This is a genomic window from Superficieibacter electus, assembly GCF_002915575.1.
Lineage (GTDB): Bacteria > Pseudomonadota > Gammaproteobacteria > Enterobacterales > Enterobacteriaceae > Superficieibacter > Superficieibacter electus.
The window spans coordinates 1-57,671 of sequence record NZ_PQGD01000015.1; the positions used below are offsets into that span (position 1 = coordinate 1).

The 57,671-nt window shown below is 53.7% G+C and carries 51 protein-coding genes, 1 pseudogene and 1 riboswitch (1 of these 53 running past the window's edge); of the genes and pseudogenes, 27 read left to right on the top strand and 25 right to left on the bottom strand.

The genetic code is table 11. The features are described from left to right. Positions 1-312 precede the first annotated feature (312 nt). Both murI and btuB read right to left on the bottom strand, forming a co-directional pair. Positions 313-1,164, bottom strand: a complete 852-nt coding sequence (murI, locus tag CHU32_RS18090; protein ID WP_103676879.1) for a glutamate racemase — start codon at positions 1,162-1,164, stop codon at positions 313-315. After that, entirely contained in the window at positions 1,109-2,959 is a 1,851-nt protein-coding gene (gene btuB, locus CHU32_RS18095; RefSeq protein WP_103676878.1) for a TonB-dependent vitamin B12 receptor BtuB, read from the bottom strand. The genes murI and btuB overlap by 56 nt, the downstream gene beginning before the upstream one ends. A gap of 67 nt (positions 2,960-3,026) precedes the next feature. Beyond that, positions 3,027-3,206: riboswitch (cobalamin riboswitch) on the bottom strand. A 104-nt stretch (positions 3,207-3,310) separates the two neighbouring features. On the opposite strand from btuB, the gene trmA reads away from it, so the two are divergent. Beyond that, the gene (gene trmA, locus CHU32_RS18100; protein WP_103676877.1) at positions 3,311-4,411 is read left to right on the top strand and encodes a tRNA (uridine(54)-C5)-methyltransferase TrmA; all 1,101 of its coding nucleotides are present in this window, start codon (positions 3,311-3,313) and stop codon (positions 4,409-4,411) included. A 126-nt stretch (positions 4,412-4,537) separates the two neighbouring features. Here trmA and CHU32_RS18105 read toward each other — a convergent pair whose 3' ends face one another. Both CHU32_RS18105 and fabR read right to left on the bottom strand, forming a co-directional pair. Continuing rightward, positions 4,538-4,897 carry a YijD family membrane protein gene (locus tag CHU32_RS18105; RefSeq protein ID WP_103676876.1) on the bottom strand — a complete coding sequence of 120 codons (360 nt, stop codon included), beginning with the start codon at positions 4,895-4,897 and terminating at the stop codon, positions 4,538-4,540. Next, positions 4,897-5,544, bottom strand: coding sequence for an HTH-type transcriptional repressor FabR (fabR, locus tag CHU32_RS18110; protein ID WP_103676875.1), 648 nt, complete (start codon positions 5,542-5,544; stop codon positions 4,897-4,899). The genes CHU32_RS18105 and fabR overlap by 1 nt, the downstream gene beginning before the upstream one ends. Positions 5,545-5,740: 196 nt before the next feature. Between fabR and sthA the strand changes: the two genes are divergently transcribed. Beyond that, positions 5,741-7,141, top strand: a complete 1,401-nt coding sequence (sthA, locus tag CHU32_RS18115) for a Si-specific NAD(P)(+) transhydrogenase (RefSeq protein WP_103676874.1) — start codon at positions 5,741-5,743, stop codon at positions 7,139-7,141. On the opposite strand, the gene oxyR is transcribed toward sthA, so the two are convergent. The 4 genes from oxyR to argC all read right to left on the bottom strand — a co-directional run bounded on the left by oxyR (position 7,124) and on the right by argC (position 11,597). Beyond that, positions 7,124-8,041 carry a DNA-binding transcriptional regulator OxyR gene (gene oxyR, locus CHU32_RS18120; RefSeq protein WP_103676873.1) on the bottom strand — a complete coding sequence of 306 codons (918 nt, stop codon included), beginning with the start codon at positions 8,039-8,041 and terminating at the stop codon, positions 7,124-7,126. The two genes, sthA and oxyR, sit on opposite strands and share 18 nt — an antisense overlap. 262 nt (positions 8,042-8,303) lie before the next feature. Then, positions 8,304-9,677, bottom strand: coding sequence for an argininosuccinate lyase (gene argH, locus CHU32_RS18130; protein WP_103676872.1), 1,374 nt, complete (start codon positions 9,675-9,677; stop codon positions 8,304-8,306). A gap of 132 nt (positions 9,678-9,809) precedes the next feature. After that, a complete protein-coding gene (gene argB, locus CHU32_RS18135) occupies positions 9,810-10,586 on the bottom strand; it encodes an acetylglutamate kinase (RefSeq protein ID WP_103676871.1) in 777 nt (258 codons plus the stop codon). 6 nt (positions 10,587-10,592) lie between these two features. Next, on the bottom strand, positions 10,593-11,597 hold the full coding sequence (argC, locus tag CHU32_RS18140; protein WP_103676870.1) for an N-acetyl-gamma-glutamyl-phosphate reductase: 1,005 nt from the start codon (positions 11,595-11,597) through the stop codon (positions 10,593-10,595). Positions 11,598-11,772: 175 nt separating this feature from the next. Here argC and argE point away from each other — a divergent pair, with 175 nt between their 5' ends. From argE to CHU32_RS18165, 5 genes are all read left to right on the top strand, one after another. Beyond that, positions 11,773-12,924, top strand: coding sequence for an acetylornithine deacetylase (gene argE / locus CHU32_RS18145; protein ID WP_103676869.1), 1,152 nt, complete (start codon positions 11,773-11,775; stop codon positions 12,922-12,924). Positions 12,925-13,156: 232 nt separating this feature from the next. Beyond that, positions 13,157-15,808: a phosphoenolpyruvate carboxylase gene (ppc, locus tag CHU32_RS18150; RefSeq protein ID WP_103676868.1), complete on the top strand. Its 2,652-nt coding sequence runs from the start codon at positions 13,157-13,159 to the stop codon at positions 15,806-15,808. A 150-nt stretch (positions 15,809-15,958) separates the two neighbouring features. Then, positions 15,959-17,692: a phosphoethanolamine transferase CptA gene (locus CHU32_RS18155; RefSeq protein WP_103676867.1), complete on the top strand. Its 1,734-nt coding sequence runs from the start codon at positions 15,959-15,961 to the stop codon at positions 17,690-17,692. A 289-nt stretch (positions 17,693-17,981) separates the two neighbouring features. Beyond that, positions 17,982-19,313 (top strand): SLC5/6 family protein, encoded by a 1,332-nt coding sequence (locus tag CHU32_RS18160; RefSeq protein WP_103676866.1) that lies wholly within the window; start codon positions 17,982-17,984, stop codon positions 19,311-19,313. 23 nt (positions 19,314-19,336) lie between these two features. Beyond that, on the top strand, positions 19,337-20,647 hold the full coding sequence (locus tag CHU32_RS18165; RefSeq protein ID WP_103676865.1) for an L-cysteine desulfidase family protein: 1,311 nt from the start codon (positions 19,337-19,339) through the stop codon (positions 20,645-20,647). A gap of 30 nt (positions 20,648-20,677) precedes the next feature. On the opposite strand, the gene metF is transcribed toward CHU32_RS18165, so the two are convergent. Then, positions 20,678-21,568, bottom strand: a complete 891-nt coding sequence (gene metF, locus CHU32_RS18170) for a methylenetetrahydrofolate reductase (RefSeq protein WP_103676864.1) — start codon at positions 21,566-21,568, stop codon at positions 20,678-20,680. A gap of 370 nt (positions 21,569-21,938) precedes the next feature. On the opposite strand from metF, the gene CHU32_RS18175 reads away from it, so the two are divergent. From CHU32_RS18175 to CHU32_RS28620, 4 genes are all read left to right on the top strand, one after another. Next, positions 21,939-22,622 carry a hypothetical protein gene (locus CHU32_RS18175; protein WP_245880236.1) on the top strand — a complete coding sequence of 228 codons (684 nt, stop codon included), beginning with the start codon at positions 21,939-21,941 and terminating at the stop codon, positions 22,620-22,622. A gap of 2 nt (positions 22,623-22,624) precedes the next feature. Further along, the gene (locus CHU32_RS28615; RefSeq protein WP_245880237.1) at positions 22,625-22,915 is read left to right on the top strand and encodes a hypothetical protein; all 291 of its coding nucleotides are present in this window, start codon (positions 22,625-22,627) and stop codon (positions 22,913-22,915) included. A 38-nt stretch (positions 22,916-22,953) separates the two neighbouring features. Next, positions 22,954-23,619, top strand: a complete 666-nt coding sequence (locus CHU32_RS28055; RefSeq protein WP_245880238.1) for an MFS transporter — start codon at positions 22,954-22,956, stop codon at positions 23,617-23,619. Positions 23,620-23,768: 149 nt separating this feature from the next. After that, a complete protein-coding gene (locus CHU32_RS28620; RefSeq protein ID WP_103676863.1) occupies positions 23,769-23,948 on the top strand; it encodes a hypothetical protein in 180 nt (59 codons plus the stop codon). Between the two features lie 3 nt (positions 23,949-23,951). On the opposite strand, the pseudogene CHU32_RS28950 reads toward CHU32_RS28620, so the two are convergent. After that, positions 23,952-24,059, bottom strand: a pseudogene (locus tag CHU32_RS28950) (hypothetical protein); the annotation flags it as partial. Positions 24,060-24,083: 24 nt separating this feature from the next. Continuing rightward, positions 24,084-25,640: a bifunctional metallophosphatase/5'-nucleotidase gene (locus tag CHU32_RS18190; RefSeq protein ID WP_103676862.1), complete on the bottom strand. Its 1,557-nt coding sequence runs from the start codon at positions 25,638-25,640 to the stop codon at positions 24,084-24,086. 133 nt (positions 25,641-25,773) lie between these two features. Between CHU32_RS18190 and CHU32_RS18195 the strand changes: the two genes are divergently transcribed. Beyond that, positions 25,774-26,898, top strand: coding sequence for a cytoplasmic protein (locus tag CHU32_RS18195; protein WP_103676889.1), 1,125 nt, complete (start codon positions 25,774-25,776; stop codon positions 26,896-26,898). 91 nt (positions 26,899-26,989) lie between these two features. Here CHU32_RS18195 and metL read toward each other — a convergent pair whose 3' ends face one another. Both metL and metB read right to left on the bottom strand, forming a co-directional pair. Then, the gene (metL, locus tag CHU32_RS18200) at positions 26,990-29,422 is read right to left on the bottom strand and encodes a bifunctional aspartate kinase/homoserine dehydrogenase II (RefSeq protein ID WP_103676861.1); all 2,433 of its coding nucleotides are present in this window, start codon (positions 29,420-29,422) and stop codon (positions 26,990-26,992) included. 2 nt (positions 29,423-29,424) lie between these two features. After that, the gene (metB, locus tag CHU32_RS18205) at positions 29,425-30,585 is read right to left on the bottom strand and encodes a cystathionine gamma-synthase (RefSeq protein ID WP_103676860.1); all 1,161 of its coding nucleotides are present in this window, start codon (positions 30,583-30,585) and stop codon (positions 29,425-29,427) included. 263 nt (positions 30,586-30,848) lie between these two features. On the opposite strand from metB, the gene metJ reads away from it, so the two are divergent. Genes metJ through CHU32_RS28955 form a run of 4 tightly spaced genes read left to right on the top strand, consistent with a single transcriptional unit; the run spans position 30,849 to position 32,619 of the window. Beyond that, positions 30,849-31,166, top strand: coding sequence for a met regulon transcriptional regulator MetJ (gene metJ / locus CHU32_RS18210; protein WP_049839584.1), 318 nt, complete (start codon positions 30,849-30,851; stop codon positions 31,164-31,166). Positions 31,167-31,223: 57 nt separating this feature from the next. Further along, positions 31,224-31,832 (top strand): YiiX family permuted papain-like enzyme, encoded by a 609-nt coding sequence (locus tag CHU32_RS18215; protein ID WP_103676859.1) that lies wholly within the window; start codon positions 31,224-31,226, stop codon positions 31,830-31,832. 3 nt (positions 31,833-31,835) lie between these two features. Next, a complete protein-coding gene (locus CHU32_RS18220) occupies positions 31,836-32,471 on the top strand; it encodes a TIGR02117 family protein (RefSeq protein ID WP_103676858.1) in 636 nt (211 codons plus the stop codon). A 34-nt stretch (positions 32,472-32,505) separates the two neighbouring features. Then, complete coding sequence (locus CHU32_RS28955) at positions 32,506-32,619, top strand: hypothetical protein (protein ID WP_139156241.1); 114 nt, start codon at positions 32,506-32,508, stop codon at positions 32,617-32,619. On the opposite strand, the gene CHU32_RS18225 is transcribed toward CHU32_RS28955, so the two are convergent. From CHU32_RS18225 to rpmE, 3 genes are all read right to left on the bottom strand, one after another. Continuing rightward, positions 32,609-34,033 (bottom strand): MFS transporter, encoded by a 1,425-nt coding sequence (locus CHU32_RS18225; protein ID WP_103676857.1) that lies wholly within the window; start codon positions 34,031-34,033, stop codon positions 32,609-32,611. The two genes, CHU32_RS28955 and CHU32_RS18225, sit on opposite strands and share 11 nt — an antisense overlap. 87 nt (positions 34,034-34,120) lie before the next feature. Further along, complete coding sequence (locus tag CHU32_RS18230; RefSeq protein WP_103676856.1) at positions 34,121-34,801, bottom strand: oligogalacturonate-specific porin KdgM family protein; 681 nt, start codon at positions 34,799-34,801, stop codon at positions 34,121-34,123. Positions 34,802-35,142: 341 nt separating this feature from the next. Beyond that, entirely contained in the window at positions 35,143-35,355 is a 213-nt protein-coding gene (gene rpmE / locus CHU32_RS18235; protein WP_103676888.1) for a 50S ribosomal protein L31, read from the bottom strand. Between the two features lie 205 nt (positions 35,356-35,560). Here rpmE and priA point away from each other — a divergent pair, with 205 nt between their 5' ends. The 7 genes from priA (at position 35,561) to rraA (ending at position 43,531) form a co-directional block, all read left to right on the top strand. Further along, on the top strand, positions 35,561-37,759 hold the full coding sequence (gene priA / locus CHU32_RS18240) for a primosomal protein N' (protein ID WP_103676855.1): 2,199 nt from the start codon (positions 35,561-35,563) through the stop codon (positions 37,757-37,759). Positions 37,760-37,915: 156 nt separating this feature from the next. Further along, the gene (gene cytR / locus CHU32_RS18245) at positions 37,916-38,944 is read left to right on the top strand and encodes a DNA-binding transcriptional regulator CytR (protein ID WP_103676854.1); all 1,029 of its coding nucleotides are present in this window, start codon (positions 37,916-37,918) and stop codon (positions 38,942-38,944) included. 93 nt (positions 38,945-39,037) lie between these two features. Then, the gene (gene ftsN / locus CHU32_RS18250) at positions 39,038-39,997 is read left to right on the top strand and encodes a cell division protein FtsN (RefSeq protein ID WP_103676853.1); all 960 of its coding nucleotides are present in this window, start codon (positions 39,038-39,040) and stop codon (positions 39,995-39,997) included. A 91-nt stretch (positions 39,998-40,088) separates the two neighbouring features. After that, positions 40,089-40,619, top strand: a complete 531-nt coding sequence (hslV, locus tag CHU32_RS18255) for an ATP-dependent protease subunit HslV (protein ID WP_049839591.1) — start codon at positions 40,089-40,091, stop codon at positions 40,617-40,619. Between the two features lie 9 nt (positions 40,620-40,628). Then, positions 40,629-41,960, top strand: a complete 1,332-nt coding sequence (gene hslU, locus CHU32_RS18260; protein ID WP_103676852.1) for an ATP-dependent protease ATPase subunit HslU — start codon at positions 40,629-40,631, stop codon at positions 41,958-41,960. Between the two features lie 66 nt (positions 41,961-42,026). Beyond that, positions 42,027-42,953 carry a 1,4-dihydroxy-2-naphthoate polyprenyltransferase gene (gene menA, locus CHU32_RS18265; protein ID WP_103676851.1) on the top strand — a complete coding sequence of 309 codons (927 nt, stop codon included), beginning with the start codon at positions 42,027-42,029 and terminating at the stop codon, positions 42,951-42,953. Between the two features lie 92 nt (positions 42,954-43,045). Continuing rightward, a complete protein-coding gene (rraA, locus tag CHU32_RS18270; protein WP_103676850.1) occupies positions 43,046-43,531 on the top strand; it encodes a ribonuclease E activity regulator RraA in 486 nt (161 codons plus the stop codon). Positions 43,532-43,938: 407 nt separating this feature from the next. On the opposite strand, the gene pfkA is transcribed toward rraA, so the two are convergent. The 4 genes from pfkA to cpxP all read right to left on the bottom strand — a co-directional run bounded on the left by pfkA (position 43,939) and on the right by cpxP (position 47,061). Further along, complete coding sequence (pfkA, locus tag CHU32_RS18275; RefSeq protein ID WP_103750904.1) at positions 43,939-44,901, bottom strand: 6-phosphofructokinase; 963 nt, start codon at positions 44,899-44,901, stop codon at positions 43,939-43,941. Positions 44,902-45,095: 194 nt separating this feature from the next. After that, entirely contained in the window at positions 45,096-45,989 is an 894-nt protein-coding gene (gene fieF, locus CHU32_RS18280) for a CDF family cation-efflux transporter FieF (protein WP_103676848.1), read from the bottom strand. An 86-nt stretch (positions 45,990-46,075) separates the two neighbouring features. Continuing rightward, the gene (locus CHU32_RS18285; RefSeq protein ID WP_103676847.1) at positions 46,076-46,372 is read right to left on the bottom strand and encodes a TM2 domain-containing protein; all 297 of its coding nucleotides are present in this window, start codon (positions 46,370-46,372) and stop codon (positions 46,076-46,078) included. A 197-nt stretch (positions 46,373-46,569) separates the two neighbouring features. Further along, on the bottom strand, positions 46,570-47,061 hold the full coding sequence (gene cpxP, locus CHU32_RS18290) for a cell-envelope stress modulator CpxP (RefSeq protein ID WP_103676846.1): 492 nt from the start codon (positions 47,059-47,061) through the stop codon (positions 46,570-46,572). A gap of 150 nt (positions 47,062-47,211) precedes the next feature. Here cpxP and cpxR point away from each other — a divergent pair, with 150 nt between their 5' ends. Continuing rightward, complete coding sequence (gene cpxR / locus CHU32_RS18295) at positions 47,212-47,910, top strand: envelope stress response regulator transcription factor CpxR (RefSeq protein WP_103676845.1); 699 nt, start codon at positions 47,212-47,214, stop codon at positions 47,908-47,910. Continuing rightward, a complete protein-coding gene (gene cpxA / locus CHU32_RS18300) occupies positions 47,907-49,280 on the top strand; it encodes an envelope stress sensor histidine kinase CpxA (RefSeq protein WP_103676844.1) in 1,374 nt (457 codons plus the stop codon). The genes cpxR and cpxA overlap by 4 nt, the downstream gene beginning before the upstream one ends. A 191-nt stretch (positions 49,281-49,471) precedes the next feature. On the opposite strand, the gene yiiM is transcribed toward cpxA, so the two are convergent. After that, positions 49,472-50,146 (bottom strand): 6-hydroxyaminopurine reductase, encoded by a 675-nt coding sequence (gene yiiM / locus CHU32_RS18305; RefSeq protein ID WP_103676843.1) that lies wholly within the window; start codon positions 50,144-50,146, stop codon positions 49,472-49,474. Between the two features lie 141 nt (positions 50,147-50,287). Here yiiM and CHU32_RS18310 point away from each other — a divergent pair, with 141 nt between their 5' ends. Then, positions 50,288-51,184: a dihydrodipicolinate synthase family protein gene (locus tag CHU32_RS18310; RefSeq protein ID WP_103676842.1), complete on the top strand. Its 897-nt coding sequence runs from the start codon at positions 50,288-50,290 to the stop codon at positions 51,182-51,184. Positions 51,185-51,235: 51 nt separating this feature from the next. Here CHU32_RS18310 and kdgT read toward each other — a convergent pair whose 3' ends face one another. Beyond that, positions 51,236-52,234 carry a 2-keto-3-deoxygluconate transporter gene (gene kdgT, locus CHU32_RS18315; protein ID WP_103676841.1) on the bottom strand — a complete coding sequence of 333 codons (999 nt, stop codon included), beginning with the start codon at positions 52,232-52,234 and terminating at the stop codon, positions 51,236-51,238. 282 nt (positions 52,235-52,516) lie between these two features. Then, entirely contained in the window at positions 52,517-53,137 is a 621-nt protein-coding gene (gene sodA / locus CHU32_RS18320; protein ID WP_103676840.1) for a superoxide dismutase [Mn], read from the bottom strand. 287 nt (positions 53,138-53,424) lie between these two features. Here sodA and rhaT point away from each other — a divergent pair, with 287 nt between their 5' ends. Next, the gene (gene rhaT / locus CHU32_RS18325) at positions 53,425-54,459 is read left to right on the top strand and encodes an L-rhamnose/proton symporter RhaT (RefSeq protein WP_103676839.1); all 1,035 of its coding nucleotides are present in this window, start codon (positions 53,425-53,427) and stop codon (positions 54,457-54,459) included. A gap of 38 nt (positions 54,460-54,497) precedes the next feature. Here rhaT and CHU32_RS18330 read toward each other — a convergent pair whose 3' ends face one another. Next, entirely contained in the window at positions 54,498-55,676 is a 1,179-nt protein-coding gene (locus CHU32_RS18330; protein ID WP_103676838.1) for an MFS transporter, read from the bottom strand. Positions 55,677-55,727: 51 nt separating this feature from the next. After that, a protein-coding gene (ptsP, locus tag CHU32_RS18335; RefSeq protein WP_103676837.1) for a phosphoenolpyruvate--protein phosphotransferase crosses the window boundary here: on the bottom strand, positions 55,728-57,671 show its 3' portion. It continues 528 nt past the right edge of the window; only the last 1,944 of its 2,472 coding nucleotides appear in the window; its start codon lies off the right edge, out of view; its stop codon occupies positions 55,728-55,730.

Consider the following 57,671-nt stretch of genomic DNA (forward strand, 5'->3'; position numbering starts at 1 on the left):
TTTGTCCGAAGACATTTAAGAATCCATGTCACTTTGAGTGCCCACACAGATTGTCTGATAAATTGTTAAAGAGCAGTTGCGACGCGCTTCAGCGCTCTGTCGCGAGGTCCCGTATAATACGTTTTCCTCATTCAGAGTCAAGCGTTTATTTTCGCTTTTCTCTGCCGGTGTTCATCGTTGAACCCCGCTGACCCGGCGGGCTGTAAGCCGTTGTTCCGTGTCAGTGGAGGCGCATTATAGGGAGTTCTTCGGCGTTGACAAGCCCTCTTTTCAAAAAACTTTTCAACCGTCTCTTTTTTATGCAAAACGCCCTTAAACTGCCAGTTTTTCGAGCGTTCCAAAGCCGTATCGCTGTAAAACGGGCAATAATTGTTCCGCCGCGGGTGTCAGCGCCATACAAAAAGCAATATTAGCGTCAGTTGATTTAGCATCGGGCGCTTCATGCTCCAGCAGCCAGGCCGTGCGGCGGGCAATCGCCGCGCCAGAATCGATCAGACGCGTGCCTTCCGGCAGCACCTGCGATAACTCTTCCTGTAATAATGGAAAGTGCGTGCAGCCCAGCACGACCGTGTCCGGCGGCTCTGGCATTCGCAGCCACGGGCGTAAAATTCGCCGCAGTTCTTCTAAAGGAACAGGATTACCGTGAAGTTTGGCCTCCGCCAGTTCCACCAGCTCTGCTGAACCCAGCATTTCGATTTTACATTCGTTGGCGAAGCGGGCGATAAGCTCATGCGTATAAGGACGCTTCACCGTACCGCGCGTCGCCAGCAAGCCCACAATACCGTTCGCCGTTAAGCGGGCGGCGGGCTTAATTGCCGGAACCACGCCGACGACCGGGAAAGTAAATTTTTCACGCAGGGCAGGTAGTGAAACGGTGCTGGCCGAGTTACAGGCAATGACCGCCAGCGCCAGCGGATAACGCTTCTGGACTGCGGTCACGATCTCACGCACGCGCTCAACGATAAAGGCTTCACTCTTCTCGCCATAAGGAAAGGCGACATTATCAAACACGTAGATATAGTGAAGGTCCGGCAGGAGATGCCGGATCTCGTCATAAACCGACAACCCACCGACGCCGGAATCAAACACCAGCACGGTGGGTCGTGGGTCAGAAGGTGTAGCTGCCAGACAAGTTGTATTCCCGTCCTGCAGTTTGGTAGCCATAAACTGTCTCGTAATCTTTATCGAACAGGTTGGCTATTTTACCACGAACTGTCAGGTGTGAGGTGACTGGATATGAAACCGCCGCATCCCACAAACTTACCCCGCCCATTTTAACCGTGCGAGTCGGGTAAGCGTTATAGTCGGCATCATAACGCGTTCCGAGGTAGTGATACGTCAGGCTCCAGTCAAAATCATAGACTTGCGTGTCGAGTTGATATTTAACCTGCTGCTTTGCCCGACGCGCCAGCGGCTGATCGGTGCGGGCATTGCGGGCATCGACGTAGTCATACCCAATATTGTGCGTTACCGGACCCGTATCAAAGGTCGCCGTGGCTTCAACCCCCTTAATACGCGCTTTCCCGACGTTGTAATACTTCATCAGTTGATCGTCATAGTCGATAAGATTATCAACATCATTACGATAACCTGAGATACGCCAGTTTACCCCAGCCGTCAGGCCTTCAAACGCGCCTTCCCACTGTTTGCTCTCTTCAGGATCGAGATTTTTATTGCCGTAGAAGCCATAAAGCTGACCAAGGTTCGGCGCTTTAAACGCAGTGCCGTACGAAGCAACAAAACGATAGCCTTCGATGAATTCCCACGCCGCACTGCCCTGCCAGGTTTCATGTTGGCCAAACTGCGAGTTGTCATCGCTACGGGCAGCGCCTTCAAAAGTGAAGTCCGCTACCTGTTGCAGACCCGTCAGATAGATCCCGGTATTACGCAGGTCGTAGCCATTGGTCACATAGTTGGTACCCGGCTCCGTGCTTTGTTTTTGCCAGTCAACGCCAGCGCCCACGTTCCCATGCCCGATATCAACGGAGTTCGTCCACTGCACGTTGTACTGTTTGATTTCATCCAGCGTAGCGGAAGAATCATAGCGTCCCAGATGAGGATCGTAGTTGTAATCCTTGCTATGGCTGTAACCAGAATAGAGCTGGGAATGGAAAATATCCTGATTGAAACGCAGCCCGGCATTCCACGTCTGGCTATAAAGCTGACGAGTGTCCACCAGTACGTCAGGGGTAAACGAACTGTAGTAACCATCGTAGGCGGTACGGTTATCGTAGCCGTATCCACGCACGAATCCGGTCCACTGTTCGGAGAAATCATGTTCAAGCGCACCATACAGCGTCTTGTTCATATAGCCGTCGCCATCGGTCTGCGCTAACCCGCCGTTGTTGCCATCGGCAACCACGTCAAAACCTTTGGTATAGGTGTAATCGCCTGCCAGCGTCACACGCGTGTTTTCCCCCAGCGTTTGTTGGGTACTGCCACCGTAATTTTGATAACCGTGCGACCCGACGCCAGCATTGAGCGTTGTGCCGTCTTTCTCACGCGTAGTGATGATATTCACTACCCCGCCGATCGCATCCGAGCCATAAATCGCCGAACGTGGGCCGCGAATATACTCAATACGCTGTACCAGCGACACCGGGAACTGACTTAAGTCTGACGAGCCGCTAACGCCCGCCTGATTAAGACGAATGCCGTCGACCAGAATGAGTACATGGCTGGAATTCGTGCCACGAATAAAAAGAGAAGAGAGTTGCCCGATACCGCCGTTTTGCGCGACATCCACCCCTGGCAAGCGACGCATCACATCAATCACCGAAGTGGATTGCCAGCGATCGATATCCTGACGCGTCACCACGCTCACCGGGGCCAGAACAGTATTCACCGGCTGTTCAAATCGACTTGCTGTGACGACCAGGGTGTCCGGATTGCTATCCTGCGCCCAGCCGGAAAATGCCGTGACGGAACACGCCGTCAGCAGCGAAACTTTTTTAATCATTGTAAAAGCATCCACACTATCCAAAAGGATGCCGCAGGCCTCATCTATAGCACGCGATGATGAAACCAAATGCGACGTGATCCCGGCAGGTCTTCGGGCTGGGTGGCGTTATACAGATGAAGACTTCCCACGTCGTAACGCAGTGTCTGTAGATTTCATCCCGCCAGTCTTTACCGCTGCGCGTCAGCTCCAGATTTCCACTGGATTCCCTTTTCACTCACAGGAGACCGGAAACAGAATGCTACAATTAGACACGTATAGATGTCCATACTGCTATGACTGATAAAGTCTGGACATCCCCGGCACAATCCCTACAATCCCCGCGTAATTCTTTCTCACTCAGGACGCATCATGACCCCCGAACATCTCCCGACAGAACAGTACGACGCGCAACTGGCAGAAAAGGTCGTCCGCCTGCAAAGTATGATGACGCCGTTTGCCGCGCCGGTTCCGGAAGTGTTCCGCTCGCCGGTCAGCCACTATCGTATGCGCGCTGAGTTCCGCATCTGGCATGATGGCGACGACCTTTATCACATCATGTTCGATCAGCAGACGAAAAGCCGCATTCGCGTTGACCGCTTCCCGGCAGCCAGCGAACTGATTAATGCGTTGATGAGCGCCATGATTGAAGGCGTGCGGGATAACCGCGTGCTGCGTCATAAGCTTTTTCAGATCGACTACCTCACTACCCTGAGTAACCAGGCCGTAGTCAGTCTGCTGTACCATAAAAAGCTGGATGATGAGTGGCGTCAGGAGGCGGAAGCGCTACGCGATGCCCTGCGCGCGCAAAATCTGAACGTGCATCTGATTGGCCGGGCGACCAAAACCAAGATCGAACTGGACCAGGATTATATCGACGAACGTCTGCCGGTTGGCGGTCGTGAAATGATTTACCGTCAGGTCGAAAACAGTTTCACGCAACCGAACGCCGCGATGAATATCCAGATGCTTGAATGGGCGCTGGACGCGACGCAAAATTCAACCGGTGATTTGCTGGAACTGTACTGTGGCAACGGCAACTTCTCGCTGGCGCTGGCGCGCAATTTCGACCGTGTATTAGCGACTGAAATCGCCAAACCGTCCGTCGCCGCCGCGCAGTACAATATCAGCGCTAATCATATTGATAACGTGCAAATTATTCGTATGGCGGCAGAAGAGTTCACCCAGGCGATGAACGGCGTGCGTGACTTTAACCGCTTGCAGGGCATTGATCTGAAAAGCTATCAGTGCGAGACGATTTTTGTCGATCCGCCGCGCAGCGGGCTGGACAGTGACACCGAAAAAATGGTGCAGGCATACCCACGTATTTTGTACATCTCCTGTAACCCGGAGACGCTGTGTAAGAACCTCGAAAACCTGAGCCAGACGCACAAAGTGGAACGGCTGGCGCTGTTCGATCAGTTCCCGTACACCCATCATATGGAATGCGGCGTGCTGCTGACGCGCAAGTAAACCCGTCCACTGTGCCTGCACGGGCGGAAAACTACGCTCAACACGTTGATATAGCAATATATTATAGGCCGGGCAAGCAAAGCGCCACCGGGCACAACGGCGCTGCGCCGTCAGAAAACCGCCAGCCTATTCCGACAGTTCCTGCTTACGATTACGCATCCGGAACCCTACCCAGAACACCAGAATCACCGACAATACCGCTGGCAGGAAGTTAGAGCCAATGGCCGGATATTCTGCGCGTACCACCGTGCTATAGAGCAAAATGCCGAGGATAAAACAGCCGGCAGCCAGGCCTGGTAAGCCCACAGGCATAGTGCGATTCTGGTAACGCTGATGCAAACAATAGACCGTCAGCACCAGTGAGATAACAGGAAATACGGAGAACGGCACGATGGAACTGAACAGCGCCGCAAATGTGCCATTAACGGATAAGCCAGCGATCAGTGCCAGCAACAACGTACCTCGATCCTGAACGGTCTGTTTCATTACCTTTCTTTCTCCTCAGCAAGTTGAGTCGGTTTTTCCTGCTCCCGACGATACCAGTAATAAGCGCCTTTAGAGATCATCCGCAACTGCAATACCAGCCGCTCCTCCAGTTGTCGGCGCTGCTCCACGCTGACGTCCAGCGCTTCGGCCCCTGCACTAAACACGATAGTCACCATCGCTTCCGCCTGGGCTTCCGTAAAGGCGCGGGGCATATGACTCTCAAGTTCCAGATAGTCAGCAAGCTCGGCGATGAAGTGCTGGATCTCGCGCGCCACCGCAGCGCGAAACGCGCTTGACGTCCCTGAACGCTCGCGCAAAAGCAGCCGAAAAGCGTTGGGATTGTTGCCGATAAACTCCATAAATGTTGAGACCGAGGTGCGGATCACGCTGCCACCTTTAGCAATACGCTGGCGCGCCTGGCGCATCAACTGGCGCAGCATCAAACCACTCTCATCGACCATCGTCAGGCCAAGCTCATCAACATCCCGAAAATGGCGATAAAACGACGTCGGGGCAATCCCCGCTTCGCGCGCCACTTCACGCAGGCTCAGGCTGGCAAAACTCCGCTCCGCGCTGAGTTGACTAAATGCCGCTTCCACCAGCGAACGCCGGGTTTTCTCTTTTTGTTGCGCTCTAACGCCCATCACGATGTCTGAATCCTTCCAAAGGCCCAGAAAGCACTATACCAGAGATCAAAACGGATCTGTCTGCGCAGGTTGTGAATGATTGTTTACCAGCTGTTTCTGCTTTATTGCAGAAAAAAAGCACAACGATAATTGGGTTAAAGCGCGGCAAATGTTATCATCATGTTTATTTTGTGTATAAAAACAGGTGAGTCATACCATGCCACATTCCTGGGATTATGATGCCATTGTTATCGGGTCCGGCCCCGGCGGCGAAGGCGCTGCAATGGGACTGGTCAAACAGGGTGCGCGCGTCGCCGTTATCGAGCGCTATCATAATGTTGGCGGCGGCTGTACCCACTGGGGCACCATCCCCTCGAAAGCCCTCCGCCACGCCGTCAGCCGTATCATCGAATTCAACCAAAACCCGCTTTACAGTGACCATTCCCGCCTTTTACGCTCTTCGTTTGCCGATATCCTCAACCATGCAGATAACGTGATTAATCAGCAAACGCGCATGCGCCAGGGGTTTTACGAGCGTAATCACTGTGAAATCCTGCAGGGCGATGCCCGGTTTATTGACGATCATACGCTGGCGCTGACCTGTCATGACGGCTCGGTAGAAACCCTGACCGCCGAAAAGTTTGTCATCGCTTGCGGCTCGCGCCCCTATCGCCCGGCTAATGTCGATTTTTCCCACCCGCGTATTTATGACAGCGACTCCATTCTTAGTCTTCACCATGAACCACGCCATGTAATTATCTATGGAGCAGGGGTAATTGGCTGCGAATATGCGTCGATCTTTCGGGGAATGGACGTTAAAGTCGATCTGATTAACACCCGCGATCGGCTGCTGGCGTTTCTCGATCAGGAGATGTCAGATTCTCTCTCTTACCACTTCTGGAACAGTGGCGTGGTGATCCGCCATAACGAAGAGTACGAGAAGATTGAGGGCATGGAAGACGGTGTGATCATGCATCTGCAGTCCGGCAAAAAGCTGAAAGCAGATTGCCTGCTGTACGCCAACGGCCGCACCGGCAACACGGACTCATTATCGCTGGAAAATATTGGCCTTGAAGCGGATAGCCGTGGACAGCTCAAAGTCAACAGTATGTACCAGACCGCATTGCCGCACATTTACGCAGTCGGCGATGTGATTGGTTATCCAAGCCTGGCATCTGCTGCGTACGATCAGGGGCGTATTGCCGCGCAGGCGATGAGTAAAGGCGAAGCTGCTGCCCATCTGATTGAAGATATTCCCACCGGCATTTATACCATCCCGGAAATCAGCTCCGTCGGCAAAACCGAACAGCAGTTAACCGCCATGAAAGTGCCCTACGAAGTGGGACGGGCGCAGTTTAAGCATCTGGCGCGGGCACAGATTGTTGGCATGAACGTCGGCACGCTGAAAATTCTGTTTCATCGGGAAACGAAAGAAATTCTGGGCATTCATTGCTTTGGCGAGCGCGCAGCTGAAATCATTCACATCGGCCAGGCGATTATGGAGCAGAAAGGTGGCGGTAACACGATTGAATACTTTGTTAACACCACCTTCAACTATCCGACCATGGCGGAAGCCTATCGGGTAGCGGCGCTGAACGGTTTAAACCGCCTGTTTTAACGCCTGATCAAAGTGGCCATCCATTTTCTCACGGATGGCCTGCGCCAGCTGTTCGTACCGGCTACGTAGCGGCGACCCTGGCCGGTACACCAGGCCCACAGTGCGGCGCGGTTCCGGTTTAATGCACGGCAGATACACCACGCCATCACGTTGACGTTCCTGCGGAACGGAGAGCGCCGGTAGCAGCGTAATGCCGCTTCCCGCCGCGACCATATTACGCAGCGTTTCCAGACTGGTGGCGCGGAAATGGGTATCTTCATCGGCACCCGCTTCAAAACAGAAGCCCATCGCCTGATCGCGCAGGCAGTGCCCGTCTTCCAGCATCAGCAATTTCTCGCCCGCCAGATCCGACATCGGCACGCGATCGCGCCCGGCCCACGGGTGATCTTCGTAGATCGCCAGCATCATCGGTTCATCAAAGAGCGGCACTTCAATAAAGGACTCACTCTCTTTGACCAGCGCGAGGATCGCACAGTCGAGTTTGCCACTGTCGAGCTGCGCCAGCAGTTGATGCGTCTGCGCTTCGTGCAGGTACATTTCCAGCTTAGGAAATGCCTGGTGCAGCATCGGAATAATATGCGGCAGCAGATACGGCCCGACCGTTGGGATCAAACCAATATGCAGCGGCCCGGACATGGTTTCGCCCTGCTGACTCGCCATCTCCTTGAGCACTTTAACCTCGCGCAGCACGGTACGCGCCTGGTCCACCAGCAGCAATCCTGCCTGCGTGAACAGCACTTTACGGCTGGTACGCTCCAGTAGCATTACGCCCAGCTCGTCTTCCAGCTTACGGATTTGTCCGCTCAGCGTAGGCTGACTGACGTGGCAGGAATCGGCGGCCCGACGGAAATGCCGGTGCTCGGCCAGCGCGACAAGGTATTCAAGATCGCGAATATTCATTCTTTATCCTCCATCGCCACGATAGTTCATGGCGATAGATAGAATAGCAACGAACGATTATCCCTATCAAGCACTCTGTACAATAATTGTCACCAGAAGCGAGACGGTACTTTGTTTAACCCTCGAAGCCACTGCTCCTTCAGAGAGTTTCTCTCGAACCTAAAGCCAACGTGAATTTTTTTGCGGACCGGATGGTCCGCTTTTTTTTGCGTAAAAAAGCCCGGTTTGAAACCGGATTGCGCCTGGAGCGGGAGAATATACGTTAAACCAGCCTTGCCTGCGCATCCGCAATCGCCTGCGCGACCTGCTGCGGAGAAACGCCACCTTTCGCCGCGCGTTTATCGAGACAGGATTGCAGTACGAGGATCGGATAAACGTCATCGTCAATCACCGGGCTGAATTTTTGCAAATCGGCCAGCGGCAGATCTTCCAGCGGCTTACCCTGACGAATGGCCTCAACCACGGCTTCACCGACGATATGATGGGCTTCGCGGAATGGCACGCCTTTCGCCACCAGGTAATCCGCCAGTTCTGTCGCATTGGCATAGCCCTGCTGGGCCGCCTCCTGGCAACGCGGGCGTTTGACCTGAATACCGTCCAGCACCAGCGTCGCCATATGCAGGCAGTCCAGCCAGGTATCAAGCGCGTCAAACAGCCCTTCTTTGTCTTCCTGCATATCTTTGTTATAGGCCAGCGGCAAACCTTTAAGAGTCATCATCATGCCGGTCAGCGCGCCCTGCACGCGGCCACATTTACCCCGGATCAGCTCCAGCGCATCCGGGTTTTTTTTCTGCGGCATCAGGGACGAACCGGACGTTACGCGATCGGACAGCTCAACAAATCCGGCTTCTCCGGTATTGAAGAAAATCAGATCTTCTGCGAAGCGGGAAAGATGCACCATGCCGATAGACGCGTCAGACAGCAGTTCCAGCACGTGATCGCGATCGGAAACGCTGTCCAGACTGTTACGGGTTGCTGAAGCAAAGCCCAGCCATCCCGCCAGTTGTTCGCGGTCGATATCATAGGCAGTGCCTGCCAGCGCGCCACAGCCCAGCGGGCTGACGTCCAGACGCTTAAGCGCATCCTGAAGACGGCTTTCATCACGTGCCAGCATTTCAACATAAGCCAGACACCAGTGCGCGAACGTCACCGGCTGCGCACGCTGGAGATGGGTATAGCCCGGCATCACTGCATCCTGATTGTGTTGCGCGGTCTCGACCAGCGCGCTCTGCAACTGACGGCTGGCGGTCAGCAGGTCGCTGACGGTCTCCTTGCACCACAATTTCAGATCGGTGGCGACCTGATCATTACGACTACGCCCGGTGTGCAACTTTTTACCCAACTGGCCGACTTTATCGATCAGCTTGCCTTCTACCCAGCTATGAATATCTTCCGCATCGCTTTCCAGAATCTGTTCAGGATTACCGCGAACCTCTTCCAGCAGCACGTTCAGCGCCGCTTCCAGCTGTAACTGTTCGTCAGCGGTGAGTACGCCTACCGTTACCAGCGCTTTTGACCAGGCCACAGAGCCAATAATATCCTGCTCGGCCAGGCGGTAGTCAAAGCGCAAAGAGTCGTTGAACTGTTTAAACCGTTGATCCGCTGCCTGGGTAAAACGCCCGCCCCAAAGTGCCATAACATGCTTCCTTTATTCGTTAATACCGCCGGATGGCCCGGCCTGTGATCTTCGCTTTTGATGCCGGGTGGCGCTGCGCTTACCCGGCCTACAGAGTGGGTCAGGCGTAGCCGCTCCCGGGCAACCATATGATTACGCTGTAATACGCGTACCAATAGACGTGCCGTTAAACAGCGCTGGCAGTTGCTCAGCGTGCCGCCAGGAAGCAATATCTACCGGGCGACCCAGCGTGCGTGCCGCATCAAGCGCCGCATTCACTTTGACAATCATGCCGTCTGTAATAATGCCCTGCGCAATAAGCTGCTCCGCTTTCGCGGCGGTCATTTCCGCAATGCGCTGCCCTTTGCCGTCCAGAATGCCGCTGACGTCAGAAAGCAGGATCAGATCGGCTCCCAGCGTTGCCGCCAGCGCGGTAGCCGCCTGGTCAGCGTTGACGTTCATCAGTTGCCCTTCTTCGGTAACGCCGATAGAGCTAACCACGGGCAGGAAACCGCCTTCCAGCAACATGTTAATCAGTGTCGGCGACCCCGGCTGCGCCAGCCCGACATGGCCCAGCGCCTCATCAAGCTGGGTCACTTTGACGCTATCGCCGTCGCCCAGAAATAGCCCCACCGAGGCAATATGATGTTTCTTCGCCCACGCCAGCAGCGTTTTATTGGCGGTGCCCGCCAGCGCGCCGGTAATAATGTCGATTTGATCGGCAGGCGTGACGCGCAAACCATTTTTCTTCTGCACCGGCAGATTAAGCTGCTTCATCAGTTCATCCACCACGCAGCCACCGCCGTGGACGATGATCAGCGGACGCTGATGCGACTCACGATAGTTAACCAGCGCAGTAAACAGACGCTCCAGCGCCTCTTCGCTATCAAGCAGTACACCACCAAGTTTGATAATTAACGGGTTCATCATCGCACCTTAAATAAGAGACTGAGTTTCAGCAAAGCCGAAACGAATATTTGCGCACTGCACCGCCTGCGCCGCCGCGCCTTTCAGCAGATTATCCTCTGCTGCCACGATAATCAGATGCTCACCCTGGACGGCAAAACCAATATCGCAGAACGGCAGGCCCACCACGTTTTTCAGCGCTGGCACCCCTTTGTCATACAGACGCACCAGCGGTTTATCGCCATACGCCTGGCGGAATGCCTCAGCCACCTGCGGCTGCGTTACGCCAGGCTTCAGGCGGCAGGTGATGGTTTCCAGAATGCCGCGCGGAAAACTGCCCAGGTGCGGCGTAAAGATCACATCCGTACCAAGATGCGTGCTGATTTCCGGGTGATGGCGATGATTAAAGATGCCATAAGGTTGCAGGCTGACCTCACAAAAACTGTTAGAGATAGCCGCCTTGCGCCCCGCTCCGCTGACGCCACTGGTGGCATTGATCACCGGCCACTGATTCAACTCCAGCAGATTGTTATCGACCAGAGGCTTTAACGAAAGCTGCGCCGCCGTCGGATAGCATCCCGGCACGGCAATAAGATTAGCGTCTTTTAAGCGGCCCGTACTCCATTCTGCCAGCCCGTAAACGGCCTGCTCAAGCAGGTCAGGATGCTGGTGGGTGAAACCGTAATACTTTTCATAAAACGCCAGATCGTTGACCCGAAACGCACCGGAAAGATCAAACACCACGCATCCCGCCGCCAGAAACTGCGGAGCCAGATCGTGACTGACCTCATGAGCGGTGGCGAGAAACACCACGTCCACGCCTGCACTAAACTTACTGATATCAGACATCGGCTGCAAGGGCAGATCGACGATGCCTTTAAGTTGCGGATGCAAATCTGAGATTAACTTTCCTGCATCATTGCTTTGCGCTGAGACGGTCAAAGCGGTTATGGTCATATCAGGATGGCGATTTACATAGGTCACGAGCTCTGCGCCAGCATAACCACTGGCACCCACAATCAGCGTATTTAACATCGGGGCGGTTCACCTTCTCGTTTGTTTGCCTGGAAGACCGGAATCTCCCTAAACCTGTTCAGCGTATTAACATCACCTTACAGCCGGTGGGTTTTCTTACGCTCAACGATAATGTATTTTTATTCATAAATACTGCATGAATATTGATACTATCATGACCCGAGGCGTGTCAACAATGAAAAAGAACTTACCACCATTTATCGAGATTTACCGCGCCCTGATTGCCACACCGTCCATCAGCGCGACGGAAGAATCGCTTGATCAGAGTAATGCGTCTTTAATCAATCTGCTGGCAGGCTGGTTTGGCGATTTGGGATTTAATGTTGAAGTGCAGCCGGTGCCTGGCACGCGTAATAAATTCAATATGCTGGCCAGCACAGGTCATGGCGCGGGTGGGCTACTCCTCGCCGGGCATACCGATACGGTGCCCTTTGACGACGGCCGCTGGACGCGCGACCCGTTCACCCTGACCGAGCATGAAGGCAAACTCTACGGTCTTGGCACCGCGGATATGAAAGGCTTCTTCGCCTTTATCCTTGATGCCCTGCGCGATGTAGACGTCACGCAGCTCAAAAAGCCGCTCTATATTCTGGCGACCGCCGACGAAGAAACCAGCATGGCGGGCGCACGCTACTTCTCAGAAACCACCGCTTTGCGCCCGGACTGCGCGATCATCGGTGAACCCACCTCCTTGCAGCCCGTGCGCGCACACAAAGGGCATATCTCTAATGCGATCCGCGTGCTCGGGCAGTCCGGCCACTCCAGCGATCCGGCGCGCGGCGTCAATGCCATTGAGCTGATGCACGACGCCATCGGGCGCATTATGCAATTACGCGACGACCTGAAAGAGCGCTATCACTATGAGGCGTTCACCGTTCCGTATCCGACGCTGAATCTGGGGCATATTCACGGCGGCGATGCGGCAAACCGCATCTGCGCCTGCTGCGAGTTGCATATGGACATTCGTCCGCTACCGGGGATGACACTTAACGATTTAAACGGCCTGCTGAATGATGCCCTCGCGCCCGTCAGCGAGCGCTGGCCTGGTCGCCTGAATGTGGAAGAACTGCATCCGCCCATCCCCGGTTACGAATGTCCGCCGGATCACCAGCTGGTACAGGTGGTCGAGAAACTGCTCGGCGCGCAGACGGACGTCGTTAACTACTGTACCGAAGCGCCGTTTATTCAGACGCTGTGCCCGACGCTGGTACTGGGACCTGGCTCGATTAACCAGGCGCACCAGCCGGATGAATATCTGGAAACGCGCTTTATCAAGCCGACGCGTGAGCTGATCACCCAGGTCGTGCACCATTTCTGCTGGCATTAACAGCAGCGAAAAGGTGAGCAAATCGGTTGGGTTACATAAGTACAACTTATCAGTTTGCCCGTAAGTTAACTTTCGTAAATTGCGGCGATTTATTCGTTTGCTGAAGCGATTTCGCAGCAATTGACGTCAGGGATTTTACGTGGCTTTATAAAAGACGAAGTCATATACCCGATGCTTCATTTCACAAAGAATTGGGTATAACAAAATAAAATGAATGGGGTGTCTGGGTAACATGAACGAACAATATTCCGCATTGCGTAGTAATGTCAGTATGCTCGGCAAGCTGCTGGGAGAGACCATCAAAGATGCGCTGGGAGAGAACATTCTTGACCGCGTAGAGACCATCCGTAAGCTGTCTAAATCCTCCCGTGCAGGCAATGAGGCTAACCGCCAGGAGTTGCTCACTACCCTGCAAAACCTGTCGAATGACGAGCTGTTGCCGGTGGCCCGCGCCTTCAGCCAGTTTCTGAATCTGGCTAACACCGCCGAGCAATATCACAGCATCTCACCGAAAGGTGAAGGTGCCAGCAATCCGGAAATTATTGCCCGCACCCTGAAGAAACTGAAAAACCAGCCGGAACTGAACGAGACGATTATTAAAAAGGCCGTCGAATCGCTGTCGCTGGAGCTGGTGCTGACCGCGCACCCGACGGAAATTACCCGCCGCACCCTAATCCATAAAATGGGCGAGGTGAACGCCTGCCTTAAGCAGCTCGATAACAACGACCTGGTGGATTACGAGCGCAACCAGCTCATGCGCCGTCTGCGCCAGCTCATCGCTCAGTCATGGCATACCGATGAAATCCGTAAGCATCGCCCCAGCCCGGTCGACGAAGCAAAATGGGGTTTTGCCGTTGTCGAAAACAGCCTGTGGGAAGGCGTGCCGAACTACCTGCGCGAACTCAACGAGCAACTGGAAGAACATCTGGGCTACCGGCTGCCGGTGGATTTCGTCCCGGTGCGTTTCACCTCGTGGATGGGCGGCGACCGTGACGGCAACCCGAACGTGACCGCCGATATTTCCCGGCATGTGTTGTTATTAAGCCGCTGGAAAGCCACCGATCTTTTCCTGAAAGATATTCAGCTGTTGATTTCCGAACTGTCGATGGTCGAGTGCAGCGATGAACTGCGCGAGCGGGTCGGCGAAGCGGGCGCGCAGGAGCCGTACCGTTATCTGCTGAAAAACCTGCGCGGCCAGTTAATGGCGACACAAACCTGGCTGGAAGCGCGTCTTAAAGGGCAAAAACTGCCGAAGCCTACCGGCCTGCTGACGCAAAACGAGCAATTATGGGAGCCGCTGTACGCCTGCTATCAATCGCTTCAGGCCTGCGGCCTCGGCATTATCGCCAACGGCGAATTGCTCGATACGTTAAGACGCGTGAAGTGTTTCGGCGTACCGCTGGTACGGATTGATATCCGCCAGGAAAGTACTCGCCATACCGAAGCGCTGGGCGAACTGACCCGCTACCTCGGTATTGGCGACTATGAAAGCTGGTCAGAGGCCGACAAACAGGCATTTCTGATCCGCGAACTGAACTCTAAACGTCCGCTGCTGCCGCGCCAGTGGGAGCCGAGCGAAGAGACCCGCGAGGTGCTCGACACCTGCAAAGTCATCGCCGAAGCGCCGTATGGTTCCGTCGCTGCCTATGTTATCTCGATGGCGAAAACGCCGTCCGATGTTCTGGCCGTTCATCTGCTGCTTAAAGAAGCGGGTATCGGTTTTGCGCTGCCGGTCGCCCCGCTGTTTGAAACGCTGGACGACCTGAACAATGCCAATGACGTGATGAGCCAGTTGCTGAATATTGACTGGTATCGCGGCTTTATCCAGGGCAAACAGATGGTCATGATTGGCTATTCTGACTCAGCAAAAGATGCAGGTGTTATGGCGGCGTCGTGGGCGCAGTACCAGGCGCAGGATGCGCTTATTAAGACCTGCGAAAAAGCGGGTATCGAACTGACCCTGTTCCACGGTCGCGGCGGCTCGATTGGTCGCGGCGGCGCGCCAGCCCACGCGGCACTGCTCTCTCAACCGCCGGGTAGCCTGAAAGGCGGGCTGCGCGTGACCGAGCAGGGCGAGATGATCCGCTTCAAATACGGCCTGCCGGAAATCACCATCAGCAGCCTGTCGCTCTACACCGGGGCGATTCTGGAAGCTAACCTGCTGCCGCCACCGGAGCCGAAAGAGGCATGGCGTCATATTATGGATGAGCTTTCTGACATCTCCTGCGATATGTACCGCGGCTTTGTGCGGGAAAACGAAGATTTTGTTCCTTACTTCCGCTCGGCGACGCCGGAACAGGAACTGGGCAAACTACCGCTCGGTTCACGCCCGGCCAAACGTCGTCCGACCGGCGGCGTGGAATCGCTGCGTGCTATTCCGTGGATTTTCGCCTGGACGCAGAACCGCCTGATGCTGCCCGCCTGGCTGGGTGCCGGTGCCGCACTGCAAAAAGTGGTGGAAGACGGCAAGCAGAGCGAACTGGAAGCGATGTGTCGCGACTGGCCGTTCTTCTCGACCCGTCTGGGCATGCTGGAAATGGTTTATTCCAAAGCCGACCTGTGGCTGGCGGAATACTACGATCAGCGGCTGGTGAAAAAGGAACTCTGGCCTTTAGGCACCGAACTGCGTGCGCTGCTGGAAGATGATATTAAGGTCGTGCTGGCTATCGCCAACGATTCGCATCTGATGGCCGATCTACCGTGGATCGCCGAGTCCATCCAGCTGCGTAACGTGTATACCGATCCGCTGAACGTGCTTCAGGCCGAGCTGCTGCACCGTTCGCGCCGCGCGGAAGAAGAAGGCGAAGAGCCAGATCCCCGCGTGGAACAGGCGCTGATGGTTACCATCGCAGGCGTGGCCGCCGGGATGCGTAACACAGGTTAATCACCCCCCCCCACCTCTCGCGTCCGGCGGGCGTGAGAGGTGCCTGTACCAGGGCCAATTTTTACTTATCCGATATGTCATACAAAATTTAAGGTTGGCTTAATGTTCGGCCGCTACGCTTGCCGGTAAAAATTTTTACAGGTCAAACGTATGTCTTCCGCACATTCCCAGCCTGAGCAGATGTTCAGCTGGAAGGCCCTTGGCTGGGCGTTACTCTATTTTTGCTTTTTCTCCACGGCGCTACAGGCCGTCATCACGTTTAGCGGTTTTAGCGGCACTAACGGCTTGCGTGACTCGCTGCTGTTCAGCACGCTGTGGCTGCTACCGCTTTTTCTCTTTCCGCAACGCACCCGAATCATTGCCGCACTTATCGGCGTGGTATTGTGGGCCTCATCCCTCGCCGTGCTCAGCTACTACGTGATTTATGGCCAGGAGTTCTCGCAAAGCGTGTTGTTTGTGATGTTTGAAACCAACGCCAGCGAAGCCAGTGAATATTTCAGTCAGTATTTCAGCCTGAAGCTGGTGCTGGTGGCGACCATCTATACCGTGGTAACCGTCCTTCTGTGGTCACGTCTGCGTCCGATATATATTCCCCGTCCCTGGCGCTGGGTAGCCTCTTTTGCCCTGCTGTATGCGCTTATCCTTCATCCTGTTGCCAGCAACATGCTGATGAAAGACAAATCGTTCGGGCGCTCTGTGGCTTCGCTTTCTACGCGTCTGGAGCCTGCTGCACCGTGGCAGTTCGTCACTGGCTACTATCAATACCGTCGGCAACTGGATAGCCTGAATCGTTTGCTGGACAAAAACAACGCCCTCCCCCCGCTGAAAAACTTACAGGACAGCTCAGGTAATGCGCCGCGCACGCTGGTGCTGGTGATTGGTGAATCCACTCAGCGTGGCCACATGAGTCTGTACGGATATCCGCGGGAAACCACGCCGGAGCTGGATGCGCTGCATAAAACCGACCATCAGCTTAGCGTCTTCAATAATGTCGTCACTTCACGGCCTTACACCATTGAAATTCTGCAACAGGCGCTGACTTTCGCCGATGAACAACATCCCGACCGGTATCTGACGCAGCCCTCGCTGATGAATATGATGAAGCAGGCTGGCTATAAAACGTTCTGGATCACCAATCAGCAGACGTTGACCGCACGTAATACCATGCTGACGGTATTCTCAAAGCAAACCGATAAGCAGTTCTATATGAACCAGGAGCGGATGCAGAGCGCGCGCGAATATGACACCAACGTGCTGGAGCCGTTTAAAGCGGTGATGGCCGATCCTGCGCCGAAGAAATTTATTATCGTCCATTTGCTGGGAACGCATATTAAATACAAATACCGCTATCCGGCGAATGAAGGCACCTTCGACGGTAAAACCGACGATCTACCGCCGGGTTTAAGCGCAGAGGAGCAGGAAGCCTACAATGATTATGACAATGCAAACCGCTATAACGACCATGTCGTCGCCAGCCTGATTAACGATTATAAAGCGACCGATCCCAACGGTTTTCTGCTCTACTTTTCAGATCACGGTGAGGAGGTGTACGACACGCCACCGCATCACACCCAGGGGCGTAACGAAGAAAGTCCGACGCGCCACATGTACACCATCCCCTTCCTGCTCTGGACCTCAGAAAAATGGCAGGCGACGCATCCGCGCGATGTCTCCGCCGATGTGAACCGCAAATACAGCAGTTCTGAGCTGATTCATACCTGGTCGGATTTAGCGGGGTTACGCTATGACGGCTACGACGCGACGCGTTCAATCGTCAGTCCGCAATTTGTTGAAGCGACGCGCTGGATTGGTAATCCCTATAAGAAAAAGGCACTGATTGATTACGATTCGCTGCCGTTTGGCGATCTGCCGGGTAATCAGTAGCGGGGTATTGGGCTGTCCTGCTCCAGGACGGCCTTTCCGCCCAGCAGGAAAGTGTGATCAGCCTCCCACATACAGTAATGACAGAATACCTTTCCTTATAAACCTCTATTTGTGGCTTATTTTTCTAAAAAAATAGCAACACATTGGCCGATTAGTGAAATTTTTCTCCTCCTGCCCGCGTATGATTTCCGCATTCTAAGAAAGCGCCTGCTCATACCCTGCCGCGCATCGCGCCTCCTTTCGCGGTAAGAGAAACAAAAATACCTCTTATTCTTTTGAGCGAAACGTTATGGAAACCGTTAATAAAAACAGCATTATTAAGGAAACATCCGCTTCAGGTCTTCGGGCTAACATGACAGCGCAGGAATGGCGCGAAGCGACAAAATTCGACAGCATCGACACCGGCTGGGTCATTATGAGTATCGGGATGGCGATCGGTGCAGGTATTGTCTTTTTACCCGTTCAGGTCGGGCTGATGGGCTTATGGGTATTCCTGTTGTCCTCGGTAATCGGCTATCCGGCGATGTATCTTTTTCAGCGCTTGTTTATCAATACCCTTGCAGAGTCCCCGGAATGTAAAGATTACCCCAGCGTCATTAGCGGCTATCTGGGGAAAAACTGGGGCATTTTATTGGGCGCGCTTTATTTTGTGATGCTGGTTATCTGGATGTTTGTTTATTCCACCGCTATCACCAACGACAGTGCCTCCTACCTGCAAACCTTCGGGGTAACGGATGAACTGCTTTCTGATAATCCTTTTTACGGTCTGGTCCTGATTTGTATTCTGGTCGCTATTTCTTCTCGCGGCGAAAAACTGCTGTTCAAAATCTCTACCGGCATGGTGCTGACTAAGCTACTGGTTGTGGCGGCGCTTGGCGTGGCAATGGTCGGCATGTGGCATCTGTATAACATCGGGGCGTTGCCGCCGCTGGGGTTGTTAATTAAGAACGCGATCATCACGCTGCCGTTTACGCTGACCTCCATTTTATTTATTCAGACATTAAGCCCGATGGTGATCTCTTATCGCTCACGGGAGAAATCCATTGAGGTGGCACGCTATAAAGCGCTGCGGGCGATGAATATTGCTTTTGGCATTTTATTTGTCACCGTCTTTTTTTACGCAGTGTCATTTACCCTTGCGATGGGCCATGACGAAGCGGTGAAAGCGCAGGCGCAGAATATTTCAGCGCTGGCGATTGCCGCACAATTTATCAGCGGTGCGGGCGCAGGCTGGGTGAAAATTGTCAGCGTGATCCTCAATATTTTTGCCGTGATGACCGCTTTTTTTGGCGTCTATCTGGGATTTCGCGAGGCGACTCAGGGCATCGTGATGAACATGCTGCGGCGTAAATATCCGGCGGATCGTATCAACGAAAAAGCGGTACAACGCAGCATTATGCTGTTCGCCATTTTACTGGCATGGAGCGCTATCGTGCTTAATGCGCCGGTGTTGAGATTTACCTCTATTTGCAGCCCGATATTTGGTCTGGTGGGCTGTTTAATCCCTGCATGGCTGGTCTACCAGGTTCCAGCCCTGCATAAATATAAAGGCGTCGCACTGGTCATTATTATCATTACTGGCCTGCTGCTATGCGTCTCTCCGTTCCTTGCGTTCTCCTGATGTGTTTGTAAAAGGTTATGGCTATGTTTGAATCAACAATGAACCCACTATGGGACCGTTTTATTGACGCGGTGCGTGAAGAGGTAAAGCCCGCGCTTGGCTGTACCGAGCCCATCTCACTGGCGCTGGCTGCCGCCACAGCCGCCGCTAAACTGGAAGGAACGCCAGAATACATTGAAGCCTGGGTTTCACCGAACCTGATGAAAAATGGCATGGGTGTTACCGTACCTGGAACCGGAATGGTTGGTCTGCCTATTGCCGCCGCGCTGGGGGCACTGGGAGGCAATGCAGACGCGGGGCTGGAAGTGTTAAAAGAGGCGTCACCACAGTCCATCTCCACTGCCAAAGCAATGCTGGCGGCGGGCAAGGTGCGCATACTGATTCAGGAACCCTGTGAAGATATCCTGTACTCCCGCGTTAAAGTCTGGCACGGCGATGCATGGGTCAGCACCACGATCGTCGGCGGCCATACACGTATCGTCGCCATCGAAAACCAGAACGGCAGTCTGTTTACGCTTGACGAGCAACCGCAGGATGGTGCGCTATCCTCGCCGCTTGCTGCGCTCTCCAGCGCCTCTCTGGCCGATATTTTGCGCTTTGTGAATCTGGTGCCGCTGGCGCATATTCACTTTATTCTTGAGGCTGCGCGTCTGAATGGTGCACTGTCACAGGAAGGGCTGAGCGGCCAGTGGGGACTACACATTGGCGCAACGCTGAAAAAACAGTGCGTTCGCGGGCTGATGGCTGACGATCTTTCTGCTGAGATTGTTATTCGTACCAGTGCCGCCTCGGACGCCCGCATGGGAGGAGCCGCGCTACCCGCCATGAGCAACTCCGGCTCCGGCAATCAGGGTATCGCCGCCACCCTACCGGTGATGGTCGTGGCGGAACATTTTAACGCTGATGATGAAAAGCTGGCGCGGGCGCTGATGCTCTCGCACCTGAGCGCAATTTACATTCATCATCAGTTGCCAAAACTATCGGCACTATGTGCAGCCACCACAGCGTCGATGGGCGCGGCAGCAGGAATGGCGTGGCTGGCGGACGGGCGTTATGAAACCATCGCCATGGCGATCGGCAATATGATCGGCGATGTCAGCGGTATGATTTGTGATGGCGCATCGAATAGCTGTGCAATGAAAGTGTCCACCAGCGCGTCGGCGGCATGGAAGGCGGTACTGATGGCACTGGATAACACCGCCGTGACCGGCAATGAGGGGATCGTGGCGCATGATGTTGAGCAGTCTATTGCCAACCTGTGCGCCCTGGCCTGTCAGGCTATGCAGCAAACCGACCGGCAAATCATTGAGATCATGGCGAATAAAGCACGTTAACCTCTTGACCGGGCGGTACAAGCTGCCCGGTTATTCCGCCGGACGCACGCCCAGCGTATGGCAGATGGCGTAGCTCATTTCCGCGCGGTTCAGCGTATAGAAGTGGAAATCCTTCACCCCTTCGCGGCTGAGAATCTTCACCATATCCATGGCAATATTGGCACCGACCAGCTTACGAGTTTCGGCGTCGTTATCCAGACCGTTAAACATCTGAGACATCCATGCCGGGATACGCACGTTAGTCATATCAGCAAACTTTTTCGCCTGCTTAAAGTTCGACACCGGCAGAATACCCGGCACAATCTCAACGTCAATGCCAGTTGAAGCACAGCGATCGCGAAAGCGTAGATAGCTCTCAACATCGAAAAAGAACTGGGTAATGGCACGGTTTGCCCCGGCGTCGATTTTGCGTTTCAGGTTCAGCAAATCTGCCTGCGCGCTTTTCGCTTCCGGATGAACTTCCGGGTAAGCGGCCACGGAGATATCGAAATCGGCCACCTCTTTTAGCAGTGCTACCAGATCGGCAGCATACATATCCGGCCTGCCACCATCGGGCGGTAAATCGCCCCGCAGCGCCACAATCTGGCGGATGCCGTTATTCCAGTAATCCTGAGCAATCGCCCGCAGTTCGTTACGTGAGGCGTCAATACAGGTCAGATGCGGTGCGGCAATCAGCCCGGTGCGCTCTTTAATATCTTTAATAATACTATGTGTGCGATCGCGCTCGCCAGAATTTGCCCCGTAGGTCACGGAAACAAATTTCGGCTTCAGGCTGCTCAGACGATCGATAGAGGCCCACAGGGTTTGCTCCATTTCACTGGTGCGCGGCGGGAAAAACTCAAACGAAACATTAATCCGGCCCTGGACTTCGGCCAGGCTCTGATTCAGCGCTTCCCGCTGGTTGGCGTGAAAAAAGCTCATACCTTACCTCATCAATCGCGTGTCATTATTGTTGTGTTTCGAACATCTATCCGTTTAGACGTCCAGATGTAAAAATGACGGAAAAATTGACGGTCGTCAATAGAAAAAACGAAGTGCCACTATACCCAAAATAATTCGAGTTGCATCGCGGCGGCAACAAAGCGCATCCCCGGGATGCGTACATCAGTACATGACCAGGGTAAGCGCAGGCGCAGCCAACAAAGATGCAGCCCGAAGTATGACGGGTATATATCGTTGTCTGAAGATCCGGCGGACGATTGTCAGCCAATGGAAAACTGGACTGAAAAAATTAAGTCGAGTACCCTTTGGCGGGTAAAAATTGCTGTTTGATACAGTAACAGGACACGTTATGACGCTCAAAAATCGCGCCCGGTACGATGCGCTGAGCACACAGGACAAAGAAACGCTTCTCAAAGCAACGCTATGGCATTTAACCGATTTCCATTTTGTACGTATGCAGCATTTCAGCGCATTCGGTCAGGAGAGCGAAACTGGTGTATTCCGCTATAAGGACGGCAGGGAATTCGTTTTTGTTCCCGGCGATACTGTCACATTGGGCTGGAATAGCTCATCCAGCGAAATGGATGAGAAGACCCGGCAGGAAATGGAAACGGCTCTTGCGCTCTCCGGGCCGGAGCTTGATACATTCCTCAATGACACCTGCACACCTGTCAGAACGGCAACCGTTTCGCCTATGCTGGCGGAAAGAGAGGTGCACGAACATATTGGCTGGAAGGCCATCTCCCTCACTGATCCGCGCATAACAGAAAATGCGTCACTCGCCGGATTTTTACATGACTTCATGGCAGAACCGCCTCACCCCGGCACACATAAACTCAATGAGCAATTAAAATTGCAATATGTTGCCGGGGAGCTACGCGCGGAAATTTACGAAGAAATAAGTTTCAGCAACTCATTACCGATATGCGGCAAGACGGTTTCGCCCTCCCCACGGAAGATGAGTGGGAATATTTGTGCGGCGGCGGTTCCCGGACGCTCTGGCGCTGGGGCAATAGTTTTGACTACCGAATAAAAATGCCCTGGTTTACGTCCGATGAACCAACCACCTGGGATATTAACTGGCCGAATCATTTTGGCTTAAAAATTGCGTTCGATCCTTATCGCTATGAAATCGTCAACGACCGCAATACCCTGCTGAAAGCTGGCGACGGTGGCTGCAATCTTTGCGGCGGTTACGGAATCGTGCTGGGATTCCTGCCCGTGGCGACATATTACAAAGGCTATGATAAACACACGGATGAGCTAGATTTTCTGGAGAATATCGGCGGTGATTATACCACTTACCGCCGCATTATTCGCCTGTAGCGCCCTCAGACAATTTATTCATTAATGGAGTTAATAAAATGAACATATCTTTACCAGGGATGGCGGATCATAAATGGACCAGGGCGGACCTGTTGAGCAGTTATCGCTTCTGGGGCATCATTTTTTTCTTTTCGCTGGTGTCGTTAAGCTGCACGTTGAACCTCTCGTTTTCCGCATATTTCTGGTCCACCTCTTTGCAAATGTCTACTAAAAATATAGGAGTCACTATTATTTTTAACCAGTTTGGATTTTTAGTTGGCATGATCCTGACCTGGTTTCTCTGTCGAATTAAAAATAGGTACTCGCTCTATGTTATTGCCTTATTATTACTTTCAGGAACAGGATTATCCTGGCTTGTCGATGACATATCCAATAGCTACTGGCTCACCGCAGGACAATTTCTCACTGCCACAGGCCATGGAGCAAGCACGTTACTGATACCCATACTGCTTGCCGGAGCGACCAGCAGTATAGAAGTATTTGCCATCGCATTCGTTTTTTGCGCCTTTATAATTAAACTCGTCTCAAGCATCAGTTTGTCCTTTCTCGCGGCCCCGGCATCACAGCATCTGCCGACAATAATTACGATCCTTACGGTCGTCGCATTACTACCGTTGCTGCCGATGAAAAAGCGTTATTCTATGCCCCGCCGCCCACAAGAAATTCGTCGACCCAAAAACCTGAGCAGGCCGATTCTGTTATAGTGGCATTGCTGGCAGCGGTAATCCCATTCTATATAATTTTCTGGTTTGCCAGAATTCACCGGGAAATGCATTTTGTCTCTCCCTCTTCCCGGCTAATGACCGCGTGTGGCGCGGGATGGCTGTCAATACTCGCCCCATTGAGTTCCGCAATGTTGTGTGTCACGCTCAGCGACGAACTGCGTACTTTGCTGGCGGAGCGCAACGAGAATGCGGGTATATCAACGGGCTGGGTATTATTCTGGGCGCTACTGCTGCCGCCCGTCGGAGCGGCAATTATCCAGGCAAAGATGAACCAACTGATTGCAAGCGGTGCCGGGAATAAAATTTAATGGTCAGCCGGATGAGGCATTCACGCCGTCATCCGGCAACCAAAACTGCAACAGTTGTGCCAGCCGGTTAATATCTGACTGAATCGCCCCGGCGGTGACATCGCGGCCAGCGGATTGTCTGCTGGCCTGGCCTCACTACCGTTTCACATCTTCCACGCGCATGCCTTTCAGCTGCTCATCCGTCAGCGGATTTCCCGCTTTGAAATAATCAACTACAGCATTAGAGATATAGTAGCCTCCGGATGTGTTACGCGCTTTACCTTCGGTAAAGGCCGTAAAACCATCACCGCCGTCAGCCAGGAAGCTATTGGTGGCAATGTGATAAACCGTGGCATCCTCAATCGGTTTGCCGTTTAACGTCAATACGGTGACCCGCTGGCCGACCGGTTTACTGCTGTCATACTTCATTTCCAGCCCTTTTGACACCTGCAATACACCGTTGCTTAAACCCGCGCCGTGTTCCATCAGGCTACGCAACTGCTTACCGGTGAGATCCATGGTTGCCAGCTCGTTCGGGAACGGGAAGGTGCTAATGACTGCGCCCATGGTAATGGCTCCCGCCGGGATTTCATTACGGATGCCTCCTGAGTTAGTAAGCGCTAACTGGGTATCTTTACCCGCCGCCGCCAGCAACGCATCTGCCGCCAGATTCCCTAACGAAGAAGATTCACCGTAAGCACGCGTCAGCTCAACCGGGGAGTTGGCGACCGTCTGTTGTACCACTTTATCGAGCTTTTTATTCCAGCCATCAATGACCTGCTTAGTCTGCGGGTCTGGCTGCCACTCATCAGCAAAAATGGTCTTCAGCTCGAAGTTCTTCACGGTAAATTGATGCGGTTTCTGCTGATAATCCAGCACCAGTTTACCCACATCAATACCGCCGCTGTCGGTAGAAAGAATCAGGGTATTACCGACTTTAATCGGCTCCGGCGTACCGACATGAGCATGGCCGGTGATCAGGATGTCCAGCCCCTTCACCTGACTTGCCGTCTGGATGTCTTTATCCAGCGCACGGCGGACATCAGTGCCCCCCAGACTGGACTGACGCGCTGGCGTGCCTTCATGGATCAGCGCTACGGTGAGGTCGACTTTACCTTTAAGCTCATCGATATAGCGCTGCAACCACTTCACTTCATCACGCGCCTCGATACCGACACGTGTCGCAGCGGAAACCGTATCATCAAAAGCAAACACGCCGTGCAGGCCAATCACGCCAATCTTCACGCCATCTTTCTCAATGATGGTCCAGGGCTTATCCCAGAACATTTTGCTGCTGTTTTGATAAAAGATGTTGCCCTGCACAATGGGGAATTTCGCCTGACTCAGTTGCAGCAGCGTATTGTCCCAACCGTGATCGAATTCATGATTACCCATGGTGACAGCATCAAAATTCATAGTGTTCATGATATCGATAATCGCCTTGCCCCTGGTCAGGCTGCTGATATACGGCCCGGTAAAATAATCGCCAGCATCAAAAAACCAGGTGGCGCTATTTTTCACTTTCGCCTGTTTCACCATCGTCGTGATATTAGCCCAACCGCCAATGTCACGTGTGCCATTGGCAATCCATGGGACTTTATAAGGTTCAACATGAGCGTGGAGATCGTTGGTATAGATAATCGTGACATCTTTGGCACTGGCCCAGAGCGGCAAAGAGACCATAACACCGACAGCAAGCATTTTTAACTTCATAATCAATCCCTTTCAGTCATATAAAGAATCGCTACGTTACGTTCTGAAAGGTTTTTTTATGTGAGAAAACTCACATCTACCGGTGATAGTTACGGGCCAAAATCAACGACCATTGAAAATCGTTGGTAATACGATGACGTCACTGTTCACCATCAATTGCTGTAAGTCCTTTGGCTGCCAGAATCTTGGGCTGGCGAGCTCACCCGATTACAGCTGGCCAGAGTATCGGTTGGGTTATGCCGCCCTGCATTGCCGGGCATGCGGCAGCTATCCTCCGCTGTTTAACGAGGAACAGTTTCGTCGCTGGTTGTCGGTATATTTAGCGGATTTCGCAGCCAATAGTGGTTATTTTTGCCCACGGTGTTATCAGCGGGAAACCATCCGCTATGGGCATAATCCCCGGGGCAGCCAGCGCGTTCAGTGCCAGGGCTGCAAAAAGGTCTGGACACCAAAGCAGCCAGCGCTCACCGCCCTCGTTCCGCCAGCACAAATCGCGACGATCCCCCTGATCGTTCCTTTTCAGGGCGTCAGTTCAGATCAGCAACTCTATGTGTTACTCAGTTTTGACGCTATTCGCGGTAAAGTTCTGCATATTTCCAGCAACTTCACGCCTCATCCAGTGGGTTCATCATTGCTTTACCGCTGGCGTGACAACGCTGAGCCACCTGTAATTCATGACGATATTATTGAGCGAGTAAGTCAGCGCGAAACCCAGTTTTTACGCCGCAGCCAGTTTGATGAAATCCAGTACGGCAGTGCCATGCTCAAACGGAACGCCAACGGCGCTATTTTACGCCCGGTGATTGCCGCGCACGGACATTTCCGCATACTGAGCCGCCTCTGGCCAGAGGTAAAAACGCACATTATTGCCCACGAATGTTTTCTGCGCGGGGCAGTGATTACCGCATGGGCGGAACAGTTTTGCCATCATCACGCCTCGCTTTGGTTTATTGATGAAGAGATCAATAACGATAAACGCACACTGCCCTGGCAATTGCTGGGTAATACCTGGCAGGGGTGGTGGCAAAATCAGTGGCAAATATGGCAACAAGGCAACACGCGTAAAATGGTGTGTTTGTTAACAGAGGGTCAGGTTGAAAAAGGGGCGTCAATCACACTGGCGGCAGGCCACCATTTTCTCGCCTGGTTACAACAACAGACGGAATTTCAGCAAAGCCCCCGTTACTCTGCCCATTCGGTGTTTCAGGCGATAAGATCGCTGGCAGATAAATACAACGCCTTCATTGAGAAACGGTAATTATGCCGGATGTCGATGCTTACGCATTTCATCCGGCCTGCGTTACACACGAACTGTAGGCCGGATAAGCGCAGCGCCATCCGGCAAAAAACTACAGCAGTTGCGCCAGCCGGTTAATATCTGACTGAATCGCCCCGGCGGTAACATCACGGCCCGCCCCTGGCCCACGGATCACCAACGGGTTATCACGATACCAGCGGCTTTCAATGGCAAAGACGTTATCGCACGGCAGCAGCGCCGCCAGCGGGTGCTCCGGACGGACTGCTTCAACGCCAACGCGCGCCTTGCCATTGGCGTCGAAACGCGCCACGTAGCGCAGCACCAGTCCCATTTCACGGGCCGCTTCCAGCCGCTGCACCATCTGATCGTTGAGTTCGTCGCCATTCTCAAAGAAATGATCTACCGAACCCTCTTCGCAATGCGACGGCACCAGCGACTCCACGCGGACCTGATCCGGTTCGATGTTGTAGCCCGCTTCGCGCGCCAGGATCACCAGCTTGCGCATCACATCCTTACCCGAGAGATCAACACGCGGATCGGGTTCCGTTAATCCCTGCTGCCACGCCTGATCAACCAGATCGGTAAACGGCACGGTACCGTCAAATTGCAGGAACAGCCAGGACAACGTGCCGGAGAAGATCCCGCTGATCGACAGGATAGTATCGCCGCTGTCGATCAAATCGCGCACCGTATGGTTGATAGGCAGGCCCGCACCAACGGTGGCGTTGTACAGCCAGTGACGACCGGTTTTTTCAAACGCGTCGTGGATTTGACGGTATTTATTACTGCTACTGGCACCGGCCAGCTTATTGGCGCTGATCACGTGGAAGCCGTGGCTGGCGAAATCCAGATACTGATCGGCCAGTTGCTCGCTGGCGGTCACGTCGAGCACCACTAAATCGTCGTACGGATGGGCGCGCATCCACAGGAACAGCGATTCTTCATCCTGCTCGACCGCTTCATCGTTAAAGAATGCCAGCGCACGACTGGCGTCCAGCCCCTCGTAGTTCAGCAGGCTGCGGCGGCTGTCCACCACGCCCGCCAGCACAAATTCAAAGCCGGTACGCGCCGAAAGCGTGCTTTGCTCGCGGGCGAAAAGTTCCAGCCAGCGGGAACCAATATTGCCTTTGCCGAACAGCATCAGGCCAATGCGTTTTTCCGCACGGAAGATAGACTGGTGCAGACCCTGGATCAGGCTTTCGGTCGGGCCGGTACGCAAAACGGCCACCAGGCTTATCCCCTCTTCCGACTGCCAGGTAAACTCCACCGGCTGTCCTTTCAGTTGCTGCCAGAAACGGTGGCAGTGCAGCGCGTTACGGCTGACGCCCGCACCCACCATCGCCACCAGCACCAGTCCCTGCCGCAGGCGCAACTCGCCCGGCAAGCCCGCTTCGTCGAGAATTTTCAGGGCGCTATCAGCCACTTCCGAGGTATAGCAGAACTGCAACAGATGACGATCGTTATGTACGCCGACCGCCAGCGGACGCACCTGCGCGCGTTTCAGCAATTGCTCTATCTCTTTATGCGCCAGTTTAAAGTCCTGGCTGGCGGGCACCTGAAACTCAATCAGGCAGACATCATCATGGCTGGTCACAATCCGCGCACCGGTACCAGAGGCCAGCACCCGCTCAATACGGGTAGAACCTTGATCCGGCGTGTAGCTACAGCGTAACTGTAAATCGATATCGCTGCCGGAAACCGGCTGGAGCGTGCGGGTATGCAGCACCGGTGCCGCCAGACGCGCCAGTTCACTGGCCTCATCCAGACGCAGCAGCGGCAACAGGCAGGCATCTTTAACTTTACGCGGGTCGGCGCTGTAAACGCCGGCCACGTCGCTCCAGATGGTGACGCGGGACACGCCCGCCAGCGCGCCGATTTGGGTAGCAGAATAGTCGGAACCGTTGCGGCCCAGCAGCACGGTTTCACCGGTGTTATTGCGGCTGATAAAACCAGTCACCACCAGACGCTTATTCGGATGCTGAACCAGCAACTGCTGTAGCAGGGGATAAGATAAACCTTCATCGACCTGCGGCTGGGCAGCGCGTTCGGCACGCAGGAACGCGCGCGCATCGAGCCAGGCGGCGTCCAGCCCCTGGCGATTCAGCACCGCCGACATCAGTCGGGCCGACCAGATCTCACCATGCCCGACCACTTCTGCATATACGGCATCGGTAATACCGCTGTCCAGCAACCCTGCCAGACGTTCAAGATCGTGGATAAAGGCGCTGATTAAACCATCCGCAGCCTCAGCAGGTAGCAAGCCGCTAATCAGTTCGCTCTGATAACGACGTAACGACTGCTGGACCTGATGCGCAGAGAGGCGATCGGTCTGGCTGAGCTTCAGCCAGCTAATCAACTGGTTGGTGGTGCTGCCTGCCGCAGAGACAACCATCATATCGCCAGGCTGCGAATACTCCGCCATAATGCCCGCGACACGCAGGTAACACTTCACATCTGCCAGACTACTGCCACCAAATTTATGCAGTTGACGACCCTTCGCCCCTGCCTGCGCTATCACACTCATGTTTACCCCTTCGATGCGATCCGGAAGCCATTTTCCAGATCGGCAATTAAATCTTCACCATCTTCAATGCCGGTTGAGATACGTAACAGCGTCTCGGAGATGCCGGCGGCGGCACGCGCTTCCGGTGCCATACCCGCGTGCGTCATGGTGGCAGCGTGGGAGATCAAACTTTCAACCCCACCTAAAGACTCCGCCAGCGTAAACAGTGACAGCCCGCTTAAGAAGCGACGCAGTGTTTGCTCATCGCCATCCAGTTCAAAACTCAGCATCGCCCCAAATCCTTTCTGCTGGCGTGCCGCAATCTCATGCCCCTGATTTTCCGGCAGCGACGGATGATACAGCTTTTTCACCAGCGGCTGGGTTTTCAGGTAGTCAACAATCGCCTGCGCGTTGCGCTGGGCCACTTCCATGCGCGGTGAAAGCGTGCGCAGGCCGCGCAGCAGCAGATAGCTGTCAAACGCCCCGCCGGTCACGCCAATATTATTCGCCCACCATGCCAGTTCGGTGACAAGTTCAGGATCTTTGGCAATAACCACACCCGCCACCACGTCCGAATGGCCGTTCAGGTATTTAGTACATGAATGCAACACCAGATCGGCTCCCAGCGCCAGCGGATTTTGCAGCGCCGGACTCAGGAAGGTGTTATCTACCACGCTCACCGCGCCAGCTTCACGCGCCAGTTGACAGATTTTCGCAATATCCACGACGCGCAACAATGGATTACTTGGACTTTCGACTAATACCAGCTTCGGTTTTTCGGCCAGCGCCGCCAGTAACGCCTTTTCATCGCCCTGATCGACAAACAGAACCCGATAACATCCGCGTTTTGCCAGACTGTCGAACAGACGATAGCTGCCACCGTAACAGTCGTGTGGTGCCACCAGCAGGTCGCCAGGCTTGAGAAACACCGTGGTCACCAGAAGAATGGCCGACATACCGGTATTAGTCAGCACCGCACCCGCGCCACCCTCCAGCTCGGCCAGCGCGCGCTGCACGACATCGCGTGTAGGATTACCGCGACGGGAATAATCATGCGCGCGCGGCTCATTAAAGCCGGTGAAGTTATAGGTGCTGGAAAGATGGATCGGCGGGACAACGCAGCCATATTGCTCGTCATCATTTAACCCGCTACGCACTGCGATGGTGGCCTGTTTACGCGTCATAGGGAATCATCCTGGCAAGGTCTGTGAAAAATCAGCCACCAGAGTAAACATTGTCATAATGGACGTCAATACATCTGGACATCTAAACTTCTTTGCGTATAGATTGAGCAAACGACAAATAGCCGTTAAAATTATATGCATTAGCGCACATCTGAGAATGCTTACCTCGTGTCAGAGCGTTCTCACTAAGGTAAACTACGCGCAATTACGGCCTGAACCTGCGTTCGGCCTTTTATTAATAGTGAGAGGATTAAAGGTAACTCATGGCTGAATGGAGCGGCGAATATATCAGCCCCTACGCTGAGCACGGTAAGAAGAGTGAGCAAGTAAAAAAAATTACGGTTTCCATTCCTCTGAAGGTGTTAAAAATCCTCACCGATGAACGTACGCGTCGTCAGGTGAACAACCTGCGTCATGCCACTAACAGCGAGCTGCTTTGCGAAGCGTTCCTGCATGCTTTTACCGGTCAACCGTTACCGAACGATGCCGATCTGCGTAAAGAGCGCAGTGACGAAATTCCGGAAGATGCGAAAGTGATCATGCGTGAACTGGGTATCGACCCGGAGACGTGGGAGTACTGATGCTACAACGGCGGTCCATGGATGTCGAACCGCCCTGCTCGTTTACAGGGAAACCGTATGAAAAAATATCTTCTGGCCCTCGGGCTGGCTGTCTGTTACCCCGCTCTGGCCTATGAACCGCAGACGGGCGATATCATCTTTCAAATCTCCCGCTCCTCGCAGAGCAAAGCCATTCAGCTGGCGACCCACTCGGACTACAGCCATACGGGTATGGTCATCATCCGTAACAAAAAACCGTATGTGTTCGAAGCCATTGGTCCGGTCGTCTATACCCCGCTGCAAAAATTTATCGCTCGCGGTGAAGATGGCAAATATATCATTCGCCGCGTTAACGATGGGCTGTCAGCAGAGCAACAGAAAAAGCTGGCACAGACCGCCAAAGGCTATCTGGGCAAGCCTTATGATCTGGCGTTTGCATGGTCCGACGACAGGCAGTATTGCTCTGAAGTCGTGTGGAAAGTGTATTTTCATGCGCTGAATATGCAGGTTGGCAAATTGCAAAAGATGAAAGAGTTCGATCTAAGCTCACCTGCTGTACAGGCCAAAATCAAAGAACGTTACGGGAAAAAGATCCCGCTGGAAGAAACGGTTATCTCCCCGCAGGCGGTGTTTGATGCACCGCAACTGGAAACGGTGGATAAACAATGGCCGTTATTTTCCTGGTAAACCATGATGAAAACCTTTCTCACAGGGATGTGTTTGTTGCTGAGCGGATGTAGCACCTTTCCGCAGGCGGTTACGCCAGTTGCCAGTTCATCGCCCGAAAAGTATCAGGTATTTGTTGTCAGTCACGGCTGGCATACAGGAATAATTATGCCTGCGCACGATATCAATATTATCCTGCCACAGTTAAAAACACGTTTTACGCCACAGCAATGGTATGAAATTGGTTGGGGAGATAAAGGTTTTTATCAGGCGCAAGAAATCACTTCAAAACTGACGTTGCAGGCGATGTTCTGGTCATCGGGTGCGGTGGTGCATATAGTCGCCTTCTCCGGGCAGCCAGAACGTTATTTCCCGACAAGCCAGGTTCGGCCACTCACCGTTAACCGCAGCCAGTACAATGGATTGCTGCGCTTTATTGGCCGCAGCTTCCAGCGCGATGAAACCGGCCATCTTATTGCCTTAAAAAAAGGGATTTACGGCGAAAGCCAGTTTTATGCGGCGAATGGCCGTTATGGAATGCTTAATACCTGTAATAAATGGACGGCGAAGGGGCTGAAAAGTGCGGGCATGGATATTAACGCCTCGTTGAAATTAACCGCTGGCAGCGTTATGAATGCGCTCGCGGACGCTGGTGAATAAAAAGCAGAGGATAGTGAGAGGATCAAGGTAACTCATCGCTGAATGGAGCGGCGAATATATCAGCCCCTACGCTGAGCACGGTAAGAAGAAGCGGGATTGCTCCCACCCCTTCTCGATCCACTCATACCTTCATCGCCTTACTTACTAATTCCATTTAATTTATTCAATGTCTCTTCCATTTTGAGCGTTTCTTTACGATTCAGCGGATAGAAGTAGATCAAAATGACCGCCGCCAGAAACAGGCATAACGCGGGTAAAAGATTCGCCATCGTATAAATATTTTCCTGCACAATGCTGGTTTGCACAGCGCCACCCGTTGATGAAGGTTGATAACCAATGATGGCCAGCATAAAACCGCCGATGGCCCCTGCGCACGCCTGCCCAATCTTACGGGCAAAGAAGTTCACACCATAAACCGTGCCATCTTCGCGATCGCCAGTGACGTACTGGTGATAATCACACACATCGGTCATAAACGCCCAAATCATCAGGTTGAATAACCCCGCCCCCAGCGTCGCCAGAAACAGAAAAACCAGATAGATTTTTGCGTCCGTAATATGAATGAAGTACATCATCACATACATGACTACCGCAAAAAGCAACGCGCCGACGCTAGCTTCCTTTTTACCAAACCGCCTCGTCAGCCAGGATGCCGAGGGTGCCAGCAGAACCAGAGAGCCGAAAGTAAAAAGTAACGCGATCGACATGGCTTCTTTATTATGGAAATAATCATTAAACAGGTAGGTCATGTTAGTGCCGGAAAGCCCCTGATTAATCACGATAAGCAGATCCACCACGACTAAAACAATCAGCGCCTTGTTGCGTACCAGGCCTTTCAACAGCACCGACACGGGCATGCTCTCTTTTCTTTCCACGCGTACGCGTTCCGTCGTTAACTGGCAGGTCAACGTTAAAAAGATAAAGCCTAATACAGCGCAACCAATGGCAATCCAGAAGAAATGCTGCCCGGAAATGACCTGGCTTCCGTCCACAAGGGTGGTATACATCAGGATAGGAATGAAAAAGCCGGTTGCCCCGCCGCCGATGGCTGACCCGACGCTGCGCCAGGTTGAGAGCGATACACGATCTTCCGGGTTAGAACTAATCGCCGCAGACATGGCACCGTAAGGAATACTCACGGTCGATAACAGTGAACCGTAAATAAAATAAGAGCAACTGATGTAGATAATTTTTGCCGTATAAGAAAAATCTTGCACAAACGGCAGGAACAGGACGACCGCAATGATACAGAACGGATACTTCATGCGACGCACCCAGGGGTTAAAACGCCCATATACCGTCAGTTTTGACGTATCGCACAAGCGCCCTACCCCAACATCGACAAACGCATCAAAGAGTTTAGTCACAAAATAAAGCGAGCCGACAATCACGCCGGAAATACCGAGTACGTTAGTGTAGTAAATCATTAAAAAGCTATTTACCAACCCCAGAATAAAACAGGTTCCGAGATCACCACATAAATAACCAAACTTATCCCTTAATCCGAAAGGCCTGACAGCAATAATTTTATTGCTGTCAATCACAGTTCCATCATTAGACATGATGTCAACTCCTACACATATTATTTGCGCAAATTATAAATACAGCCTGATACTCACGTAATAAACCGATACGAAGAGTGGTCATGATCAGAAGTTATAACCAATACCTACACGGTAACGGGTTTGGCGATCGTCGGTGGTCGTTGTGTTATAACCTGAAGAGACGTTACCGATTTCAGCAAAGGGAACCCATGATCCGAATTTATAAGCAACGCGGAAGTTATATTCATAATCTTCTTTTTTGTTGTTATATAAATCTTCGCTATCGGCAATTTTATAAATACCATTCAGCTCGAACATCCAGTTGGCCACGTTATAACCAAGCCAGGCTTCAGGTCGATAAACCATGCGGTCATCTTTCCCTTCCGTGTTTCTGCGGGCATATTCCTGACGATAGCGAAATGCGGTCCACCAGTGGTCATTGATATTGTACTGTACGCGAACATAAGGCTTATAAATCGTGATGTTATCGCCAGTTTCAACAGCAATACCTGGCTGCCAGATCAGATCCTGCCAGTTAAACTGATAGCTCGCTGTATACTCATTACCATTACTTTCCATATTGTTCCATGCGCTATTCGATTGCGCATCATCGGAGCGTGAAATGGCTTCTACGGCAACACCAAAACCTGTTGCAAAACGGTGCGACATATAAACACGGTCATAGTTGCGGCCATCATCATAATATTCATGACGGTAATCAACGTAACCCGCATGCGCAGTACAAGATAATACCGGAAGGAGTAATAAGGCATATTTTAATTTCATGACAAACCCTCTCAAAAATGAGATCCCAGCAATAGAATGACTTAGTGAGTTTCACCAAGGTGAAAACTCCAGTGAAACAATGAAGTCTGATAATTGGTTTAAGGAGCGTCAGGAAGTCTAGGGCAGAGCGGTCATGAAAACCTTTTAAATTTTGCCATAAAATAAAATTGATGGCAGAAAATGAAAGATCGAAAAGACCATGATCAACAATAGAAACAATTTATCATTAAATGAGGAACGGCGTTTCAATAGCATTTAGCGCACATAATAGAGCAGACACTAATTAAGAACGTTCAGAGACAAAAAAAGCGCCTTGCGGCGCTTTTTTCTGACAGCAAAACTTATTTGCTGGTCGGCAGGCTGAAGCGCTTGTTGAAGCGGTCAACACGGCCACCGGTAGCAACATCACGCTGCTTGCCAGTGAAGAACGGGTGGCATTTGCTGCACACGTCCAGGTTCAGATTGTGGCCCACGGTAGAGCGGGTTTTGATCACATTACCGCAAGAGCAGTTTGCAGTAATTTCTACATAATTCGGGTGAATATCTTTTTTCATGGAAAACCTCAGTTTAAGGCCGCGTCGCTCTTCCAGCCCTAACGCCAGACACCACGCGATGTTAATGGTAGTTGTTTCTGATACGCGTTTAGCGCACCAAAGGGGGCGAATCATACAGAATTTAACCAGCGTATGCAAACTGATCCGTTCGCCGCCTCATAGAATGTGTATACTATCCCGCCAGTTTTCACATCAGGATGATCTTATGCCCGTTGCTCACGTTGCGCTACCGGTTCCGCTGCCCCGCACCTTTGACTATCTGCTGCCTGAAGCAATGTCGGTGACGGCGGGCTGTCGTGTACGCGTACCGTTTGGTAAGCAACAGGAGCGCATCGGGATTGTGGTCTCGGTCAGCGAGAAAAGCGAACTGCCGCTTAATGAGTTAAAGGCAGTGGTCGAGGTCGTGGACAGCGAACCGGTGTTCTCAACGTCCGTCTGGCGCTTATTGCTGTGGGCGGCTGACTATTATCATCATCCGGTAGGCGACGTGCTGTTTCACGCGCTGCCCATTCTGCTGCGTCAGGGCAAGCCTGCCAGCGCCGCGCCGCTGTGGTACTGGTTTGCCACGGAGCAAGGTCAGGCAGTCGATATCAACAGCCTGAAGCGTTCGCCAAAGCAGCAGCAAGCGCTGGCGGCGTTGCGTCAGGGGAAAATCTGGCGACACCAGGTGGCTGAACTGGAATTTAACGATGCGGCGCTTCAGGCGTTGCGCACGAAAGGACTGAGTGAACTGAGCAGCGAAGCCCCTGCTCTCAGCGACTGGCGCGCCCAATACGCCGTGAGTGGTGAACGTCTGCGACTCAATACCGAACAGGCCACCGCCGTCGGCGCAATCCACAGTGCGTCAGACAGCTTCTCTGCGTGGTTATTGGCAGGGGTCACCGGCTCGGGTAAAACGGAAGTGTATCTGAGCGTGCTGGAAAATGTGCTGGCGCAGGGTAAACAGGCGCTGGTCATGGTGCCAGAGATTGGCCTGACGCCGCAGACCATCGCTCGTTTTCGCGAACGTTTTAACGCGCCGGTTGAAGTGCTGCATTCGGCACTTAATGACAGCGAACGCCTCTCGGCCTGGCTAAAAGCAAAAAACGGCGAGGCGGCAATTGTTATCGGCACCCGTTCGTCGCTGTTTACGCCGTTTAAAAACCTCGGCGTCATTGTTATTGATGAAGAGCATGACAGCTCCTATAAACAGCAGGAAGGCTGGCGTTACCACGCACGCGATCTGGCGGTTTTCCGGGCGCACAGCGAGCAGATCCCGATTATCCTCGGCTCCGCAACGCCGGCGCTGGAAACGCTGCACAACGTGCGGCAGAAAAAGTATCGCCAGCTTCAGTTGACCCGCCGCGCCGGTAACGCACGCCCGGCCAGCCAGCATGTGCTCGACCTGAAAGGCCAGCAGCTTCAGGCGGGCCTGTCACCGGTGCTTATCAGCCGAATGCGCCAGCATCTTCAGGCTGATAATCAGGTGATCCTGTTTCTTAACCGTCGCGGATTCGCCCCGGCGCTGTTGTGCCACGACTGCGGATGGATCGCCGAGTGTCCGCGCTGCGATCACTACTACACCCTGCACCAGGCGCAGCATCAGCTGCGTTGCCACCACTGCGACAGCCAGCGCCCTGTTCCGCGCCAGTGTCCGTCCTGCGGCTCGACGCATTTGGTGCCGGTAGGCATGGGCACTGAGCAGTTGGAACAGGCGTTAACACCGCTGTTTGACGGTGTGCCTATTTCACGTATCGATCGCGATACCACCAGCCGCAAAGGCGCGCTGGAACAGTATCTGGCGGAGGTCCATCGCGGCGGGGCTCGCATCCTGATTGGCACCCAGATGCTGGCGAAGGGGCACCATTTCCCGGATGTGACATTGGTGGCGCTGCTGGATGTTGATGGCGCACTTTTCTCGGCGGACTTTCGGTCCGCGGAACGCTTCGCCCAGCTGTATACCCAGGTATCAGGGCGCGCGGGGCGGGCAGGTAAACAGGGCGAAGTGATCCTGCAAACTCATCATCCGGAACATCCTCTATTACAAACATTGCTGCATCAGGGATATGACGCCTTTGCGCAGCAGGCGCTGGCGGAACGTCAGACGATGCAACTGCCGCCGTGGACCAGCCATGTCCTGATTCGTGCGGAAGACCATAACAATCAACAGGCTCCCGTTTTCTTACAGCAGTTGCGCAACCTGATACAGGCCAGCCCGCTGGCTGATGAGCCGTTGTGGATACTCGGCCCGGTGCCGGCTCTGGCTCCCAAGCGTGGGGGGCGTTATCGCTGGCAAATACTGCTCCAGCATCCATCACGCGTGCGTCTGCAACATGTCGTCAGCGGAACGCTGGCGTTAATCAACACGCTGCCAGAATCGCGCCGGGTAAAATGGGTGCTGGATGTCGATCCTATTGAGGGTTAAACGACAACGATGCGAGGCGGATCGAGAAATTTAATGTTCATCACACTTTTCATGAAATTTCTGTAACTCTTCGGATAACTATCTGATAAAAATGTGGGTGATGTCAGAGACAGAGGACGTCTCTGTGCCTGCGCGGCGTCTGCGAGGAGAAAAGTAGTGAAGACCCGGAAAGCGGTTGCTTCGGCAACCATGAAGGATGTGGCTCTGAAAGCAAAAGTCTCGACGGCAACCGTGTCGCGGGCCTTAATGAACCCGGAAAAAGTGTCTCAAACCACCCGTAATCGGGTAGAACAGGCGGCAATTGACGTGGGCTATTACCCACAGGCGCTTGGCCGCAACACCAAACGTAATGAGTCGCGCACCCTGCTGGTGATCGTGCCGGATATTTGCGACCCCTTTTTTAGTGAAATCATTCGCGGTATTGAAGTCACTGCTGCGGAGCATGGTTACCTGGTGCTGATAGGCGATTGCGCTCACCAGAACCAACAGGAAAAAACCTTTATTGACCTGATTATCACCAAGCAGATCGACGGTATGTTGCTGCTGGGCTCGCAATTGCCGTTTGATGCCAGTATAGAAGAGCAGCGTAATCTGCCGCCGATGGTGATGGCAAATGAATTTGCACCTGAGCTGGAACTACCGACGGTACACATTGATAATCTGACCGCGGCCTTTGACGCTGTAAACTACCTTCACGACCTTGGCCATCAGCGCATCGGCTGTATTGCCGGCCCGGAAGAAATGCCGCTGTGTCATTATCGGCTACAGGGCTATGTTCAGGCGTTGCGTCGGAGCGGTATTACCGTCGACCCGCATTATATTGCTCGCGGCAATTTTACCTATGAAGCCGGTGCCAGAGCGCTGGAACAACTGCTGGCCCTGCCGAAACCGCCAACGGCAGTCTTTTGCCATAGTGACGTGATGGCGTTGGGCGCATTATCCTGGGCCAAACGTCAGGGGCTTCATGTTCCGCGCGATTTGTCGATAATTGGTTTTGATAATATCTCGCTGTCTGAGTTTTGCGATCCTCCGCTGACGACCGTTTCGCAACCGCGTTTTGCCATTGGGCGTGAAGCCATGCTGCTTCTGCTCGATCAATTACACGGACAAAACGTCAGTAGCGGCTCGCGCTTACTGGATTGCGAACTCATTGTACGTGGCAGTACGGGAAATATATTGTCTTAAAGTAAACCCGCTTTAAGACTCCCCTGTCTGGTCAAAGGGCCGCCGCTTAAGTAACATGGCGGACTGATAACAAATAAATACAGCGAAACGAGAGTGGCACAACGAGATTATGTACGCCGCAGCCAACCGGCTTCTTCGCGGCGCAAAAAGAGCACATCACGTCAAAAGCAACGGAACCTGCCCGCTGTTTCACCAGCGATGGTCGCCATTGCTGCGGCCGTACTGGTGGCCTTTATCGGTGGACTGTACTTTATTACCCACCATAAAAAAGAAGAATCAGAAGCGCTTCAGGGCCGTCAGGTGACCGGCAATGGTTTGCCGCCGAAGCCTGAGGAACGCTGGAAATATATCAAAGAGCTGGAAAGCCGTCAGCCCGGCATTCGCACGCCTACCGAACCTTCGGCAGGAGGTGAAGTGATGAATTCAAACCAGCTGACGGACGAACAACGCCAGTTGCTCGACCAGATGCAGGCCGACATGCGCCAGCAACCTACGCAGCTTAATGAAGTGCCGTGGAATGAGCAGACGCCAGCGCAGCGTCAGCAAACGCTGGAGCGTCAGCGACAAGTTCAGGCTCAGCAACAACAGCAACAATGGTCGAACACGCCGCCCGTGCAGCAGCAACGCACGCCGCCTCGGGTCACGGAGCAACCTGTACAGCAGCCGCGTCAAACTCAGCCGCCGAAGCAGACTACGTCGCAGCAGCCGTATCAGGATTTAATTCAGACGCCTGCGCATACCAACTCGACGCAGCCAAAAACGCAGCCTGCCGCACCGGCAGCCCGCGAAGCAGAAGCACCAACACAAACGGCTGAGAAAAAAGACGATCGTCGTTGGCTGATGCAGTGTGGCGCATTTAAAGGTGCCGAACAGGCGGAAACCGTGCGGGCGCAGTTGGCGTTTGAAGGTTTCGATTCCCATATTACGACCAGCAACGGCATCAACCGGGTTGTGATTGGTCCGGTCAAAGGCAAGGATAATGCGGACGGTATGTTGAATCGTCTGAAGATGGCCGGGCACGCAAACTGCATTCGCGTCGCCGTCAGGGGTTGAAACCCCCAAAATCCCCCCCATCTATAATTGCATTCAGCCCCGCACACTCTGCGGGGCGCATATTCCGCTTTTGCACCCAGGGGGGCATCTCGTGACAACAATAGTAAGCGTACGCCGTAACGGTCATGTGGTCATTGCTGGTGATGGCCAGGCCACACTCGGCAATACCGTAATGAAAGGCAACGTCAAAAAAGTACGTCGTCTTTACAACGACAAGGTCATTGCAGGCTTTGCTGGCGGTACCGCCGATGCCTTCACCCTCTTTGAACTGTTCGAACGCAAACTGGAAATGCACCAGGGGCATTTGGTTAAAGCCGCCGTTGAGCTGGCGAAAGACTGGCGTACCGACCGCATGCTACGCAAACTTGAAGCGCTGCTGGCGGTTGCCGATGAAAATGCTTCTCTAATCATTACCGGGAATGGCGACGTTGTTCAGCCAGAAAACGATTTAATTGCGATTGGCTCTGGTGGCCCTTATGCGCAGGCGGCGGCTCGCGCACTGCTGGAAAACACCGAGCTTGGCGCACGCGACATTGCGGAGAAAGCGTTGGGGATTGCAGGCGATATCTGCATCTATACCAACCACTTCCACACTATTGAAGAATTGCCGTCTAAGGCGTAAGGATCACCCATGTCTGAAATGACCCCACGCGAAATTGTCAGCGAACTGAACAAACACATTATCGGCCAGGACGCAGCTAAACGTTCTGTGGCGATCGCATTACGTAACCGCTGGCGTCGTATGCAACTTGATGAAGAGCTGCGCCATGAAGTCACGCCTAAAAACATTCTGATGATCGGACCAACCGGCGTGGGTAAAACCGAAATCGCCCGCCGTCTGGCGAAGCTGGCTAATGCACCGTTTATTAAAGTAGAAGCGACGAAATTCACCGAAGTTGGCTATGTCGGTAAAGAAGTGGATTCTATCATCCGCGATCTGACCGATGCCGCGGTAAAAATGGTTCGCGTACAGGCGATTGAAAAAAATCGCTTCCGTGCCGAAGAGATGGCAGAAGAGCGCATTCTCGACGTGCTGATCCCACCGGCAAAAAACAACTGGGGTCAGGCCGAGCAGCAGGCAGAACCGTCTGCGGCACGTCAGGCATTCCGTAAAAAACTGCGTGAAGGCCAGCTTGACGATAAAGAAATCGAAATCGATCTCGCGGCGGCACCGATGGGTGTTGAAATCATGGCACCTCCGGGCATGGAAGAGATGACCAGCCAGCTTCAGTCGATGTTCCAGAACCTCGGTGGCCAGAAGCAAAAACCGCGCAAGCTGAAAATCAAAGACGCGATGAAGCTGTTGATTGAAGAAGAAGCGGCGAAACTGGTTAATCCGGAAGAGCTGAAACAGGATGCGGTAGATGCCGTTGAGCAGCACGGCATCGTGTTTATCGATGAAATCGACAAGATTTGCAAACGTGGCGAATCCAATGGCCCGGATGTGTCCCGTGAAGGCGTACAGCGTGACCTGCTGCCGCTGGTGGAAGGCTGCACCGTGTCGACCAAACATGGAATGGTGAAAACGGATCACATCCTGTTTATCGCCTCCGGCGCGTTCCAGGTGGCTAAACCATCCGATCTGATCCCGGAATTGCAGGGCCGTCTGCCGATCCGAGTTGAGCTTCAGGCACTGACCACCGGTGATTTTGAACGTATTCTGACTGAGCCTAATGCCTCCGTTACCGTACAATACAAAGCATTGATGGCGACCGAAGGCGTGAACATTGAGTTTACCGACGACGGTATCAAGCGGATTGCGCAAGCGGCCTGGCAGGTAAACGAAAGCACCGAAAACATCGGCGCACGTCGTCTGCATACCGTGCTGGAGCGTTTAATGGAGGACATCTCCTATGATGCCAGCGATCTGAACGGTGAAACTATCGTGATCAATGCAGACTATGTGAGTAAACACCTTGATGCTTTAGTAGCAGATGAAGATCTGAGCCGTTTTATCTTATAATCGTGCTCAATACGTTTTCATCACTTCAGATGGGGCTATAAAGCCCCATTTTTATTAGCCGGAATTATGACTGAACAATCTTTGAGTCCAACTCAGGCATGGCTGGAAAGCCTGCGCCCTAAAACACTCCCGCTGGCCTTTAGCGCTATTGTGGTGGGCACCGCGCTGGCCTGGTGGCAGGGCCATTTTGATCCGCTGGTCGCTGTGATGGCGTTGGTTACTGCCGGACTGTTGCAAATTCTCTCTAATCTGGCGAATGACTACGGAGATGCCGTCAAGGGTAGCGATAAACCCGATCGTATCGGTCCGCTGCGCGGAATGCAAAAAGGCGCAATCACACAGCAGCAAATGAAGCGGGCGCTGATCATCACCGTTGCCCTCACCTGCGTGTCGGGGCTGGCACTGGTTGCGATGGCATATCAGACTATGGCCGATTTTATTGGCTTCCTGGTACTGGGCGGGCTTTCCATCATTGCAGCCATCACCTATACCATGGGCAATCGCCCCTATGGTTACATCGGGCTGGGCGATATTTCGGTGCTGATTTTTTTTGGCTGGCTGAGCGTGATGGGTAGCTGGTATCTTCAGGCACACAGTTTGATCCCGGAGATTATCCTGCCCGCTACTGCCTGCGGCCTGCTGGCAACGGCGGTATTGAATATTAACAACCTGCGTGACATTGATAGCGATCGCGAAAATGGTAAGAACACGCTGGTGGTGCGCTTAGGGTCGGTGAATGCGCGGCGTTACCATGCCTGCTTGCTGTTCGGAGCGCTGGCATGTTTCGCGCTTTTTAACCTTGTTTCACTGCACAGCCCTTGGGGCTGGCTGTTTATTCTGGCGGCTCCGTTGCTGTTCAGGCAAGCCCGCTACGTCATGCGTGAGCGCGATCCTCTCGCGATGCGCCCAATGCTGGAACGTACCGTAAAAGGCGCATTACTGACTAACCTGCTGTTTGTGATTGGGATTATCCTCAGTCAGACGATGATTTAACTGACAAATATCAATTAACAATTGTTGATTTTGCCAACAGCGCGTCCGGCGCGATATACTGAAGGCTCTCGCAGCAACGGAACGTTAAGCCTATGAAATATGATACTTCCGAACTTTGTGACATCTACCAGGAAGATGTCAACGTCGTGGAACCGCTCTTCTCCAACTTTGGGGGTCGGCCGTCGTTTGGTGGTCAAATCACTACGGTAAAATGTTTCGAGGACAACGGGTTGCTGTACGATCTGCTCGAACAAAATGGCCGTGGTCGGGTACTGCTGGTTGATGGTGGTGGTTCCGTTCGTCGCGCGCTCATTGATGCGGATCTTGCCCGCACTGCGGCGCAAAATGAATGGGAAGGGATTGTGGTGTACGGTTCAGTACGTCAGGTCGATGACCTTGAAGAACTGGACATCGGCATTCAGGCCATCGCCGCCATTCCGGTCGGGGCAACGGGTGAAGGGATCGGTGAAAGTGATGTGCGCGTCAATTTCGGCGGCGTTACCTTCTTCTCCGGCGATCATCTCTACGCCGACAATACCGGCATTATCCTGTCGGAAGATCCGCTGGATATCGAGTAGTTTTTCTCCCGCCAATGAAAAAGGGAAGGTCTCCCTTCCCTTCTGACTTCTCTGTACGTGCTACCGTGGCACATTTGCCTGGCGGCGCTTCGCTTGCGCAGGCCTGTGAAATCAACCTCACATCGTGGCACATTTGCCTGGCGGCGCTTCGCTTGCGCAGGCCTACAAAATCAACCTCACACCGTGGCACGTTTGCCTGGCGGCGCTTAGCTTGCACAGGCCTGTGAAATCAACCTCACATCGTGGCACATTTGCCTGGCGGCGCTTCGCTTGCACAGGCCTGCGAAATCAACCTCACATCGTGGCACATTTGCCTGGCGGCGCTTCGCTTGTGCAGGCCTATGAAATCAACACTGCGCCGTAGTCGTAGGCCGGGTAAGGCGCAGCCGCCACCCGGCATTGTCTGCTTAGTACAGCTTTTTCGCCGTATCCAGCCAGTCACCTTTAAACGGACGCTTCATATTCTCGATAGCGTCGATAATGTCGTGGTGAACCAGTTTTTCGTTCTGGATACCGACGCAGCGTCCGCCGTGGCCCTGAAGGAGCAGGTCAATAGCATACGCGCCCATGCGTGACGCCAGAATACGGTCGTAAGGCACCGGGGAACCGCCGCGCTGAATGTGACCCAGTACGGTCGCGCGCGGTTCGCGGTGAGTTTCTTTCTCGATATACTCTGCCAGCTCGTGGATATCACACATATGTTCGGTGATAGCGACGATGGCGTGTTTTTTACCTTTAGCGATGCCAGCCTTGATTTCGGCGACCAGATCGTCACGGCTGAATTCAACTTCCGGCACCATCACAAACTCACAGCCACCGGCGATGGCAGCAGCCAGCGTCAGGTCGCCGCAGTAGCGGCCCATCACTTCAACGATGGAGATACGCTGGTGAGAAGAAGAGGTGTCGCGCAGACGGTCAATCGCCTCAACCACAGTGCCCAGCGCGGTAAAATAACCGATGGTGTAGTCAGTGCCTTTGATGTCGTTGTCGATGGTGCCCGGCAGACCGATGCACGGGAAGCCCATTTCGGTCAGGCGTTTTGCCCCCATATAGGAACCGTCACCGCCGATAACAACCAGCGCATCAATACCGCGCTTTTTCATGTTCTCGATAGCCACAGCACGGATGTGTTCTTCACGAAATTCCGGGAAACGCGCGGAGCCGAGGAAGGTGCCGCCACGGTTGATCATGTCGGAAACGCTGTAGCGGTCTAGCTGGATCATACGATCTTCGTATAGTCCCAGATAGCCGTCATACACGCCCATTACTTCCAGACCTTCCGTTAATGCTGCCCGGACTACGCCACGAATCGCAGCGTTCATGCCCGGCGCATCGCCGCCACTTGTCAACACACCGATTTTCTTAATCATGACTACCTCTGAACTTAGAATGCAAAATGAAATCTGATGCCGGAAACGGACTTAGGCTCACCCAAAGTACGTAACGAATACTGCCGATAGTATATCAATCCTCTGTTGCTGAATTGATTCAGGTCAGACCAAACGGCGCTAATTTATACAAAAAATGCCGATCCAGCCCACACTTTTACAAGAAAGATAAACGCTCAAAGCCGTCGTTCTTCCTGCGGCACTACCGAACAAGGGTCCTGGTGAATAATGACGTCCGATCCCGGAAAACGGAGTAAAAGCGCCTGCTCAATCTGTTCGGCCACAAGATGCGCCTCAAACAGCGGCAGATTGTCGTCCATTTCTAAATGAATCTGAATAAAGCGGGTCGGCCCTGACTGCCGCGTTCGTAGGTCATGTGCGCCGCGTACCCCAGGCCAGGCGGTAACGGTTTCAATAATTTCCTGCCGCTCTGCATCAGGAAGTGCGCGGTCCAGCAGAGCCTGTACTGCTTCATATCCCATCCGTAACGCGCTATACAGGATATAAACCCCAATCCCCAACGCAAACAGCGCATCTGCCCGGTGCCAGCCATACCATGACAGACCAAGCGCAATGAGAATGGTTCCGTTCATCATAACATCAGACTGATAATGAAGCATATCCGCGCGCACCGCCTGGCTGTGGGTTTTTCGCACCACCCAGCGCTGGAAGGTGACCAACACCAGCGTGCTGACGAGAGCAATAATAGTGACGATGACCCCGACGCCGGGCGCATTCATCGGTTCCGGGCTTGCCAGATGCTGAATGCCGGTGAGGAAAAGGAACAGCGCCGAGCCAGAGATAAACATACTTTGCGCCAGCGCCGCAAGCGACTCGGCTTTGCCGTGGCCAAACGTGTGTTCATCGTCAGCAGGCTGTAATGAGTAGCGGACCACCCAAAGATTAGTGAGCGATGCGGCAATATCGACCAGTGAATCCACCAGCGCCGCCAGAATACTGACCGAGCCGGTATACCACCATGCCAGGATTTTAATGATTAACAAACAGGACGCCATTACCGTGGCGGCAAGCGCTGCGCGGCTGACCAGTTGGCCATAAGAGTGGTTCATAGATTCTCCTGCTTAACCCGTGGGTAGTATAACGCAGGTCGGTGGCAGGAAGAAAAAGGCGGTAAATCGCCTTTAAAGAGGATAAGCTACGGATACTTACGCGCAAATTCGTCGTCAGACATACAGAGCAGCATAATACATTCAACGAAGGCGACGATGCTGGGGATAATGGTCCAGAAGAACAACAGGTATAAAATGCCCATACCCACCTTGCCCAGATAAAACTTATGCCCACCAAATGCGCCTAAAAAGAACGCCATAAAAATCGCGGCAGTGCGGTTTCTGGAACTTTGGGCCACCTGAGAGGCACCGCAGTGCGGACAGGCATTTGCTGACTCGTGAATTTCTTTCCCACAGCCCCGACAAAAAACCATTCCAGCCATCAATAAATCCCTTTAACATATACCATAAATTTATAACTCATTGAGTTGCATGCTTATTTTGACCCACCCATGCCTTCTTATGCAATGTTCATTTTACGCTTTGGCGTAAATAGCAGGCAAAAAAAACCCCCTCATCATGAGGGGGAAGACAGGGATGGTGTCTATGGCAAGGAAAAACAGGGTATGTCACTGGGATGCTACTTACTGCTACTAAACTGCTTCAACGGAGAACTCTGCTGCAACTGCGCAATTTCATGCATTTGCGCCATCCGTTGTTGATGCTTTTCGTTCAAAACCGCTTGCTGCTCCGGCGTTAACAGGCGGAACATCTGGTTGCGCACGCGGGCCATTTCAACCTGACGGGCGACCTGTTCCTGCGCCATTTTTTCAGCCTGGGCGCGCACAGCGTTTTCATCAAAATTTTCTGCGGTAATAAGGCGGTGCATTGCCTCAATTTCGCTAACATTAACTGGCGGCTGCTCATGCCTGGCCTGCTGCATCAGATCCCGCATTTGTTGGCGCTGACGCTCGGTTAGACTTATGCCGTCAAACATGTGACTCTGCTGGCTGTTACGCTGCGTAAGTCCTTCGGTCGTGTGCCAGTTATCGCCTGTGATGGCTTCACCTGCCTGGCTGAACGCACTGAATGCCAGCGTAGAGGCCATGACGGCAGCGGTAACATTGCGCATCACTTGCTCCCAAAAAACGTTGTTTCGCGATTCCACGAGAGACAGTCTACGATTCAGGCTGCAAACTAGCGTCAGGCGGTGTAAAACAACGTAAAGTCATGGATTAGCGCGCTTCGATGACGTAATTTCTGCCTCGGAGGTATTTAAAAAATGAATAAAATCCTGTTGGTTGATGATGATCGGGAGCTCACGTCGTTACTGAAAGAGCTGCTCGACATGGAAGGCTTTAACGTTTTAGTGGCGCATGACGGTGAACAGGCGCTGACGTTGATTGATGACAGCATAGATCTGCTTTTACTGGATGTGATGATGCCGAAGAAAAACGGTATCGACACGCTTAAGGAGCTACGCCAGACACACCAGACCCCCGTTATTATGTTGACTGCCCGCGGCAGCGAGCTGGACCGCGTGCTGGGCCTTGAACTGGGCGCGGACGACTATTTGCCGAAACCGTTCAACGATCGTGAACTGGTCGCGCGTATCCGCGCTATCCTGCGCCGTTCGCACTGGAGCGAGCAGCAGCAAAATAGCGATAACGGCTCGCCGACGGTGGAAGTGGACGGCCTGAGCCTGAATCCGGGGCGTCAGGAAGCCAGCTTTGATGGTGAAACGCTGGAACTGACCGGCACCGAATTTACCCTGCTCTATCTGCTGGCACAGCATTTAGGCCAGGTGGTGTCCCGCGAGCATTTGAGCCAGGAAGTGCTGGGCAAGCGCCTGACGCCGTTCGATCGCGCGATTGATATGCATATCTCCAACCTGCGGCGTAAACTGCCGGAGCGGAAAGACGGGCATCCGTGGTTTAAAACGCTGCGCGGTCGTGGGTATCTGATGGTCTCCGCTTCATGATTGGAAGCCTGACCGCCCGTATCTTTGCCATTTTCTGGCTCACGCTGGCGCTGGTATTGATGCTGGTACTGATGCTCCCGAAACTGGATTCGCGCCAGATGACTGAACTTCTGGAAAGCGAGCAGCGTCAGGGCGTGATGATTGAACAGCATGTTGAAGCTGAGCTTGCCAACGATCCACCCAACGATTTGATGTGGTGGCGTCGGCTGTTTCGCGCGATCGACAAGTGGGCACCGCCTGGACAGCGCCTGGTTCTGGTCACCAGCGAAGGCCGGGTGATTGGTGCTGAACGCAATGAAATGCAGATCATCCGCAACTTTATCGGTCAGTCGGATGATGCCGATCAACCGCAAAAGAAAAAGTATGGCCGGGTCGAACTGGTGGGGCCGTTCTCCATTCGCGATGGTGAAGATAACTACCAGCTTTACCTGATCCGTCCCGCCAGCAGTTCGCAGTCCGATTTTATCAACCTGCTGTTTGACCGTCCGTTACTGTTGCTGATCGTCACCATGCTGGTCAGCGCGCCGCTCCTGTTGTGGCTGGCGTGGAGCCTGGCGAGACCAGCGCGTAAGCTAAAAAATGCGGCAGATGAAGTGGCTCAGGGCAATTTACGTCAGCATCCCGAACTGGAGGCCGGTCCGCAGGAGTTCCAGGCGGCGGGAGCCAGTTTTAACCAGATGGTGACTGCGCTGGAGCGCATGATGACGACCCAGCAGCGCCTGCTGTCGGACATCTCCCATGAACTGCGCACACCGCTCACGCGGCTTCAGCTTGGTACCGCCCTGTTGCGTCGTCGCAGCGGTGAAAGTAAAGAACTGGAGCGTATTGAAACGGAAGCACAGCGGCTGGACAGCATGATCAACGATTTGCTGGTCATGTCACGCAACCAGCAGAAGAATGCGCTGGTCAGCCAGACCATGAAAGCCAACCAGTTATGGGGCGAGGTGCTGGATAACGCGGCCTTTGAAGCGGAACAGATGGGCAAATCTTTTACCATCGAATACCCGCCCGGACCGTGGCCGCTGTACGGCAACCCGAGTGCCCTTGAGAGTGCGCTGGAGAACATTGTTCGCAACGCCCTGCGCTACTCGCACACCACTATTTCTGTTGGTTTTGCGGTGGATAAAGACGGTATCACCATTACGGTTGACGACGACGGTCCTGGCGTCAGCCCGGAAGACCGGGAGCAGATTTTCCGCCCGTTCTATCGTACGGATGAAGCTCGTGACCGCGAATCCGGCGGCACCGGATTGGGGCTGGCGATCGTGGAAACGGCTATTCAGCAGCATCGCGGCTGGGTCAAAGCGGAAGACAGCCCGCTCGGTGGCTTGCGTCTGGTGATTTGGTTACCGCTGTATAAGCGGGCATAGCTGACGCCCCCTCACCCCAACCTTCTCCCTGAGGGAGAGGGGGCTGTTTTTCCCGCGGCTGAAGTAAAGCACTTTACTGAAGCGCTTACAGGCGTTCCGTCAGCGCAGGCCAATTTACTCCATAATCAACGACGAATGCCGAACGGCCCACCTCTTCCTAAAGGAGAGGGTTGGGTGAGGGGGAGAAAAGACTACCGCCCCCACAACCGACGTGAATTATCCTCGATCTTGCCGCTAACGCGCCGCTTCTGCATGGTTCGCGTCCAGCTGGCTGACAAACCTGCCGCTGACAGCAAACGATGATATTGCTCATCATCAAACGGCATTGACCACGCAATCACCCCGGCTTCATACACTGTGACATCGCTCACCCGCGAGGCCAGCGTAAGCGGTGCGCCAGCAGAGACTTTCCCGCCCGCAATCACCCGATACAGCCAGCCGGTTTTACCGCTCGCCTGCATGATGGACGCCATATCGCTGATGCCAAAGTGAAAGTTCAGCTTAAAGCACGGCGAGCGTGGCTGCGTCACCTGAATGAAAGTCTCACCCCAGCGGAAAATATCACCGATAAACACATTCTCTTCCGTCAGCCCCGATGTTGACAGATTCTCGCCAAATGCCGGGGCCACAAACAATTCCGCCTGTTCAGGAAACTCACGTGCCCAATGAAGATAGTGCTCCCGGGGATAGTGGCACAGGGCGCGATCCGGTCCACCGTGAATTTTGCTTTCTGCCTGCTCATCACCAGCCAACCCTGACTCGGTTAGTGCGAGCTCGCCCGCTACCTGGACCTTTGCGATAGCGCTGGGACGACTTCCCTCGTAGTCCCGGACTTTGCCCGTAAATACCTCAACCGGATAGCGCATCTGTCTCCCTCTTACCGATAAATTTGCCTCATTAAAGCATATTTTTCACCTGAACCCGCCAAAATGCGAGCCAGGTTCACACGTTACATCGTCAGACATGTTATTTTTTGAAACGCCATTTCATAATAAGGAGTCAACAACGTGACGGTACAATCGCAATTTGCTGGCGTCTGGTGCCCTGCCATTACGCCACTGGATCAAGACGGCAATCTCGACCTGAACGGCCTGAAGCAGCATCTTCAACGCCTGACCGGAGCAAATATTGACGTGATTTTGCTGATGGGCAGTATCGGTGAGTTTGCTTCTTTTACGCTGGAAGAGCGATTAACCCTCATTCGCGAGGCCAGGGCGATGAGTTCGCTCAAGATAGTTGCTAACGTGTCATCGACCTGTATGAACGATATTCAGTGTATGGCACAGGAGGCATACCGGGTCGGCTATGAAGCCGTGATGGTGTTACCGCCCTACTACTACGGACAAACACCAAAGCAACTGCTGAGCTACTTCCGCCAGTTGGGCAACACGCTCAGCGGCCAGTGGTTTGCCTATAACTTTCCGGCACGCACCGGCTGCGATTTAACGCCGGACCTGATCGCCACCCTCGCCGCTGAATTCCCGCACTTTGCCGGGATTAAAGATACCGTCGATTGCCAGTCTCATACCCGCAGTATGATCCAGGCGACTCGTGCCGTGCGTGAGGATTTTGCCGTACTTTCCGGCTATGACGAATATTACATCCCCAATCTGCTGGCGGGCGGCGCTGGCGTAATCTCCGGTTTAAACAATGTCATGCCGGAACTGTTTGTCAGCGCGCGTGAGGCGTTTAAGCAAGGTGACCTGGAGACGCTACGCGAGATACAACAAAAAATTGGCACCTATATGTCCATCTATGCGATTGGTGATGATTTTGTTTCGACGATTAAGACGGTGGTATCGCGTAAGTTTGGCGATTGCACCGGCGTATCACGTAACGCGGGCGGAGCGTTAAATGAACATGAATGCCGCACCATTGATGAAGTATTTGGAACCCGGGGATAAACCCAAAAGCCCGGCCGCATTGCTGCTGACCGGGCTTTTTACCGCGTTACGTTATTCCACAGCGCCCACTACATTAGCCTTCGCAGCCTCAGCTTTCGCCGCTCTCGCTTTCACTTTTCGCGACCAGATAGAGGTCAGGATCGGCACCAGAATTGAGGTCACAATCACGGAGGTTGCGACCAGTGAGGTAGCCGCCGGAGCCATCGGTTTGAATTCCGGGATCATTTCCGCGATCAGGACCGGTGTTGCTACTGCCGCCCCGGCCGAACTGGAAGCGGCAATTCCTGCTGTACCATCGCCACCACCAATCAGTTTATCAGCAATAATCAGTGGGATACCGGTCACAATAATCACCGCCACACCCAGCAGGATACCCAGCAGCCCGGTCTGAGCAATGACGCTCAAATCAATCGTGTTACCCAGCGCGAAGGCGAAGAAGGGGATCAGCGTCTGTACTGCTTTGCTGAAAAATTCGCGTAATTCCGGGTCGAGATTACCCAGCGTGAAGCCGACCAGGAAAGGTAATACCGCACCAACAAAAACGTGGGGTTCAAACGAGGCGATGCCTGCGGTGCCCAAAATAATCATGGTCATCAGCGGGCCCGATTCCAGCGACATCAGCACGAACGCGCCAGCCTCCTCTTTGGTACCGTACTGCTGCATGATGGAGGCGTACAGCCCGCCGTTGGTCATATCCATCGCCGCCACCAGCGCCAGGGTAGACAGCCCGGCAAAAAAACCGACCTCCACGCCGTGTTCCGGGATGATGCGTGAGGCAATTGCCGCCACCAGCCAGGCTACCGCAATCTTGGTGACGACCAGCGTGCCGGACTTACGCAGTACTGTCCCCGTCGCGCTGAGTTTAATTGATGCGCCCATACAGAAAAACCAGACCGCCAGGATCGGCACCGTGCCGGTAATCATCCCGTTGGTAAACGATCCGAAGTATTTTCCTGCCCCCGGCGCAAAGGTATGGCACAGCGCGCCAAGGAACAACGGCACGAGCATCATGCCACCCGGAATTTTTTCAATCTTGCGTTTAATCTGCATCTTCTTCACCTGTAAACATAAAAAGGGGGCGATTTTTATGGGCGAGCGCACCTCAATCAGAAGATGCTCCCGTATCGATGAAAGGAAGATAATCATTCAGCGAAACTATAAAAGTGATCCTGAACACACAAATTGAAACACGGTTTCTATTTTAATGGATCATTGTTTTTTATTTGATGCAGATCACCATAGCACTCCGGAAAGGACATAAAAAAAGCCCCCGCGGCAGGGCCTGCGGAGGCTTTTTCTCTACAGCTCAGTGTAGAGCGTCAGTCAGAAAACTTATTTCTTCGCGGCAAAACGCGCTGCGGCTTCGTCCCAGTTCACCACGTTCCAGAACTCTTTGATGTAGTCCGGGCGGCGGTTCTGGAATTTCAGGTAATAAGCGTGTTCCCACACGTCCAGCCCCACAATCGGGAAGCCTGAAACGCCAGCGACGGCTTCACCCATCAGCGGGGAGTCCTGGTTAGCGGTAGATACCACAGCCAGTTTGTCGTCTTTCAGCACCAGCCACGCCCAGCCAGAGCCAAAACGCGTTGCAGCCGCTTTCTCAAACTCTTCTTTGAATTTGTCCACGGAGCCGAAATCACGCTCAATCGCGGCTTTCAGATCGCCCTGCAGGGTAGTGCCTTTTTTCAGACCCTTCCAGAACAGGCTGTGGTTGGCGTGACCGCCCGCGTTATTGCGCAGTACGGTTTTTTTGTCTGCCGGAACTTGATCCAGTTTAGTAATCAGCTCTTCAACTGGCAGATTGGCCAGTTCAGGCAGGCTTTCCAGCGCAGCGTTGGCGTTGTTGACATAGGTCTGGTGATGTTTGGTGTGGTGGATCTCCATCGTCTGCTTATCGAAATGCGGTTCCAGGGCATCGTAGGCATACGGCAGGGATGGCAGTGTATAGCTCATAATCATCTCCATTATTGTCGGGCGGCAGATGTGTTAACGCCGCGTAAGCAGTTGGTTCATTATAGTTAATTAAATGATATTGAAAATGTTTATCAATGCCGTAGTTTTAATAAGGTTATAACTTCCAGTTATGAAGCGAAAATTGTGAACTGGCTCATTCGATTAACTGGTTCATTGCCAGCCTGCGGCGTAATGCGGCAATCCGCTGAAGGTGACTTTACCGCGCAATTTTTACACTCATCGGGTCGGGGAGGTTTTACCGGCCATAAAAAGATGAGGATAAACGCATGAGTAACATGATTACGATGGGTATTTTTTGGCATCTGATAGGCGCAGCCAGTGCCGCCTGTTTCTATGCCCCGTTCAAAAAAGTGAAAGGCTGGTCGTGGGAAACCATGTGGTCGGTCGGCGGTACCGTCTCGTGGCTGATTTTACCCTGGACGATCAGTGCCATTTTGTTGCCTGACTTCTGGGCTTACTACAGCTCCTTCAGCGCCTCCACGCTGCTGCCGGTATTTTTATTCGGCGCGATGTGGGGAATTGGTAATATCAACTATGGTCTGACCATGCGCTACCTTGGCATGTCGATGGGAATAGGCATTGCGATTGGTATCACATTGATTGTCGGCACACTAATGACGCCTATTCTGAACGGCAATTTTGATGTGCTGATTAACACCCGTGGCGGTCGCATGACGCTGCTGGGCGTGCTGGTTGCGCTGATCGGCGTGGGGATTGTGACTCATGCCGGGCAGTTAAAAGAACGCAAAATGGGTATTAAAGCAGAAGAATTCAACCTGAAAAAAGGGCTGGTGCTGGCGGTGATGTGCGGCATCTTTTCTGCTGGCATGTCGTTTGCGATGAATGCCGCAAAACCGATGCATGAAGCGGCGGCGGCGCTGGGTGTTGATTCGCTTTACGTGGCGCTGCCAAGCTACGTGGTGATTATGGGCGGCGGCGCGCTGATCAACCTCGGCTTTTGTATTATTCGTCTGGCAAAAGTGAAAAACCTGTCGGTAAAAGCAGATTTCTCGCTGGCAAAACCGCTGATCGTCAGCAATATCCTGCTTTCCGCACTCGGCGGATTGATGTGGTATTTGCAGTTCTTCTTTTACGCCTGGGGCCACGCGCGTATTCCGGCGCAGTACGATTACATTAGCTGGATGCTACATATGAGCTTCTACGTGCTGTGCGGCGGAATTGTCGGCCTGGTGCTGAAGGAGTGGAACAACGCCGGACGGCGTCCGGTCAGCGTGCTGAGCATCGGCTGCGTGGTGATTATCGTTGCCGCGAATATTGTCGGGCTGGGCATGGCGGGGTAATGGATGCCCCCCTGCTGGCACGGCAGGGGGGACGTCGGTTACGACGAATATCGGGCACCATTGAACAGCAGAAACAGGTAACAGCATACCGGAACCAGAAAGCTCATCTTCAGGCCAGCGATATCAATGACCATTCCCTGTATAAACGGGATCGCCCCGCCACCAATGCCGGCCATGATTAAACAGGCCGAGATCCGCGCGGCATCATCCTGCAACCCGCTTAACGTGCGGGAAAAAATAATCGGGTATAGCACCGAGTTCATTACGCCGACTATCAGCAGGCAGTAGCCTCCCGCGCGGCTGGCCAGCACGATCGCCGCAAGCGTCAGCACGATAGCGCCCGTCACGCAGCCGGAATACATCCGCCGGGGATGACAATAGCGGGCGCACAGCCCGTACAGCAGTCTGCCGATTAACGCACCGCCCCAATAAAACGCCACCAGCGACGTGGCCGTTGCCCGGGAAAAACCGCCCAGCGACGCTTCATTGAGGTAGCTCAGGAGAGTGGTTCCCAGGCTGACCTCAACGCCAACATAAACAAAAATCCCGGCCACGCCCGAACGAAACTGCGGCTGTTGCCACAAATAGCGCCAGCGCCCCGGTTGCGCGAGTGTTGCATCGCGAAAGTCGTGCATCCGGCTGGTATGCAGCAAAAAGAACAATAGCAGGCCGGCTAGCATCAGTCCGATATACAAACCCGCAATTGCCGTTGTTGACGCTGAAACCGTCAGCGCCAGTACCGCCGCCAGCAGCACCGGCGCAAGTGTCGCGCCGCAGGAATTGATCGATGACGCCAGGCTCAGCCTGCCGGGGGCGTTTTCAGGCGCTCCCAGCCGGGTGACGTAAGGATTTGCCACCACCTGCATGGCGGCTACGCCCATCGCAAGAATGAAAATACCCGCCAGACACAGTGCGAAAAGCGTCGTCCACAGCGAAAAAGCAATGACCAGCGCACCGCCGAAAGCGAGACACAGGGCAACGGTCAGCGCCCGACGATAGCCAACGCGATTCATCCACTGTGAAGCCGGAAAACAAATCACAAACGGAGCCAGATAAAAAGCAACGTTCACCAGCATGGCGTCACGCCATGAGAGCGAGAACGTGGTTCTGAAAAAAGGAATTAACGCGCTGTTAATGGAGGTGAGCAATCCCCAGTAAAAAAAGACGGCAGAGAGCAGCGCAAAAGCGCCGAAAGTATTTTTTTGATGATGTGGCATAACGAATCCATCCTTAACTGCCCGATAGCCACGCTATCGGGCAAACGTGCCTCAGAGTGTCAGTTCACGCTCAAGTCGTGCGGTCAAGTCACCGGCATCTCTGCCCTGCAATAGCTGCTGGCGGAAATCGTCATGCATCAACTTGCGGGCCAGTCGCGAGAAGATTTTCATGTGATCGCCCTTCTCCTGTTCGCTCACCGTCAGCATGATCACCAGCGAGACGTCTACCCCTTCTCCCCATGATAACGGCGTCTTCAGGCGCATTAACGACACGCTGCTGTTCAGGACCGCGGCGGATTTACAGTGGGGGATGGCGACCGCAAAGCCGAGCGCGGTGGAAAAAACCGCTTCCCGCTGCCAGATGGCAGTCTCGACGTCCACGCCCGCGCGTACCCGCTGTTCAACCTCAAGATTATCCGTGAGCAACTTGATTGCTTCCGCCTTGCTGGTGACATCCCGATCCAGTAATAACAGGGCCGGATCGAAAACGGGTAGCACACTGGCCGCCGACGCCTCATGCAGTAGTGCGGTCACTTCCGCCGCATTTTCACAGGCTAATGCCCGTTGCAACGTCTTCCGGCAGTCATCCATCTCCAGCGAGGCCAGTTGCTTTTTCGCCCCGGCAATTCGCCCGGCAGACATGCTGATTTGCCGCAGCCCTGCCCCCAGCAGCAGCGGCATTACCACCGGATCGCCGCCCATTTCGCCACACAGGCAGAGTTCCACGTTTGACCGCGCCGCCATCTCATTAAGCAGCATCAGAAAAGTGGGATCGCAGTAGTTGTACAGATGACGAACGTGCGGATTGCCCCGATCGCAGGCGAGGAAATACTGCACCAGGTCGTTGCTGCCAATGGAGGCAAAATCAATCCATTTCGCCGCTCTTTCCAGCAGATACAGCGCAGAAGGCACCTCCGCCATGATGCCTAAACGCCATTCGCCGACGACGACGCCTTCTGTATGAAGCTGTTCCGCCACCTGATGAAAGCGGGCGTGCAGCCATTTAATCTCTTCAAGCGTCGCCACCATCGGCACCATGATATCCAGCGGCCCTGCCGCGCTGGCACGCAGCAACGCCCGGACCTGACTGCTAAAAATGGCCTCAAACGCCGGATAAAGGCGCACTGCCCGCCAGCCGAGGAACGGGTTTTCTTCCTGCGGCAGGTTTAAATAGTCACAGGGTTTATCGCCGCCAATATCCAGCGTGCGGATCACGACTTTTTTGCCCTGCGCCAGCGTCAGTACATGCCGGTACGCCTGATATTGTTCTTCTTCATCCGGCGGTGTGCTTCGCTCACAAAACAACATTTCGGTGCGAAACAGGCCAATGCCTTCGGCACCCGCCGCGAAGGCATTTTCCGCTTCATCAGCCAGGGCGATATTCGCCAGCAGTTTTACGCGCTCTCCGTCGCGGCTAACGCCTGCCGTTCGGGTGAGCGGTTCCAGCCGTCGGGCAATGCGTGCGATTTTGTCCTCTTCCAGGTCGCGCCACTGCTCAGCACAGGCATCCGGCGCGACGATCAGCACGTCATAACGCGCGTCCATCAGCAGCGGGGCACCCGCAGGCACAGACGCGTTCGGCATGCATAAGAGCGGGATGCCAAAGGAACGGGCCAGGATCACCGTGTGGGAGGTTTCGCCGCCCTCGCCCATCACAATGCCTTTCAGATGAGGACCGCGCAGGGCAAGAAACTGACCCGGCGTAATCAGTCCGGCGCTGATGATGATTGAATCCTGCTGCAAATCCGGCAGGGTAAACAGCGGGCGTTCGGTCAGATTCGCGGCCAGACGCAGCCCGAGATCCTGTAAATCCAGCGCCCGCTGCTGCAAATACTGGCTCTGACTTTCGCGTAACGGCTGGCATAGCCCGTCAATGGTGTACGCCAGCGCCGCCAGCGCGTTACGTGCGGCAGGGGGTGAGAGCAGCGCCTTTTCCAGCATCGCATCCTGGAGCAAGGTGATATGCGCACCGAGCACCGACGCGGCCTCGCCCTG

Excerpts from the sequence above, each read along its gene's own strand:
- murI (WP_103676879.1), bottom strand. The coding sequence starts at position 1,164 with ATGGCTACCAAACTGCAGGACGGGAATACAACTTGTCTGGCAGCTACA.
- btuB (WP_103676878.1), bottom strand. The coding sequence starts at position 2,959 with ATGATTAAAAAAGTTTCGCTGCTGACGGCGTGTTCCGTCACGGCATTT.
- trmA (WP_103676877.1), top strand. The coding sequence starts at position 3,311 with ATGACCCCCGAACATCTCCCGACAGAACAGTACGACGCGCAACTGGCA.
- CHU32_RS18105 (WP_103676876.1), bottom strand. The coding sequence starts at position 4,897 with ATGAAACAGACCGTTCAGGATCGAGGTACGTTGTTGCTGGCACTGATC.
- sthA (WP_103676874.1), top strand. The coding sequence starts at position 5,741 with ATGCCACATTCCTGGGATTATGATGCCATTGTTATCGGGTCCGGCCCC.
- oxyR (WP_103676873.1), bottom strand. The coding sequence starts at position 8,041 with ATGAATATTCGCGATCTTGAATACCTTGTCGCGCTGGCCGAGCACCGG.
- argH (WP_103676872.1), bottom strand. The coding sequence starts at position 9,677 with ATGGCACTTTGGGGCGGGCGTTTTACCCAGGCAGCGGATCAACGGTTT.
- argB (WP_103676871.1), bottom strand. The coding sequence starts at position 10,586 with ATGATGAACCCGTTAATTATCAAACTTGGTGGTGTACTGCTTGATAGC.
- argC (WP_103676870.1), bottom strand. The coding sequence starts at position 11,597 with ATGTTAAATACGCTGATTGTGGGTGCCAGTGGTTATGCTGGCGCAGAG.
- argE (WP_103676869.1), top strand. The coding sequence starts at position 11,773 with ATGAAAAAGAACTTACCACCATTTATCGAGATTTACCGCGCCCTGATT.
- ppc (WP_103676868.1), top strand. The coding sequence starts at position 13,157 with ATGAACGAACAATATTCCGCATTGCGTAGTAATGTCAGTATGCTCGGC.
- CHU32_RS18155 (WP_103676867.1), top strand. The coding sequence starts at position 15,959 with ATGTCTTCCGCACATTCCCAGCCTGAGCAGATGTTCAGCTGGAAGGCC.
- CHU32_RS18160 (WP_103676866.1), top strand. The coding sequence starts at position 17,982 with ATGGAAACCGTTAATAAAAACAGCATTATTAAGGAAACATCCGCTTCA.
- CHU32_RS18165 (WP_103676865.1), top strand. The coding sequence starts at position 19,337 with ATGTTTGAATCAACAATGAACCCACTATGGGACCGTTTTATTGACGCG.
- metF (WP_103676864.1), bottom strand. The coding sequence starts at position 21,568 with ATGAGCTTTTTTCACGCCAACCAGCGGGAAGCGCTGAATCAGAGCCTG.
- CHU32_RS18175 (WP_245880236.1), top strand. The coding sequence starts at position 21,939 with ATGACGCTCAAAAATCGCGCCCGGTACGATGCGCTGAGCACACAGGAC.
- CHU32_RS28615 (WP_245880237.1), top strand. The coding sequence starts at position 22,625 with ATGCCCTGGTTTACGTCCGATGAACCAACCACCTGGGATATTAACTGG.
- CHU32_RS28055 (WP_245880238.1), top strand. The coding sequence starts at position 22,954 with ATGAACATATCTTTACCAGGGATGGCGGATCATAAATGGACCAGGGCG.
- CHU32_RS28620 (WP_103676863.1), top strand. The coding sequence starts at position 23,769 with ATGTTGTGTGTCACGCTCAGCGACGAACTGCGTACTTTGCTGGCGGAG.
- CHU32_RS18190 (WP_103676862.1), bottom strand. The coding sequence starts at position 25,640 with ATGAAGTTAAAAATGCTTGCTGTCGGTGTTATGGTCTCTTTGCCGCTC.
- CHU32_RS18195 (WP_103676889.1), top strand. The coding sequence starts at position 25,774 with ATGACGTCACTGTTCACCATCAATTGCTGTAAGTCCTTTGGCTGCCAG.
- metL (WP_103676861.1), bottom strand. The coding sequence starts at position 29,422 with ATGAGTGTGATAGCGCAGGCAGGGGCGAAGGGTCGTCAACTGCATAAA.
- metB (WP_103676860.1), bottom strand. The coding sequence starts at position 30,585 with ATGACGCGTAAACAGGCCACCATCGCAGTGCGTAGCGGGTTAAATGAT.
- metJ (WP_049839584.1), top strand. The coding sequence starts at position 30,849 with ATGGCTGAATGGAGCGGCGAATATATCAGCCCCTACGCTGAGCACGGT.
- CHU32_RS18215 (WP_103676859.1), top strand. The coding sequence starts at position 31,224 with ATGAAAAAATATCTTCTGGCCCTCGGGCTGGCTGTCTGTTACCCCGCT.
- CHU32_RS18220 (WP_103676858.1), top strand. The coding sequence starts at position 31,836 with ATGATGAAAACCTTTCTCACAGGGATGTGTTTGTTGCTGAGCGGATGT.
- CHU32_RS18225 (WP_103676857.1), bottom strand. The coding sequence starts at position 34,033 with ATGTCTAATGATGGAACTGTGATTGACAGCAATAAAATTATTGCTGTC.
- CHU32_RS18230 (WP_103676856.1), bottom strand. The coding sequence starts at position 34,801 with ATGAAATTAAAATATGCCTTATTACTCCTTCCGGTATTATCTTGTACT.
- rpmE (WP_103676888.1), bottom strand. The coding sequence starts at position 35,355 with ATGAAAAAAGATATTCACCCGAATTATGTAGAAATTACTGCAAACTGC.
- priA (WP_103676855.1), top strand. The coding sequence starts at position 35,561 with ATGCCCGTTGCTCACGTTGCGCTACCGGTTCCGCTGCCCCGCACCTTT.
- hslU (WP_103676852.1), top strand. The coding sequence starts at position 40,629 with ATGTCTGAAATGACCCCACGCGAAATTGTCAGCGAACTGAACAAACAC.
- menA (WP_103676851.1), top strand. The coding sequence starts at position 42,027 with ATGACTGAACAATCTTTGAGTCCAACTCAGGCATGGCTGGAAAGCCTG.
- rraA (WP_103676850.1), top strand. The coding sequence starts at position 43,046 with ATGAAATATGATACTTCCGAACTTTGTGACATCTACCAGGAAGATGTC.
- pfkA (WP_103750904.1), bottom strand. The coding sequence starts at position 44,901 with ATGATTAAGAAAATCGGTGTGTTGACAAGTGGCGGCGATGCGCCGGGC.
- fieF (WP_103676848.1), bottom strand. The coding sequence starts at position 45,989 with ATGAACCACTCTTATGGCCAACTGGTCAGCCGCGCAGCGCTTGCCGCC.
- CHU32_RS18285 (WP_103676847.1), bottom strand. The coding sequence starts at position 46,372 with ATGGCTGGAATGGTTTTTTGTCGGGGCTGTGGGAAAGAAATTCACGAG.
- cpxP (WP_103676846.1), bottom strand. The coding sequence starts at position 47,061 with ATGCGCAATGTTACCGCTGCCGTCATGGCCTCTACGCTGGCATTCAGT.
- cpxR (WP_103676845.1), top strand. The coding sequence starts at position 47,212 with ATGAATAAAATCCTGTTGGTTGATGATGATCGGGAGCTCACGTCGTTA.
- cpxA (WP_103676844.1), top strand. The coding sequence starts at position 47,907 with ATGATTGGAAGCCTGACCGCCCGTATCTTTGCCATTTTCTGGCTCACG.
- yiiM (WP_103676843.1), bottom strand. The coding sequence starts at position 50,146 with ATGCGCTATCCGGTTGAGGTATTTACGGGCAAAGTCCGGGACTACGAG.
- kdgT (WP_103676841.1), bottom strand. The coding sequence starts at position 52,234 with ATGCAGATTAAACGCAAGATTGAAAAAATTCCGGGTGGCATGATGCTC.
- sodA (WP_103676840.1), bottom strand. The coding sequence starts at position 53,137 with ATGAGCTATACACTGCCATCCCTGCCGTATGCCTACGATGCCCTGGAA.
- rhaT (WP_103676839.1), top strand. The coding sequence starts at position 53,425 with ATGAGTAACATGATTACGATGGGTATTTTTTGGCATCTGATAGGCGCA.
- CHU32_RS18330 (WP_103676838.1), bottom strand. The coding sequence starts at position 55,676 with ATGCCACATCATCAAAAAAATACTTTCGGCGCTTTTGCGCTGCTCTCT.